Below are 56802 nucleotides of genomic sequence, written 5' to 3' on the forward strand. Positions count from 1 at the left end.
TGCATCGCCGATGGTAGTGTGGGGTTTCCCCATGTGAGAGTAGGTCATCGTCAAGATTAAATTCCGAAACCCCAATTGCGAAAGCAGTTGGGGTTTTGTTTTGCCCGCAGGAAAGTTTTTGCTCGCGTCAGCGAACAAATTTGCACAGTTATTTTCGAATCAGAACACTAGAATAGATCCCAACTTTTTCGGAGTCAGAGCCCTTATGTCAGATTCGGTTGACACCCCCGGGCTGTCAGATTTACCGCTGGATGACTTGGTGGCCTGCCATGAGTGCGATCTGCTGATGCGCAAGCCCGAGCTTGCCCACGGCGAAAAAGCCCTCTGCCCACGCTGCGGTTACGAACTGTATGCCCACCGCCATAACGTGGTGCAGCGCAGTCTTGCCTTGGTCATTGCCGCACTGCTGCTCTACGTGCCGGCGAACTTTTTACCCATCATGCAGCTCAATGTTCTCGGGCAATCGTCGCAGGACACTGTCTGGAGCGGCGTTATCGGTCTGTTCAATACCGATATGCGCGGCGTTTCAGTCGTCGTATTCCTTTGCAGCATGGCGATTCCGCTGCTGAAACTGCTGTGTCAGTTGATCGTGCTGCTGACGATCCGTTTCAACATCGGTCGTAGCTACGGCCTGTTGCTCTACCGCATTTATCACCACCTCAAAGACTGGGGCATGCTTGAGGTCTACCTCATGGGTGTCCTGGTCGCAATCGTCAAACTGGCGGACATGGCGGCTATCACCGTGGGCCTCGGTCTGGCGTGTTTCATCGGCTTGTTACTGGTTCAGGTCTGGCTTGAAGTGGTGATGTCACCGCACCAGATCTGGCAGGCGTTATCAGGAGAAGATGCCCATGCGGGCGATTGATGCGGGCATTCTGATCTGTACGGAATGCCACGAACTGAACAGACAGGATGCCGACAGCGATGTGCAGACTTGCGCTCGATGCGGTGCGCTGGTTCATGCGCGGCGCCCGAACAGTCTCGCGCGTACCTGGGCGTTGCTGATCACGGCGGCGATTATCTACATCCCCGCCAACGTACTGCCGATCATGACAGTCAGCTCTCTGGGGCAGGGTGATCCGAGCACGATCATGTCCGGCGTCATCCAACTGGTACAGCACGGCATGATACCGATCGCTGCCGTGGTGTTCATCGCCAGTATTTTGGTGCCGACATTCAAATTGGTGGGCATCGCGCTGTTGCTGTTTTCGGTACAGCGCCGTCAGCCGTTGTCCGCGCGCCAGCGGATCTGGATGTACCGCTTCATCGAGTTCATAGGCCGCTGGTCCATGCTCGATATTTTCGTGATCGCCATTCTGGTGGCGGTCGTCAACTTCGGCCGGCTTGCCAGCGTCGAAGCCAATCTTGGCGCCATCGCCTTCGCCAGTGTGGTGATCCTGACGATGCTCGCCGCTGTCACTTTCGATCCCCGACTGATTTGGGATAACACGGAGTCGGACGCCGACCATGACTGATTTGCCTGTAGCGAAAACCCGACCGGCTTCTAACTGGTCTGCCATTTGGGTACTTCCCCTTATTGCCCTGATCATCGGCGGCTGGCTGGGATGGCGTGCCTACACCGAAACCGGCATCGAGATTCAGGTGCGTTTCGAAAGTGGTGAAGGCATCCAGGCCAACAAGACCGAAGTCGTCTACAAAGGCATGTCCGTCGGTAAGGTCAAAGCCCTCAAGCTCGATGACGAAGGTGGCACCAAAGGTGTGATCGCCACTATCGAGATGAACAAGGATGTCGATCAGTACCTGAAGACCAGCACTCGTTTCTGGCTGGTCAAGCCAAGCGTGACCCTGGCCGGGATCACTGGTCTGGAAACTCTGGTTTCGGGTAACTACGTCGCCATCAGCCCGGGCGAAGGCGAGCCGACTCGCAAGTTCAAGGCCCTGGCCGAAGAGCCACCGCTATCGGATTCCAAGCCCGGTCTGCACTTGACCATCAAGGCCGATCGCCTCGGTTCGTTGAATCGCGGCAGCCCGGTTTTCTACAAACAGATCAAGGTCGGCCAGATCAAAAGTTATGTGCTGTCGGAAGACCAGAGCACGGTCGAACTCAAGGTATTCATCGAACCGACCTACGCCAAACTGGTGCGCAAACACACCCGTTTCTGGAACGCCAGCGGCATCAGCATCGACGCCAACCTGTCCGGCGTGAAAGTGCGCAGCGAATCTCTGGCCAGTATCGTCGCCGGCGGCATCGCCTTCGCCACCCCGGAGAACCGCAAGGACAGCCCGCCCACCGACCCGAGCCTGCCGTTTCGCCTCTATGAAGACTTCGACGCGGCCGCTGCCGGCATCCGTGTGAAGGTCAAACTCAGCGATTTCGAAGGCCTGCAGGCCGGGCGTACCCCGGTGATGTACAAGGGCATTCAGGTCGGTAACCTGAAAGCGCTGAAGATCGATCCGGACCTGTCCAGCGCAACCGCCGAGCTGACCCTCGATCCGCTGGCCGAAGACTATCTGGTCACCGGCACGCAATTCTGGGTAGTCAAACCTTCGATCTCCCTGGCAGGCATTACCGGTCTGGAAGCGTTGGTAAAAGGTAACTACATCGCGGTCCGTCCGGGCGACAAGGGTGGTGCGCCACAACGTGAATTCGAGGCCCGGCCAAAAGCGCCGCCGCTGGATCTGCGCGCACCCGGCCTGCACCTGGTGCTGTTCACCGACACCCTCGGTTCGATCGATGTCGGCAGCCCGATTCTCTACAAGCAGGTCAAGGTCGGTTCGGTGCAGAGCTATCAGTTCTCCAAGACCCGCAAGCAACTGGTGATCGGCGTCCACATCGAGAAGGAATACGAAAACCTGGTCAACGCCTCGACCCGGTTCTGGAACGTCAGCGGCGTCACGTTGACTGGCGGTCTGACCGGCGGCATTCAGGTCAAGAGTGAATCGTTGCAGACTCTGATGGCCGGCGGCATCGCCTTCGAAACGCCGCAAGCCAAGGCACCGCTGCAAAAACGCATTCCACGCTTCCGTCTGTTTGCCAACCATGATGAAGCGAATCAGAAAGGCGCTGTCGTCACCATCAAGGTCGATCGCGCGGACGGTCTGCGCAGCGGCACCCCGGTTCGCTTCAAGGGCCTGGACGTCGGCAAGATCGAAAGTGTCGACCTGACCGATGATCTGCAATCAGTGATCCTCACCGCACGCATCACTGAAGTGCCGGAGAAAATTGCCCGGGTCGGCAGTCAGTTCTGGGTGGTCAAACCGGAGTTGGGGCTGATCAAGACCTCGAACCTGGAGACCCTGGTCACCGGCCAGTACATCGAAGTGCAACCGGCGGCCAAGAACCTCGGCCCGCAGAAGAACTTCGTGGCCCTGGCCAATCCACCAGAGGTGGCCAAGCAAGAGGCTGGTTTGAGTCTGGTATTGAGCGCTGCTCGTCGTGGCTCGCTGAAACCGGGTGTGCCGGTCACCTACCGCGAGATCACCGTGGGCAAAGTCACCGGTTACGAACTGGGCCAGACAGCGGATCGCGTGCTGGTGCACATCCTGATCGAACCGAAGTACGCGCCACTGGTGCGTAGCGGCAGTCGCTTCTGGAACACCAGCGGCGTCGGTTTCGATATCGGCTTGTTCAAAGGCGTGACCATGCGTACCGAGTCGCTTGAAACAGTGATTCAGGGCGGTATCGCCTTCGCCACCCCGGACGGCGAGAAGATGGGCAATCCGGCCCGCGCCGAACAAACCTTCCCGCTGTTCGACAAGTTCGAAGACGAGTGGCTGAACTGGGCGCCGAAAATCCCCCTCGGCAAATAATCCCGCCCAATGAAAAGGGCCGCGATCCAAAATGGATCGCGGCCTTTTTTTGTACCCGTCAGTTACGCATCAAACCGCATCCAGCTCCGGCTCGTCCGCTTCGACATTGATCGTGGCCTTCACCACATCGTGGCGGCGGATGTACTTCCAGTCCGCCTCGTCGATGTAGATACCGGCCGGGCCGCTGCCACCTTCCAGGTCGATGGCGACACTGGCGCAGACCTGCGGCTTCACGCTCGCCAGAATCGGCACGAAGCCGAGTTGCAGGCTGGTTTCCAGCAGGGCGGCCTGGTTCTTCTCGTCGATGTCCGCCGCCTCGTCGAGGTAGTACGGCAGACGCACGCGACCGGCCAGGTCGCGGTCCATCAGGTGCAGCAACAAATACATGTTGGTCAGTGCCTTGATGGTCATCGTGGTGCCGTTGGACGCCGCGCCGTCGATGTCGGTGTGGATCACCGGCTGGCCGTTGACCTTGGTGATCTCGAACGCCAGTTCGAACAAGTCCTTGAGGCCGAGCTGGTTGTGGTTTGCCGCCACCAGCCGTGCCAGGTATTCCTTGGCCTCTTCGTTCTTGTTGTCCTGTTCCGCACTTTGGCTCAGGTCGAACACCGACAGGGTTTCGCCTTCTTCGTACTGACCGGCGCTGTGGATGATCTGGTCGATGTGCTTGAGGGCTTCCTTGTTCGGTGCGAGCACGATGCGGAAGCTCTGCAGGTTGGACACCTGACGCTTGTTGATCTCGCGGTTGAACAACGCCAGTTGGTGCTCGAGGCTGTCGTAGTCGCTGCGAATGTTGCGCAGGGTTCGGGCGATATCGGTCACGGCTGCACGACGGGCCTTGCCGAGGGTCAGGGCTTCGTCGGTACGGTGCGCGTAAGCGTTGATCAGCAACGACAGGCGGCGCTCCATGTCGTCTTCGCTGTCGAACTTGGCCACGCCCTTCAGGCGTACCTGCGCGTACAGCGCTTCAATCTGACCGTCGGCACGCAGCAGGCCTTGCCAGCTGTCCTGATAGTCGTTGAGCAGCGGCAGCAGGTTGTCCATCGAGTCGTCGACCGGATCCATGAACGGCGTACCGAACGGCAGGTCTGCCGGCAACAGCTGGCGGCGACGCAGGGCGTCGTCGAGGGTGCGCTGCTTGGCTTCCATGTCGGCGATCTGCCGCCCGACCAGTTGCAGCTTGGCCGACAGTTGCTGGACGCGCTCGGTGAACGCATCGCTGGAACGCTTGAGTTCGTCCTGCGCGGCCTCCATCTGCGCCAGTTGCTCGAGCTTGTCGCCTTCTTCGGCGCTCAAGGTCTGGGTGCGACGGAAGTCTTCCAGCGCCTTCTGCGCATCCAGTACCTGCTGGTACAGCGCTTCGGTCTGAATCTTGCTCGCAGCGCGGTCGGCGGCTACGGCTTGTTGGGTCTTGAGTTGCTTGAGCTCTTTTTCCAGGCGTTCTTTCTGATCGCGCAGCGCGGCACGGTCGGCCAGCGCTTGCAGCGCCGGTGGCTCGATGTGCGATATGTCGATCGACAGGCCCGGCACTTCGAAACGCTCACCCTTGAAACCGTCGAGGATCAGCTCGACCGACTTCACCCATTCGCCATCCTCGTCGAGGGTGATGCCATGTTCGCCCAGCGGCAGGCTGAACAGCGCGCTGTTGAACAGGCGCATCAGGCGTTCGACGTCTTGTTGCGAGAACTCTTCGCGCAGGCGGGCGTAGCTGTTGTTGTCGGCGTGATCGAGTTGCTGCTTCACCGACTTCAGGCGTTTTTCCAGATCGCGAAGACGTTCTTCCAGATCCTCGGCGCTGAACTGACGGGACTGCGCCAGTGCACCGGCCAGTTCATCGTGAGCGTCCTTGGCCGCCAGCAGTTGCTGCTCCAGCACCTTGACGTCATCGACCAGTGCAAAGCGGTTCTTCAGTACAGACAGTTCGCCAAGCCAGCGCTGGATGCCGGAGATTTCCCGTTCCAGACGCATCAGTTCCTGAGTGCCACCACGCTGATCGTTTTGCAGGTCGTCCTGCTCGCGGCGGTAGTGTTCGGCCTGAATCGTCAGCTCTTCCTTGCGGGCCGTGGCGTAGTCCGACCACGTGCCGAGCAGTGAGTCGAGCAGCGGCGACAGGCGATGCAACTTGCCGCGCAGCACGTCGCGCTGTTTCACGCCGTTGGCCAAGGCTTCGACCAACGGGCCGGCGGCCACCAGCGAGTTGTAGTCCTGTTCCATGCGACGCACATCGCGGAAGGCTTCTTCGCACGCCGCGATGTAGTCGACGCTGCCGGAACGCAGGCTGTGTTCGAAGGCATCGAGGAACAGCTGCTTGAGCTTGGCTGCGGTGATTTCGCGCATGTGCAACAGGTTGATGAACAGTGCGCGGAAGGTCTTCAGACTCTGCTCGCTGGTGGAGCGCAGTGGAATCAGGGTCAGATCCAGCGGGATCGACGTGTGACCGCCCACCAGCAAACGACGCAGTTCATCAGGCTTGAGCTCGTAGGCTTTCAGGCCTTCCTTCTCAAGGTTGCTGAACAGTTCTTTCTGACGCAGGCAGGTGTCGTTTTTCTGGTAATGCGCCAGATCCAGCTTGCCGGCGTAGGCAAAGAACTGGTGCCCGAAACCGCCGCCCGGGCCGCGGCCGACCACACCAATCACGTGCGGGCCGTGAGGCAGGTTCACTTCGACGAGGATATAGCTGGTGTCGGATGCAAAGTAGAACCGCCGGGATTGTTCCAGGCTGTACTTGCCGAAACTCATGTCCGACATGCGCGCCAGGATCGGGAACTGCAAGGCGTTGATCGAGGCGGATTTACCGAGGTTGTTCGCGCCGTAGACCGACAGTGGTTCTTCCAGCGGGAACAGGCCGAGGCTGTAACCGGCGGTGTTCAAAAGGGCAAAGCGGCGGATGCCGTAGCGTTCCTGGCTCATGCGTCGGACTCCTGTTCTTCGGCAATGGCGCGGGCCAGTGCGTCTTCTTCGCTCTCTTCCTCAAATTCGGAAAGATCGAGCGGGTCGTCGGTGGCGAGAAATTTGGCCTCGGCGGCTTCGTCGATCAGCACCGGTGCCGGCAGCGGCAGAACGCTGTGGACGCTGGCCGCCAGATCACGGTCCTGCTGCACCGACAGGCACACGTCGAGGAAACGGTGCATCGGCGGCAGGAAACGGTACACGCCGTTTTCCTCGCTGGCGAAGCCGAGCTGGGTCATGCGGCGCATGATCTTTTCTTCCAGCTCTTCAACGGTCTGCACTTCGGCCTGGATGAACAGGTCGCGGTACTTTTCCAGCAGCGATGGCAGTTCTTCGCGGCCGAGGCTGCCGCCGTCGAGCACGGCGATCGGATCGCGGCCCTGATCGGCCAGATGCTCGACGAGGATGAAAGTGAACAGCGCCAGACGCTGAGCGGTCTTGTTCACCGCTGCGGCAGCCATGTCCGGCACGAAGTAGTAGAAACCACGGGTGTCGCAGACCAGTTCGAAACCCAGTGCCTTGAACAGCGTGCGGTACTGGTCCTGGAAATTCGACAGTTGTGCATACAGCTCAGGATCACGGCGGCTGACGTGGTAACCCTTGAACAACTCGCGGAAGATCGGCGCCAGTTGCGACAGTTCGGAAAGATCAAGATGCATTAGACGTACCTGCAGAGAGGGTGCTCGCAGAATCCTCGGTGGCGTCGCCGGCCGAGAGCAGGGCGAAGGAGCGCAGACTGACCTGGTGCTCCTGAGTGTGGTATTCGCGGCGTTCCAGACGCTCGCGCTTGAAGCGTTTTTCCCGCGACAGGCGCGAGAACCAGTAAAGCAATTCGTCGGTCGCGCCGTCCGGCTCCTGCTCCAGCAGCCAGGTCATCAGATCCGGCATTGGCAGGGACTCTTCGCAACGGTCGACCATTTCGCGCACGGTGCGCGGTGCACGCGGCGCATCGCCGGTCTTTTGCGACTTGTGCGCCTTGGGGAAGCGCGCCGGTTTCGGCTCGAAACGGGCCAGGGCGTAGACGTAGGCTTCAACCTGACTGGCGCTGCCGAGGAAGGTGCTTTGCGGCCGGGTGAACAGCGGCATCGCGGCTTGCGGCACGGCGTCGATGCCTTTGCGGCGGATCGCCGCCAGCGCCAGAGCAGCACCACGGGTCACGGCGTTGTGTCGGCGCGCTTCTTCACGCAGCGGCAGCAGCAGTTCCCGGGCGTGGCGCAGGGTCAACTGGGCGCTGGTCTGCATCTCCAGGATGCGCGCGTGAGTACGCAGCAGCATGTCGTCATCGACCAGATGGCCGAGGCGCTGCTGTTCGCTAAGCATCTTCAGCAGCACAGTTTCGACCTTGCGCACGCCTTGTTCGAAGGCGCCGTCGGCGTTCACCAGATCGATCATTGGCTCGACGTATTCGTCCCAGGTCGCCAGTACTTCGGCGTAACGCTGACGCAGCGGGATCTGCCGGTCGCTGGTCTTGGCCCGCTCGGCCACGGCCACCAGCGCCTGTTCGTCGTTATCGAGTTTCTTCAGAACGTCGCGCACGCGCATGTCGAGCAGGCGCAACTGACGCGCAAGATCATTGCCATCACGGACGTCGAACGCATCCTGAATGTAACCGGCCAGACGCTCGAGGTGGCGCAGATAGGCTTCGATCTCCAGGCACAGGCCCAGTCGGTGTTCCCTACGCAGGTAGGCGAGGAAGTCATGAATCTGCGCGTTCAGCTCGAAACGGTTCGGGCTTTTCGCCACGGGAACCAGAATGTCGAGGCGGATCCACACGTCGAGCAGGCTGGTGATGTCCTGCGGCGTGCTGTCCAGTTGTTGGGCGGCCAGTTGCGTGCGCAGTTCGTTGAGGCTCAGGGTGCCCTGGTCGAAGTGCTCGCACAGTGGCTCCAGAAGTGCCCAGTGTTCAGCGAGGGCGCGCAAGACGCGCTTGGGTTCGATCATCGGAATGGCCGGCTGGTTGGCGATTAAAAGCCGCGATTGTACTGCATCGCGGACGATGCGATTCACTCTCGGGACGGGCTGTCGCTTTTTCTGAGGTGAAGAGCAGCGTTCAAGACTATCGATCAACCGCAAGCGATCTTGAGCGAAGGGCGGTAGAATCAGCACACTTCAGTTATCCACAAGTGGCCGACCCTTGCTAATCGAGTCCCGCCGCCGCGCCTATTTGAACGCCATGCAGGTGGTCAACTGGCTGCCGCGCACCGAATTGCCCTTCGCCGCTCCGTCGCGGCCCGAGCTACTGGAGCCGCTGGCGCCAGAGCCCGAGGTTACGCCATCCATCGCACCGGCATCCCCGGCTGAGGCGCCGGCTCAGCCGGCTGCGCGTGTAGCCGAGCGGCCGAAGATCGAAGTCCCGCGACCGACGCCCGCCAGCGGCCGCCCTGCTGCCAAACCGGTGGAGGAAGCCGAAGAAGCGCCAGTAGTCGCACGGCCGGCGCCGGTGCCGCCACCGCGTTTCGCCCTGCAATTGCTGCGTGCCGGTCGTTGCCTGTTGCTGGTGGAGTTACCCACCGGCGAATCGTTCCAGAGCCGGGATCCTGCCTATCTGTTGCTCAAGGACATGCTGCGGGCCGCCGGTTTGCCGGATGCGCCGCAGATCGTCGGCGATCCGGTGCGTTGGCCACTGCTGGTACGCGGCACCATGGATCAGGGCCCGGATGCTGCCCGGGATTTCGTCCAGGGTTTCCTTTCGGTGCAAATGGAGACGTCTCCGTGCGCCTGCCTTTGGCTGATCGGTCTGCCAGCGTTGCGCTTTGCCGGTGAGAAGGACGCCGAGGCGTTCAACAGTGAATTGCAGATCGAGGGTCTTGGCCTGGCCTGGGCCGTGCCGGGACTGGAATTGTTGATGGAAGAGCCACAGCGCAAAGCCGCCGTGTGGCAAGCCATGCGTCGGCTGATGGCGCGCTGGAAAGAATCGAATGAGTGATGCTGTAACCTTTCGTCCGATGGTCGAAGCCGATCTGGACGCTGTGCTGAAAATCGAATTCGCGGCCTACAGCCATCCCTGGACGCGCGGTATTTTTCTCGACGGGCTGGGCAAATACCAGATCTGGTTGATGTTCGAAGGCGAGCAGCAGGTCGGCCACGGGGTGGTGCAGATCATTCTGGATGAGGCGCACCTGCTCAACATCACGGTCAAGCCGGAGAATCAGGGGCGCGGCCTGGGGCTGACATTGCTCGAATACCTGATGTCGCGTGCCTATGCGGCCGATGCTCGGGAGTGTTTTCTGGAAGTGCGCGACAGCAACACAGCGGCGTTCCGCCTCTACGAGCGCTACGGTTTCAATGAAATCGGCCGTCGTCGCGACTACTATCCGGCGGTGGGCGGGCGTGAAGACGCTGTGGTCATGGCCTGCACTTTGGTTGACTGACCGCCAGCAGAAGCTGCCTCAACCCGAGGCAGCTTCTAACGAACATTTCAGCGTTTGCCGTCCATCGGATCTCGACGCGCCATTTCCGCTTCATCCAGCCCGTCGCTGCCGCCAATGTCGTCCTCATCGACAATGCTCAAATCCCAATCCGCCTGATTGCCTGACCCCAACTCATCGGCATCCCGGGCGCCGTCCTCATGAATCAGGGTTTCCGGGCTCAGGTCATCGTCGGTCGGCTCATGATCAGCCACTGAAGCACCGGTCAGGCCCGCCTCCCGTACCCGCTCGCGAGGCATCCGTTGCTCACGCTCACGTTCCGGCAGTTCATCGCCGATCTTCGCACTGGGCTGTTCGTCGTCGAAATCCAGCTCATGCACCGATCCCATGCGGTCTTCGTTATCATCGATGGGTTCCGGCTGCACCGCGTCGAAGGGACGTCGTGAATCAGTCATGGCACTTCCTCATACTGTGGGCCTTACTGAGGTGGACTCACTGGGCACGCGAGAAATTCCAACGAAATCACTTGCGATCTTTTCGTGACCCCGACGGACGGTTGTCTGTCATAGCAGCGCATCTTTCTTGAGGCCTTACAGCATGCATGACTTACAAGACCTGATTGATAACAACGAGCGTTGGGCTGACGCGATCACCAAGGAAGACCCGGATTTCTTCGCCAAACTGGCCCGCCAGCAGACGCCTGAATACCTGTGGATCGGTTGCTCCGACGCGCGGGTTCCGGCCAACGAAATCGTCGGCATGCTGCCGGGCGATCTGTTCGTTCATCGCAACGTCGCCAACGTAGTGCTGCACACCGACCTCAACTGCCTGTCGGTGATCCAGTACGCCGTGGACGTGCTCAAGGTCAAACACATCCTGGTCACCGGCCACTACGGTTGCGGCGGTGTGCGGGCGTCGATGCAGGATCGCCAGTTCGGTCTGATCGATGGCTGGCTGCGGTCGATTCGCGATCTGTATTACGAAAAGCGCGAAGAACTCGCCAAACTGCCGACTGAAGAAGAACAGGTCGATCGCCTGTGCGAGCTCAACGTGATCCAGCAAGTGGCCAACGTTGCTCATACCAGCATCATCCAGAATGCCTGGCATCGCGGGCAGAGTCTGTCGATTCACGGTTGCATCTACGGCATCAAGGATGGCCGCTGGAAGAGTCTGAACACGACGATCAGCGGTTTCGAGCAACTGCCGCCGCAATACCGTCTGCGGCCGGTCGGCGCACCTTGATTCTCTGTTCAGCCTAAACCTTGCCTCCGCCAGGCTTGTAAATAACGCTGGCCTTCAAGATTGGGTGTTTCGTCGTAGCCGGTGATCCATCCACGGCAGCGTGAGCATCCGCAATCGCAGGCGAACTGCCGTAGCAGTTTGTCTTCGGTGGCGGTGTAATCCACGGTCAGCCTTTCCCCCGCAGCAATGTCGCGCAATGCCCACAGCCATAACTCGCTCATGTCGAGAAAGGTGTTCGGATCGCAAGAGTGCTCAAGTGCACCGCAAAAGCGTGAATCGTAAAGATGGATGCCGGCCAGCAGTTGTCGGGTCTGCCGGCAGCGATAGGGCAGCAATTGCCCCGAAACCCGGCACATTCGGGTGATACGCAGGAATTCTCGGCGGGCGACGACGGCGACGGGCATGGCATGGTTGTCGTGAACCATTTCAAAGTCGGCCCGGGAAGGAAACCCGAGGCGAACGGGAAGACCGGTGAAAGGGTAAATGCCTTCGGTATCGCGCGGGGCGTGAGCTTGCAGTGTGTGAGTGTTCATCACGTTCCTTGTCAGTCAGGTGTCGCGATTCCCGGGACTGACATCCTGTCAGTCCAGTAGTCGTACTTTGGATCCAATAGTTTCGTAAGTCACACTTGCGGTCTACTGTCAGATCTGACAGGCGAAATAGGCGCATTCCCGAGTCAGCCAAGGCTGACACGGGAATTTTACGCGCGGGTTCAGAGGTGGGGAGTCGGTGCGGCCATGGCCGGGAGCGGATCTTTCAGTTGTTGCAACTGGGCCTTGATCGGCGTGGTGGCGCACTTGGCGGCGGCCTGTTCGGCGGTCAAGTTGCGGATCGAGGTGTAGAACAACTCGCAAGTCTTGACCTTCTGCGTCACTTGCCAGGTCTGGGTGCAACTGTTCAGCAAGGTTTTCGGGTCGGTGCCCGGCTTGCTGCCCATGCCGGCCTGCCAGCAGGCGGCGCTCAAGTCCTGGCCCATCACTTTCAGCCCCGCCGCGTCAGCCTTGGCCTGGGCGTCGTCACCGGTGTAGCTCTTGGGATCGGCGGCGTACCAGATGTAGCTCGGGTGGTTGGAACCCAGTACTGGCACGTTCACCCCGGCGCTCGGAGTGATGGTTGCCAGGCCCAGAACATCCACGGTCTGCCCGTATTGTTTCTTGATCCAGTTACGCACCGGTGCACCGAAGGCCACCATCGGCAGGGCAGCACCGCTGGCGCTGACGCTGACCTGTTTGACCATGCTGGTCTGGTAATCCTTGAAGTAGTCGTAGACGCCTTCAAGGTCGCTGCCGGCGCTGGCGGGGGCGGCAATCGGTGCGATGTCGACGATGGTCTGGTAACCCGGCGTCTGGTCGGCCGGGATGCCGTTGTCGGTCAGCAGCGCGGCCCAGCGGTCGGTGGTGTTGGAGCGCAGGTAGTCCTGAGCCTGGGTCAGCGAGTAATCCGGCGGGAAGTGCAGCAGTTCGACGCTTTTACGGTTTTCCAGGGCCATGCCCAGCGGCAGGAACAGATACCAGCTGTACGCCCACTTGCCATCGGCGTTGAGCTTGCTGGCGCCGGTGTAGGCCAGGTCGCCGGCATCCAGCAGCGCAGTCAGCGGCTTGTCGTAGCCTTTCGGCACACCGCTGATCTCGGCGTAGATCTGACCGTTGTCGTTCTTCACCAGCACCTTGGCGCCGGCGTAGCCATCGCGCTGCACGCTTTGGCTCAGATAGTGGGCGACGGTCTGCTCAAGCGTCCAGTTGCGAAAGCAGATCACGCTGCAATTGTTGGGATAAGCGAAGAGGCGGGTGACGCGTTCGGTGCTGCCCAGTTTGAGGTCGACATCGGCGTGGGCGGCTGCGCTCAATGTGAGCGCAGCGAGGGTGAGTCCTGCGAGTTTGAACATGCTCAGATCCTTTTCAGCGTGGGTTCCCCGTTGCTCGGGTGCGCCACATATTGGATCAGCCGGGTGATGGCGAGAAGCCGTCAGCCGCAGTTTTTTGAGCTGTACTGCAGAACCTGTCCTCAGGCCTTGAAATGCAGGGCGTTGGTCAAGTCGCCCATCGGTTTCTGACCCCGGCCGATCATTGCATCGTCACGCTGCTTGATACCCGCCAGTGTCTCCAGTTGGAAGATCCGGGTGATCAGGCGCAGGATCGACGCGGTGTCATAGACCGTGTGATCCACCGTGCCTTTGCGGGCAAACGGTGAAACCACCAGCGTCGGCACTCGCGAACCCGGCCCCCAGCGATCGCCCTTGGGCGGCGCGACGTGGTCCCACCAGCCGCCGTTTTCATCGACGGTCACGATCACCACCATGTTTTTCCACTGCGGACTTTCCCGCAGCACTTTCAGCGCGCGGACGATATGGCGATCGCCCGAAGCCACATCGGCGTAACCGGCGTGCATGTTCAGGTTGCCCTGGGGCTTGTAGAAACTCACGGCCGGCAGCTTGCCCGCCTCGGCATCGGCGAAGAATTTGTTGGTGCTCGACTCATCGCCCAGACCAGCGTCGCGCAGGCGTTTGCTGCGCTCTTCGGGATGCTCCGGGCCTTGTTGCTGGAAGTAGTTGAACGGCTGGTGGTGATACTGGAAGTTGGGGATTTTCGGGATGCCGCCGGAATCCTTGAATTGATCCAGCGTCGCCTGCCAGGCTCCGGCGTACCACGCCCAGTCGATGTTCTTCTTCGACAGCTTGTCGCCAATGTGCTCGTGAGTCTGCGGCACCATGACATTCGGCAGATCGGCCTTGGAATACGCCGGACGCTCCGGGTCGCGGATCCAGGTCGGCCAGTACGGCGGGGCGAGGGTGTTGACCCCGTAACCGTCTGGGGTCAGCGCGCTCGGGCCGAACTGCGGCGGGCCGGTCATGGCGCTGGCCGGGGATTGCTCCAGCGGTTTGAGGCGCGGGTCGGCCGGGTCATCGCTTTGCAGCGCGGCGATCTGGCTCTTGGCGACTGAGCTGGCGACATTCGGGTAGAACGGCGCGGTGGCGCTGATCAGGTATTGGTGGTTGAGGAACGAACCACCGAAGGCACCCTGGAAGAAGTTGTCGCACAGTACGAATTCCTGGGCCACGTCCCACAGGCGCAGGGAATAGCGACTCTGGGCATAGTGACCCATGGGCAGGCCGCCGGAATCGGCCCAGGCCACGAAGCCGTCATTCTTGCCGCCGTTGATCTGCATCTGGTTCTGATAGAACACGTGCCAAAGGTCGCGGGTTACCAGGCCAAGTGGCAGGTCCTCGGCATTCGGGCCTTTCAGAGCGAAAGGTGCGTTGGGCAGGTTTTCCTGAAACTGCACGGCGTTGGGATAGGTCACGCCATCAAGCGTTTGCGGGCCGATCTGCAATACACCGCCCCAGGCCGGCGGCAGGGTCTGCAGCAGGCTGCCGTCGCGGTCGCGTTGTTGGTATTCCTCGGGCTTGAGTGCGGACAGCGGCTTCTCGACACCGGGGAAATCACCGAACAGGTTATTGAAGCTGCGGTTTTCGGCGTAGATCACCACAACGGTCTTCACCTGATCGCGCAGGGCCTTGTCCAGCTCGGCGGGCGTGAGCGGACGCTCCTCGGGTTTGCCCGGTTGATCACCGGCATTCCCGCACCCGGCCAGCGTGGCGCCCACACTCAGGACGGCGACACCGCCGAGAAAACGGCGGCGGCTGGTATCGGTGGGGTTGTCGGAGTCTGGCGAGGAGGGATCTTGGCCGTCGGTGTCGTCGTTCATGTAGAAGTCCGTTTATGCTTAATTGTTTCAGTATATTTCTGGCGGACGCTAGCAAGGGAATGTGACGGTTGGGTGACATTTCCAAGGCGCAGAAACAAATGAGGGAGCCAATACGCTAGCTCCCTCATGAGAATTACGCCTGAAGATGATTCCGAGTCATGGCATTACCGGCGGCGTATACGCCAATGTCGTCCCCAACGCCCACAGCAACAGCAGCACCAACGGTGTGTGCACCAGCAGTTGCACAAACGAGAAGCCGATCAGGTCTCGCGCTTTCAATCCCAGCACGCCCAGCAGTGGCAGCATGTAGAACGGGTTGATCAGGTTCGGCAGGGCTTCGGCGGCATTGTAGATCTGCACGGCCCAGCCCAAGTGGTATTTCAGGTCGGTGGCCACCTGCATCACGTAGGGTGCCTCGATGATCCACTTGCCGCCGCCGGACGGAATGAAGAAGCCGAGAATCGCCGAGTACACGCCCATCAGCAGCGCATAGGTGTCGTGGGAGGCGATGCTGACGAAGAAGGTCGAGATATGGTGAGCCAGAGTCTGGGCATCGGTGCCCTTGACCGTCGTCATTAGCGCGGCGATCGAGCCGTACAGCGGGAACTGGATCAGCACACCAGTGGTGGTCGGCACCGCCCGCGCCACCGCATCGAGGAAGCTGCGCGGGCGCCAGTGCAGCAAGGCACCGAGCATGATGAACAGGAAGTTGTAGGTGTTGAGCCCGGAAATCGCGGTGATGGCCGGTTTGGTCGAGAATTCGTGGAACAGCCATCCGGCTGCCAGCAGTACCAGCACGATGATCAGCAACGGGCTGTGCTCCAGCCATTCGCCGGGGCGGGTGCGCGGTTGCAGCGGCGGCAGGTTGAAGGCCGGGTCGATGCCGCAGGCCTTGGCGTCACGCGCCGAGTTCGGTCCGGGCGCGGTGGCGTAGGCGATGATGATCGAGATCACCACCAGCGCCAGCAGCATCACGCCCGACTGCCAGAGGAAAATCGTCTGAGTGAACGGAATCACCCCGGTGATCGACAGAATCGACGGCGGCAGGCTGGCGGGGTTGGCCTGCAGCTGTGCGGCAGACGACGACAAGCCCAGCGCCCACACGGCGCCAAGGCCCAGATAAGCCGCGGCTCCGGCGGCGCGGTAATCCATTTTCAGATCGGTGCGGCGGGCGAGGGCGCGCACCAGCAGGCCGCCGAATACCAGCGACAGGCCCCAGTTGAGCAACGACGCGACCATCGAGATCAGCGCGACCCAGGCCACGGCGGAGCGGCCGTTCTTCGGGATTCGCGCCAGACGATCGATCAGTTTTACCGCGGGCGGCGAACTGGCGACGACATAACCGCCGATTACCACGAAGGCCATCTGCATGGTGAAGGGGATCAGGCTCCAGAAGCCGTCGCCGAAGGCCATGGCGGCGTCGGTGGGTTTGGCGCCCATGGCCAGGGTGGCCAGCGCCACGATGATCACGGCGAGTGCGGCGAACACCCAGGAGTCGGGAAACCAGCGTTCGGCAAAACTGGAGCAGCGCAAGGCAAAGCGCGCAGAGCGACTATCTTCGATATCAACGGCCACGGGAGTACCTCGGATTTTTATGTTTATTGTGGTCTTCGGGGCTTGGCCGGCCCGTCTGGACAGGTGCCAACAGTAAATCAACCGGCGGATTTTTGTGACCGTGTTTTGCTGGATCAGACTATGGTCTAACGGGTTGTCCGGCGGCCCGTTTGCGTAGACCATGGGCGCCTTGGTTTTTTGCCTGCCAGAGTTCTTTGCCATGACTGCCCATTCCACTGCCCGACCGGCGCCGTTCAGCCGTTCCGACTACAAGACCCTCGGCCTTGCGGCCCTGGGCGGGGCGCTGGAGATCTACGATTTCATCATTTTCGTGTTCTTCGCCCTGACCCTCAGCCAGTTGTTCTTCCCGCCGGAAATGCCCGAGTGGCTGCGCCTGCTGCAAAGCTTCGGAATCTTTGTCACAGGCTATCTGGCGCGGCCACTGGGCGGGATCCTGATGGCGCATTTCGCCGACCGGCTGGGGCGCAAGAAAGTCTTCAGCCTGAGCATCCTGATGATGGCGCTGCCGTGCCTGCTGATCGGAATCATGCCGACCTACGCGCAGATCGGCTATTTCGCACCGCTGTTGCTGCTGGCGCTGCGCATCCTGCAAGGCGCGGCGGTCGGCGGTGAAGTGCCGAGCGCCTGGGTGTTCGTCGCCGAGCACGCACCGGTCGCGCATCGCGGTTATGCACTGGGTTTTCTGCAGGCCGGGCTGACCTTCGGTTACCTGATCGGTGCATTGACTGCGACGTTTCTCGCACAGGTGTTTACCCCGGCGGAAATCCTCGATTACGCCTGGCGTTATCCGTTCCTGCTCGGCGGCGTGTTCGGCGTGATCGGCGTGTACCTGCGTCGCTGGTTGAGCGAAACCCCGGTGTTCGTGGCCATGGAGGCGCAGCGTGAGGCGCGGGTCGAACTGCCGTTGCGCACGGTCTTGCGCGAGCATCGCCTGGCGATGCTGCCGGCCATGCTGCTGACCTGCGTACTGACTTCGGCGGTGGTGGTGTTCGTGGTCATCACCCCGACCATGATGCAGAAAACCTTTGGCATGTCCGCCGGCCACACCTTTGCCCTGAGCGCGTTGGGCATCGTGTTCCTGAACATCGGCTGCGTGATTGCCGGGCTGCTGGTCGATCGCCTCGGCGCCTGGCGCACGGTGATGCTTTATAGCCTGCTGCTGCCATTGGGCATCGGTGTGCTTTACAGCTGTTTGATCATGGGCGGCGATTGGGTGGGGCTGGCGTACGCCATCGCCGGTCTCGGCTGCGGTGTGGTCGGCGCCGTGCCATCGGTGATGGTCGGTCTGTTCCCGGCGCGTATCCGGGTATCCGGCATTTCCTTCACCTACAACATTGCCTACGCCGCATGGGCAAGCATCACACCGCTGCTGCTGATCGGTCTGATGCCGTGGAGCCCATGGATCTGTGTGATGTTCTGCACGGTGATGGGCGCGGTCGGCATCGTCAGCGCGGCGTACTTTGGTGTGCGCATGCCCGCAGGCGGGCGCCGTTCGGTGGCGCCCTGTTCCTGAAGGCTGGTTGACGTGACGGCGGCGCAGACTCGCGCCGCCGTCACGTCAACCAGTGCCACCACAGCAAGGTCCCCGCCAGACCCACCACCGAGACAATGGTTTGCAGGACCGACCAGACCCAGATCGTCTGTTTCAGTTGCAGGCCGAAGTACTCGCGAACCATCCAGAAGCCGGCGTCGTTCACGTGGCAGAAGAACACGGAGCCGGCGCCAATCGCCAGCGCCACCAGCGAACTTTGCGTCGCGGCGAGGCCCGCCATCATCGGCGCCAGAATCCCCGCCGTCGTCGTGGTGGCCACCGTCGCCGAGCCAGTGGCCTGACGCAGTGCCACGGCAATCAGCCAGGCCAGCAGCAGATACGGCATGTGCGCGCCTTCGGCGACTTTGCTGATGGTCTGGCTGACACCGGCATCCAGCAAGGTCTGCTTCAAGCCGCCACCGGCCCCGATGGTCAGCAACAGCACGGCAATCGGCGCGAGGCTTTTGCGCAGGGTGCCGCCGACATGTTCACGCGGCATGCCGTTGGCCCAGCCGAGGCAGATCACCGCTGCCATGACGGCAATGCCCAATGCCACCAAGGGTTCTCCGAGAAACTTCAGGGTCAGGGCGACGCTGCTTTCCGGGTTCATCGCGACTTTCGCCAGCGTGCTGCCGAGCATCAGCAACACCGGCAGCAGAATGATCAGCAGCGACATGCCGAAACTCGGCTGGCGCGGCGCTTTCGGCGGGGCGCTGAACAGTGCGCCAAGTTCTGCCGGCTCATCGACGTGCATGCGTTTCGACAGCCAGTTGCCGTAGATCGGTCCGGCCAGGATCACCGCCGGGATGGCGATGCTGAAGCCCAGCAACATGGTCAGCCCAAGGTCGGCTTGCAATGCGCTGACCGCGATCAACGGTCCGGGATGCGGCGGCATCAGGGCATGCAGCGTGGTCATTCCCGCCAGCGCCGGAATCGCGATTTTCAACAGCGGCTGACCGGAACGGCGGGCCATGACGAAGATGATCGGAACCATCATCACCAGTCCCACTTCGAAGAACAGCGGCAGGCCGATCACCATCGCCACCAGCGCCATGACCCACGGCAGGGACTTGCCTTTGCCCAGTCCAAGCAAGGTTGACGCAATGCGGTCGGCGGCGCCGGACTCGGCCATCAGCGCACCAAGCATCGAGCCCAGCGCGATGATGATCCCCGCTTCACCGAGAATAGCCCCGGCGCCTTTGCTGAACGCCTTGGCCACGTCCTCTGGCGGTAAACCCGCGCCGACGCCGGCGATGAATGTACCGATCAGGATCGATAGAAAGGGCGGTAGCTTGCTGGCGCTGATCAACACGATAATCGTCGCAATCGCCAGCAGGCAGCAGAGAATCAGGCGGGTGTCGTGAACCATCCAGGCAGCGGTCGATAAATCCAAAACGGAACTCCTTATCGGGCGGATAGCGGCAACATATTGTTGCAATTTGACTTGAGAGTACCTGATATGGCCGGGCCAGAGCGCCGGGTTTTGTATCCGTTCTGCGAGGGCGGATAAGGCCAATGGCTAATTGAGATTATTTTTGACTGGCCGGTCTCGATCGCTCTTCAGAAAAGATTTCCAAGGCCGATGGTTAGGCTGCATACCCGCTATCCATCCAGTCCATCGGTGCTTTCCCATGTTCAACAAACGCCTGAAGCAAGAGCTGGCGGCTCTTCGTGAAGAACTCTCCAGCCTTCTGCAAGTGAAGGAGAGCCTGGAAAGCGAGATGCTGGTGCTGACCCTTGAGCCCGACGGGCGGATTCAATCGGTCAACCAGAACTTCCTCAATGAAATGCTCTACAAGAGCCACGACCTGATCGGCCGCGCCATCGAAGACATCGTGCCGGCTCATGTGAAGTCCGACGAGTTTCATCACCGCTTCCGGGCCGCACTGAGCCGGGGCGAGCATTTCGCCGGCGCCGTGCGCCTGTCGCGCGGCAATGGCGAAGAGGCGTGGTTGCGTTCGATCGTCCAGCCGATCCGCTCTTCGGACGGGCGCATCAAGCATTTCTCGATTTTCTCCAGCGACCTGACCCGCACCATCGAAGCCTCACGCGAACACGAAAACCTGATCGGCGCACTGGTGCGTTCGACGGCGGTGATCGAGTTCGACCTCAACGGTAATGTGCTGAGCGCCAACGACCGCTTCCTTCAGGGCATGGGTTACAGCCTGGCGCAGATCAAGGGCAAACATCACCGTATGTTCTGCGAGCCGGATGAGTACAACAGCGCCGAGTACCAGAACTTCTGGCGCCGCTTGAACAATGGCGAGTACGTTGCCGGACGATTCAAGCGCGTCGATCACCATGGCCGGGTCGTCTGGCTGGAGGCGTCCTACAACCCTGTACTCGACGCCAATGAAAAACTCTACAAAGTGGTGAAGTTCGCCACCGTGATCACCGATCAGGTCAATCAGGAGCAAGCCGTCGCCGAGGCCGCCAACATTGCCTACAGCACGTCCTTGCAGACCGATGGCACCGCTCAGCGCGGCACCCGTGTGGTCACCGAAGCGGTCAACGTGATGCGCGACCTGTCGCGGCACATGCAGACCGCCGGCGAAGGCATCGAGGCGCTGAACGAGCAATCCCAGGTGATCGGCACCATCGTCAAGACCATCAGCGGCATTGCCGAGCAGACCAACCTGCTGGCGCTCAACGCCGCGATTGAAGCCGCCCGTGCAGGCGAGCAGGGCCGTGGTTTTGCGGTGGTGGCCGACGAAGTGCGGCAACTGGCCTCGCGCACCAGCCAGGCCACCGAGGAAATCGTCGGCGTGGTGCGTCAGAACCAGGACATGGCGCGTAACGCCGTGGCGCTGATGACCGACGGCAAGCTTCAGGCCGAGCAAGGGCTGGCGCTGGCGGCGGAGGCTGGCACGGTGATCGTCGAGATCCAGGATGGCGCGCAGAAAGTGGTGGACGCGGTCGGCCAGTTCGCCAACCAGCTATCCAACTGATGCTTGACAGGCGAAGGGATTGTCCATGGCAATCCCTTCGCTGTTTTTATCCCGCTACAATCGGCTCTTTTTCCCGGAGCAGATCCCATGAGCGAGTCCTTCCGTCGCCCGGTTCCCCTGAACAAAGCCTACCGTTTGCTCAACCACGGGCCGACCGTGCTGGTCAGTGCCGCTCACGACGGGCAGCGCAATATCATGGCTGCGGCCTGGGCCATGCCGCTGGATTTCGAGCCGCCGAAAGTCGCGGTGGTCCTCGATAAATCCACCTGGACCCGACAACTACTCGAGGCCTCGGGCTCCTTTGTCCTCAATGTCCCTTGCGTGAATCAGGCTGACATCGTGCAGACCGTCGGTTCGACTTCGGGCCTGGAAATCAATCGTGATCAAGGGCAGGACAAGTTCCATGCGTATGGCTTGCAGACCTTCGCTGGCGAGCAGGTCGAGGCACCGATGCTGGACGGTTGCGTGGCATGGCTCGAATGCCGCTTGCTGCCGGAGCCGCGCAATCACGAACAGTACGATCTGTTCCTGGCAGAGGTCATCGCCGCGCGAGCTGATTCGCGAGTCTTCAGCGATGGGCGTTGGCATTTTGAAGGACAAGATGAGCTGCGTACGCTGCATCACGTGGCCGGGGGCAACTTCCTGAAGATCGGTGATCCGGTGGTCGGTAAGAGTCTGGATATCTGAAATTTTTAATGTTTTGCAGCAATTAATTATTGTTATTCGATAATTTTAATCGCTAGTGTGGCGCTCACATTCATTCTTGTGAGGCTTTCCCATGACCACCAACAGGCTCGTGCAATTCAGTCGGCGCATGGCGACGATGACGTTGATTCTGATCGTCGTGATGCTGCTGCTCAATGCTGTCATATGGGTTTACCCACCGTTGGCGGAAAAGGAAGGCTGGGGACTGGGGTTTGCGCTGACCGAGCGCCAACTGTCGCAAATGGCCGACACCGCAACGCTGTTTCCGTTGTGGCAGAAGCTGGGCGGGCTCGTACTGTCGAGCATTCCCCTGCTGGCGCTTGCGTCGGGCCTGAACCATTTGCGCCGGCTGTTTCAGAGCTATGGGCGGGGTGAGTATTTCGCCCGTGAAACGGCCGGTCATCTGGGCAAGGTCGGGCGAGCCGTGGCGATTTGGGTGCTGCTGGATTTCCTCTGTGAGCCGATGCTCAGCCTGTGGATCACCCAGAATGCACCGGTGGGTGAGCGCTTGTTCACCTTGAGCATCACAGCTGCTTCGTTCGTCGCATTGTTCCTGGCCGCGTGTATCGCGGTGATTGCGCGGATCCTGTCTCAAGCCAGCGAAGTGGATCGGGAAAACCGCACGTTTATATGAGGTCGACATGCCAATCGTTATTCAACTGGATGTGATGCTCGCGCTGCGCAAGGTCAAATCCAAAGACCTTGCAGCGGCCATCGGCATTACCGAGGCCAATCTGTCACTGCTCAAACAGGGCAAGGTCAAAGGGCTGCGACTGGCGACGCTGGATGCCATTTGTGAGTACCTCAGCTGTCAGCCCGGAGATCTGCTGATTCGGGTGGCGGGTGAGAAGGGGGAAGCCTGAGGGTTTCAGTTGCCCGCTGAAATGGGTTCATGGACACACAAAAAAGGCTTACCTCTCGGTAAGCCTTTTTCAGTTGGCAGCACTGTTTCAATCCCCCAACGCTACCCCTTCACGCCGAGGATCTGCCCCACCTGCCAACGTTGCCTTCCCCTGTGCATTCTTGATCCGCACGATGGCCTGGGTGCCGCTGGTCATGTCAATTTCGCTGAAGGTATGGCCCTTGTCCTTGAGTGCCTGAATCAGTGCAGGGCTGAACTGGCCCTGTTCCAGTTCTGTCGGGCCGTTGCGGCTGCCGAAGTTGGGCAGGCTGATGGCGCTTTGCGGGTCGAGGTTCCAGTCGAGCAGGCCGACGGTGGTTTTGGCCACGTATTCGATAATCTGCGAGCCGCCCGGAGAGCCGACGGTGGCGACGAACTCGCCGCTGTTGCGGTCGAAGATCAGGGTCGGAGCCATCGACGAGCGCGGACGTTTGCCGGGTTCGACGCGGTTGGCGACTTTCTGCCCGTTTTCTTCGGGGATGAACGAAAAATCGGTCATCTGGTTGTTGAGCAAAAAACCCTGAACCATCAGGTGCGAGCCGAATGCCGCTTCGATGGTGGTGGTCATCGATACCGCGCCACCGAAGTCATCCACGGCCACCACTTGCGAAGTGGAGATGCGTAGCGGCGAGCGGTCCGGTGCGTAGGCAACCTGCACCCCCGGTGGTGTGCCCGGTTTGGCGCTGCCCATGCTGCGATCGCCGATCAGGCTGGCGCGGCTGGCCAGATATCCCGGGTCGACCAGGCCTTTGACCGGCACCGGCACGAAGTCGGTATCGGCCACGTATTGCGCACGGTCGGCGTAGGCCAGGCGCTCGGCTTCGGCGATCAGGTGCACGGCTTGCGGTGCCGGTTCGAGGCCCGCCGGTTTATCGGTCTTCACGGGTTTGAGTGGTGTCAGGGACAGGCGTGGATCGCGGGTCTCCAGGGCCTGCAAGGTGCCGAGGATTTGCGCCACTGCAATCCCGCCCGATGACGGCGGCGGCATCCCGCAAACCTGCCAGCGCTTGTAGTCGGTGCACAGTGGCGCGCGTTCCCTGGCCTGATAGTGCTGAAGGTCGTTCAGCGAAAGGCTGCCGGGGTTGGCGTGACCCTGAACCTTGGCCACGATCTCTTCGGCGATCGGGCCTTTGTACAGCGCGTCTGCACCTTCGTTGGCGATGCGTTTGAGCACTGCGGCCAACGCCGGGTTTTTCAGGCGCGTGCCGATGGCTTTGACGCTGCCGTCGCTGTTGAGGAAATACCTGGCCATGTCTGGTGAGCGGCGCACCACAGGGTCGGACTCCAGCAGCGAATGAAGTCTAGGCGAGATCGCAAAGCCCTGTTCCGCAAGGTTGATCGCCGGTTCGAACAACGTCGCCCACGGCAAACGGCCATGTTGTTTGTGCGCCAGTTCCAGCGCACGCATCACCCCCGGTATGCCGACGGAGCGTCCGCCGATCTGCGCCTGCGGGAACGGCATCGGTTTTCCATCAGCCTGCAGGAACAGCTTTTCGGTAGCGCCGGCCGGTGCGGTTTCGCGGCCATCATAGGTGCGCACCTGCTTGCCGTCCCACAGCACGATCATCGCGCCGCCGCCGATCCCGGAGGATTGCGGCTCGACCAGGGTCAGCACGGCTTGCATCGCAATGGCCGCATCGATGGCCGATCCACCTTTACGCAACATCTCGCGACCGGCTTCGGCGGCCAGCGGATTCGCAGCAGCGGCCATGTGTTTATCGGCATGACTGGCTTGCAGGCCTGTGCGGTAACCGGAGGCGGCTTCCGGTGCCAGCGGCAAGGTCGAGGAGGGCGGAGCGTTACAGGCGGCGAGGGTGATGGCGCTGACGATCAACGTCAGGGCCGGCAGGCGAAAGCGTTTCAGGGGCTGGGCTGGAAACACGCGGGGCTCTCCGTCCGTGGGATGAAAGTCTGACGGACTGTATCGGCCGACCGTGCAGGACGCAAACCGTCGGTATGTTTGTCCTTCATGCCTTGGCGAATTTTCTGTAGGGTCAGGCGCAAGCGTGAAGCCAGAACAATCCACAGAGGCCACTATGCACAGCGAGTTTCCGACCCACTCCAGCTACCGTCAGCAGCGCGAGCAGTTTCTTGCCGCCGCCACCGCGGCCGGTGCGACGCTCACTTCCTACGCCCATCCGCGTTGCGGGCCGTTTGGCGAGCCGTTGAGCACTGATGTGGCGGTGCTGGGGGATCCGCAAGCCAAACGGCGTCTGGTGGCGCTCAGCGGCACCCACGGGGTGGAGGGCTATTACGGTTCGGAATGTCAGATCGACTGGCTGAAGCATTTCACGGCGGATTCGCTACCGAAGGATGTGGCGGTGGTGATGATTCACCTGATCAACCCGTGGGGCACGGCGTGGCTGCGGCGGGTCAACGAAGACAATATTGACCTGAACCGCAATCATCTGGATTTCAACGAGCCCCTCCCGGACAACCAGGCCTACGCCGCGCTGCACGAAATTTACGCCTGCGCCGATTTGAACGGCCCCGAGCGACAGCGCGCCGATGCCTTGCTCGATGCGCAGATCGCCGAACACGGCTGGCCGGCGGTGATGTCGATTGTCGAGGGTGGTCAGCACAGCCATCCTGACGGACTGTTTTTCGGAGGCTTTGCCCCGAGCTGGTCGAATCGCACGCTGCACCAGGTCGTCGAGAATCATCTGGCCGGTGCCGAAACAGTGATGTGTTTCGACCTGCACACCGGGGCCGGCGAGTACGGTCATCCAATGCTGCTGACGATCACTCAGGCACCGTATCCGGCGCTGGCCCAGGCGCAATCAATCTATGGCCCGTGGCTCTACACGCTGCACACAGGCGCTGAAACCCTGAGTGAAACCGGTGTCGCGGCAACGGCTACCGGTTACACCTCGCAGGCATTGCTCAACGCGCTGCCGAATGTGCAGTTGATGCCGTTCGTGATCGAGTGCGGGACGTATCCGGGGCCGGACGTACATCGTTATCTGCGTGATGATCACTGGCTGCATCTGCACGGCGATCCACTGGATGCGACGGGGCGGGCGATCAAGTTGAGTCTGCTGGAGCAGTTCTATCCGGTGGATCCGGACTGGCGGGCGATGGTGGGGTTGCGCACGCGGCAGATCTGGGCGAAAGGGCTCAGGGCATTAGCAGGCGAGGGATAAACAAACGGCTTGCCTTTCGGTAAGCCGTTTGACTGCCTGGTGATGTGCGGCGGTTTTGACTATGGATGCCGGAGGGTTATTGCTTGAAGCTTGGCAGCCCGTTGGCAGCGCGCCAATCTTTTACGGTCTTCGCAATGCCCTCGGCAGAGTTGTCTTCTCCGGGTTCGGGATAAAAAATCAGGTCGGTGCCATCCGGGTGGCCGGTAAGCTTTCTGAATTGTGCCAGCAGCTCGCCAAGCTCCGTATCCGATCCGCTTTTGTTCGTGACACGTATTTTTTCGATGAAACGGATAAATTGGGTTTCAGTGTATTCAGATATTTTTTCCATGTGCGTTCACTGTCTTTTGTGTTGAAAGATGTGATTTTTAGGAGTGTTGATCCGGAGGTTGTCTATGTCGTAGACAGCGCCGCCATCAGCGATTCGCTCGACGTGGTGAATTTCAAATACTCCTCGTGTGCCTACAGACTCTCTGTCTCGAACCGCTGGCGCGTTGCCCGACATTAAACGATCTTGGGCATCCACATTGAACTGATCGAAAAGTTCTGGATCATCCCGCACGGCTTGCCAGAATGCTTTTCTGAACGCGTCGAAGTTTGAAAACTCCCTCCCTCTGAGTCTGTCTGCAATCCGCGTCGGAATCAGCGCTCCAATCCCTGTCCCCGCTCCCGCCAGCCATATCCCGGCAATATCCTCCCCAACCCCCGTCACCATCCCCGGCATCAACCTGGCCGGTTTCGAAAACACCACATACAACGACTTCAGCCCGGTCTCCGCCGGAAACACCAGAATACAATCCTCGGCGGTAATGTCTTCGCCGGGCAGGATTTCTATCTGGCTGTCGGTGTTCGCGGCGATCGGGTGGACGAGGATCGTGCTCAGTGGCTCGCCGTGCTCCGGATAAACCAGTGGCGGCATCGCTCCCAGCGGCCCGCGTTGTGGCGTCCACAGAATGGTGATGCCGTTGAGTTTGGCCTCCATGGCGGTCTTGTCGCTGTTCCACCGGACTTTTACGGTACGCACCGAGTCGTCGCCCGAGACACCGGTGTGGATGCCGTAGACCTGCATGACGCCTTCGGCATCGCGTCGGAACTGGAAGCGCACGCGAGTGGTTGCGCGAGACAAGGTGCGTAACTGATCGTCGGTGTAGAGCGTGCCGTCGCCCATTCGGGTCGGCAGCATCCCGAGGATGAACACACTGGCCGGGCCGCCGGCGCCTCGTATTGCCCAGTTCAGGCGTTGCTGCAGGATGCCACCACCAGCCATGCGCCCCAGAGCCAGATCGGCGCCGATTGCCTTGGCTGCGGCGGTACTGGCAGCGGGAAAGCGCATGGCGCCCGCGACCATGATCTTGCCAAAACCTGAGGCGGGTTCGGGTGTCGTGCCGGCCTCCGTTTGGCACCAGTTATCGGGTGTGCAGGATTTGGCAAATACCAGATCGTCGCGGGACTTCGGGGTGGGCCATTCGTCTGTCCGGATATAAACGGGTTCTGGCAGCGGGGGCGGAATCCATCCGCTCCATATAGCGTTCTCGCTCGGGCGTTTTCGACGCCACTCATCGTCGAAAAGGAATTTGTTCAGGTCCATGACCACTCGTTGTCTGTCCTGGAAGTCGAGACAGGGGAGCGTGTCGGTCAATCGGGATGGCGATCAAATCGACTTGCGCAGATGCAGGTGCCTGGACGAACGAAAAATCCTCTTCGTACGCCTTTTGCACCGGGCTCCTACAGAATCAGACCGATCCAGCGGGGAGGGCACTTTTCTCGAGGCATAAAAAAACGGCCTACCTTTCGGTAAGCCGTTTTTAGTACTTGGTGGCTACACAGGGACTTGAACCCCGGACCCCAGCATTATGAATGCTATGCTCTAACCAACTGAGCTATGTAGCCAAGTGGCGCGCATTATTCCCCTGAAATGGAAAAGCGTCAAGCGTAAATTTCAAAATTTTTTCTACGCTTTCAACCGTTTATCAAAATCAGGCGTTCAACAGTGGCGAAGGGCAGCGCTGGAACCAGCGACTGGCCTGCTCATACGCGTGCGCGAGTTGCAGAACGGCGAAGTCTGCCTGATGCCGGCCGATGATCTGCAGCCCCATCGGCAACCCCCGGGCATTGAAGCCGGCCTGGACGTTCGCCACCGGGCAACCGGATAACGTGCCGGGAATCACGACCTCCATCCAGCGATGATAAGTGTCCATGTTCACGCCCTCGATCGCGGTTGGCCACGGTTGCGTCTTGTCGAACGGGAAGACCTGCGCGCTGGGCAGCAGCAGGTAGTCGTACTGTTCGAACAAGCGTGAGATTGCCCGATACCAGTCGCTGCGCACCACCGAGGCGGCAAACACTTCGCTGGCCGAGAGCTTCAGACCGTTTTCCACTTCCCAGCAGGCTTCCGGTTTCAGCAGCGCCCGTTTCTGCGGATCGGCGTAAGCCGCGCCCAGGGAGCCAGCGACCATCCAGTGGCGCAAGGTGCGCCAGCTGCTCCACAGCTTTTCAGGGGCAAATTCCGGACGCGCCGACTCGATACGGCAACCCAGGTTTTCAAAGTCGGCAAACGTCTTTTCACACAACGCGAGGATGCCGTTCTCCATGGGCAGATACCCGTTGAAGTCGCCGAGCCAGCCGATCCGGGCGCCGGTGAAGTCGCGCTCCAGCGGTGCGGTAAAGACCTCACCGGATTCACGGATCGACAGCGGTGCCCGCGCATCGCCACCGGCCTGCACCGACAGCAGCATCGCGGCATCACGCACACTGCGCGCCATGGGCCCTTCATAGCCGAGTTGATCGAAGAACAGATCGGCGCTGTCATCGAACGGCACGCGGCCCTGAGACGGACGGAAACCGAAGATGTTGTTGAACGCTGCCGGGTTACGCAGCGAGCCCATCATGTCGCTGCCATCGGCCACCGGCACCAGATGCATCGCCAGTGCCGCCGCCGCGCCGCCACTGCTGCCGCCTGCGGTTTTGCTCGGGTCAAAGGCGCAGCCGGTGGCCCCGAACAACGGGTTGTAGCTCTGCGAACCGAGGCCGAATTCCGGGGTGTTGGTCTTGCCGATGATGATCGCGCCGGCAGCCTTGATCCGCTCGACCATGATGCCGTCACGCTCGGGAATGAAATTCTTGAACAGCGGTGAGCCCAGCGTGGTGCGGATGCCGCAGGTCAGCGACAGATCCTTGATGGCGTGGGGCAGGCCATGCATCCAGCCACGGTATTGGCCATGGCTCAGTTCGGCGTCCCGTGTGTCGGCCTGGGCCAGCAGATCTTCCGGCGCCTGCAAGCTGATCAGTGCGTTGACTGCCGGGTTGAACCGGTCGATGTGGGCAAGATAGGTCTGCATCACTTCGCGGCAGGAAACCTGGCGCAGGCGGATGCGTTCGGCGAGCTCGATGGCCGGCAACAGGACCAGTTCGCTGATGTTATTGGAGTTCATGACGACGGCGCCCTTCAGACGGCTGGAAAAACGCCCCGGCCTCGTGCCGGGGCGGTAGAAATCAACGCATCAGGTTGGTCCACAGACGATCGGCCAGACGGATCGCGCCTTCACCGCAGGTCTTGCTGAACACCACGTGGGTGCCCTCGGGAATATGCAGTTCCGGTGCATCCTTGAGGTTTGCATCGAGGAACGGTTCGACGCCTTTGATCGGGCTCTGATGCTTGAGGAAGTTCTGGGTCATCGCCGAGTTTTCCGGCTGGCTGAGAAACGCGATGAACGCCTTGGCATTCGCCGGGTTCTTGCTGCCGGCGGGGATGACCATGTTGTCGACCCAGGCCAGCACCCCTTCTTTCGGGTACAGGTATTTCAGGCTCGGTTTCATCTCGCGGGCGCGCATTGACGAACCGCCCCAGAACATCGACATATCGATTTCGCCCGAGGCGAGGTTCTCGCGGATCGAGCCGGCCTTGGAGCTGTAGGTTTTGACGAATGGCTTCTGCGCCTTGAGCAGCGTGAGGATCTGTTGCATCTGTTTCGGATCCTCGCTGCACAGCGGAATGTTCAGGTACAGGCTGGCCATGTCGACCATGTCGACCATGTCGCTGACCGAATCGAACATGTTGATCCGCCCCTGTAACTCGGCCGGCGGCTCATAAAGCACCTTGTAACTGTCGGCCGGGCCTTTGTAGCGGCCGCTGTCGAGCACCACGCTGGTGGTGCCCCAGATGAACGGCACCGAATAGGCGCCCTCCGGGTCCCAACTCGGTTTTTTCAGGTTGTCGACCACACTGGCGTAGTACGGCTCCTTGACCGGATCGAAGCGCTCCAGCAGGTTTTCCTTGATCAGGATCGGAATGAACTGGTGCGAGGGAATCGCCACGTCGTAACCGGCGCCGCCCTGTTTCAGTTTGGCCAGCAGCGTCTCGTTGGAGTCGTAGGAGTCGACGGTGACTTCGATGCCGCTCTGCTTCTGGAACTTGGCGAGAATCTCCGGTGAAAAGTAACCGCTCCAGCTCACCACGTTGAGTTTTTCGGCGGCCTGAACACTCCCGGCCATGACCAGCGGTACAGTCAGAAACAACGAAGTACCGACGCTTTTTATCCACTTGCTCATGCTATTTCCCCACGGTTCTTGGAAGGTTCAGGCGTTCTTTTTGCCCAGCAGGTAAGAGAGGCTGACAAACAGCACCGAGACGCCCAGGATCAGGGTCGACACGGCGTTGACGTCGGGTGTCACACCCATGCGCAACAGGCCGAAGATGAAGATCGGCAGCGTTGTGGTGCCGGCCTGGGAGACCATCATCGAGATCACGAAGTTATCCAGCGAGACGATGAAGGCCAGCATCAGCCCGGAGAAAATCCCCGGCATCAGCAACGGCAGGGTGACTTTGCGAAAGGTCCGCCACGGGCCGGCATACAGGTCGGCCGAGGCTTGTTCCAGCGACAGGTCCATGTCGTTCAGCCGGGCCCGGATCGGCAGGTAGGCAAACGGAATGCAGAACACCGTATGGGCGATGATCAGATTGCCGTAGCCGAGCGACAGGCCGATGGTGGAGAACAGCGCGAGCGTGGCGACGCCGACGACGATTTCCGGCAGCACCAGCGGTAGCATGATCGCGCCCATCGACAGTTGCAGGCCCTTGAATTTCGCACCCCGCGAGGTGCCGAGGGCCGCGAGGGTGGCAATCGCCGTGGCGACCATGCTGGCGCACACCGCGATCAGCAGGCTGTTGCCGGCCGCCTGGCGCAGCGCCTGATTGGCGAACGCGGCGCGATACCAGTCGAGGCTGAAACCGGTCCATACCGTGGCCGACTGGTTGGCGTTGAACGAGAACACCACCAGCACCACGATCGGCGCGTAGAGGTACAGGTAGAACAGGAAACTGAAGCCGCCGAATCCGGGGAAATCCTGTACGCCCAGTCCCTTGCGTTTGAACAGACCGATCATCACGCACCTCCTTTGGCGATGCGCTGGCGTTCGGCGCGCAAGGCATAAACCGTCAGCACCAGCATCACCGCCGCCATCAGCACCAGCGACAAGGCTGCGCCGAACGGCCAGTTACGGGCATCGCTGAACTGCCGGAAGATCAGGTTGCCGAGCATCATCCGCGTGCCGCCGCCGAGCAGTTCCGGGGCGATCATCGCGCCCAGGCACGGCACGAAGGTGAGAATGGCGCCGGCGAGAATTCCCGGTCTGGCGATCGGCAGTACCACTTTGCGCAAGGTGCGCAGGCGTCCGGCATACAGGTCCTGAGCGGCCTCGAGCAGACGGATATCCATTTTTTCCAGCGTGGCGTAGATCGGCAGAACCACGAAGGGTGCATAGGTATAAACCAGCCCCAGCAGCACGGCGCCGTCGGTGTACAGCAACTGCAGCGGCTCATGGATGACGCCCAGGCCCATCAGACTGTTATTGATCACCCCGGTGTTACGCAGCAACAGAATCCACGCGTAAGTGCGGATCAGCAGGTTGGCCCAGAACGGCACGGTGATCAGAAAGATCAACAGACCACGCCGATGCGCCGGTTGCATGGCCAGCCACACCGCTACCGGAAAACCGATAAGCAGCGTGATGACGGTGGTCAGGCCGGCAATCCCGACCGAGCGCAGGGCGATGATCAGGTAGGAGTCGGCGAAGGCCAGGCTGTCGTCCATTTGCCGTTCGAACAGCAGGGAGGTGTAGGCGTCGCTGCTGAACACCTTGTTGACCCCGCCGTAGGGGTTGGCTTCCATCAGCGAATAACCGATGACGATCAGGATCGGCACCACCAGAAACAGGGCGATGGCAATCAGCGCCGGGCTGACACCGAGGAAACTCTGGAACGCCCGTCGGCGTTCAAGCGTGTTGGTTATCGGTAAGGCGTGCATGACAACTCCTCGGGTTCAATCGTGCAGGACGCTGGCGCTTCCCCGGTCGAACAACAGACCGGCCTGACTGCCCACGGCAAAGCGCAGGCTCTGATCGACGCAGTTGGGCGTGCGCACGGTGAGGCGCGAACCGTCGCCGAGGCTGACCTGGTATTGCAGGTCGGTGCCCAGATAGATCTGCGCTTCGACCCGACATGGCAGCGCCGCCTCCGTGTTGGCCTGCACCAGGTGCAGGCGCTCGGGGCGCACCGACAGAGTCACGCTGGCACCCGGTTGCACGTCGTTGCACGGTTGCGCCGGCAGCGGATGACCGGCCGGCCCGGCGAACCACGCCATGCCGTCCTCGACGCGAGTGACGCTGGCCTGAATGAAGTTGGTTTCGCCGATGAAGTCGGCCACGAAGCGATTGCGCGGCCGTTCGTAGATGTCCTCCGGGCGACCGACTTGCTGCACTTCACCTTCGGACAGCACGGCGATGCGGTCAGACATGGTCAGCGCTTCTTCCTGGTCGTGAGTGACGAAGATGAAGGTGATGCCGGTCCTGGCCTGGATGGTTTTCAGCTCTTCGCGCATGGCCTGGCGCAGCTTGAGATCAAGTGCCGACAGCGGCTCGTCAAGCAACAGGACCTTGGGATGCGGCGCCAGAGCGCGGGCGAGGGCGACGCGCTGCTGCTGGCCACCGGAGAGTTGCGCCGGTTTGCGATTGGCGAAGCGCTCCATCTGCACCAAGGCAAGCATCTCGCGCACGCGCTCGGCAATCTGTGCCTTGTTCAGGACCTTGCCCATCGGGTGCGACTCAAGGCCGAAGGCCAGGTTTTCGGCGATGGTCATGTGCGGGAACAGTGCGTAGTGCTGGAACACCGTGTTGACCGGTCGCTGAAATGGCGGGCGCTCGGCGATGTTTTCGCCGTAGAGCAGGATCTCGCCCTGCGTCGGAAATTCGAACCCGGCAATCATCCGTAGCAGCGTGGTCTTGCCACAGCCGGAGGGCCCGAGAAGGGTGAAGAATTCGTTGTCGCGGATATCCAGATCGATGTTTTTCAACGCCACCGGACCGGTGGACGGATCGCCGTAGACCTTGCGCACCGAGCGGATCGACACCGCCAGTGTTTGCAGCGAATGCAGGGCATTCATGCGTTACCTCCGATTCCCCCATCGCCTGCGATTGCGCTGTTGGTCAGCGAATCTGTCGGGCCATGGATATTATTTTTCTGGGCAGGATCGAGATTGTGTACGGGTGAAACCAGCTGTTTTGTTGTTCTGCTGTGGCTCGATTATCGGCGAGGGGTTGCGCGGGGCGAAACTTCAATTTAAACATGGCAGGTGTTAGTTAATTTAATACCGACAGGTGCCAGGAACATGCCCGACCACCGTTTGCCACCACTCAATGCAGTGCGTGCGTTCGATGCCGCTGCCCGCCTGGGCAGCTATGTCGAGGCGTCGAAAGCCTTGCACGTGACTCAGCCGGCGATTGGCCGGCATGTGAAGCTGCTGGAGGACTGGCTGGGCATTCAGCTGTTCGAACGCACGTCGCGCGGGGTCAAGCTGACGCCGGCCGGTGAGAAGTACCACCGCAAGATCACGGCCGCCCTGCAGTTGATCATCGAGGCCGGCAAGGAGGCACGTCCCAAAGAGGCCGAACGCTGGCTGCGGATCATGGTGGTGCCGGGTTTTGCCAAGCGCTGGCTGATGCCACGCATCGAGGCCATGCGTCACTTGCGTCCGGGGTTGAAGTTTGCCATTGAACCGAACTCGACCTTCACCGAAGTGGATGGCAAAAGCGCCGATCTCGGCATCGTCTACGGTCTCGACGGGCAGTACGCGGACTCCCGTGAAGCGTTGATCTGTCCCCGGGTGTTTCCGATCTGCACCCCGCAATATCTGGCAAGCATCGAGCCGCTCAGTGGTCCGGCCGATCTGGTCCGGCACGAGTTGATCCACGTCGACGACGGCGAGTGGTGGAACCTTTGGTTCGCCGCCCATGACCTGGATATTCACCTCAATTCCGACATGCTCTACGTCAACAACGATCACGCGTTATCGGTGGCCGAGAGCGGGCAGGGCATCGCGTTGGCCAATGAGGTGCTGGTTCGCGAAGAACTCAGGTCCGGCAAACTGGTGCGCGCAGTGGAGGCTCAGGTGAAGCTGGAAAGCTATCGGGTGCTGACGCCGTCCGCCGAACTGTCGGCGGATGCGGCGTGGTTCATTCAATGGCTCAAGTCTGAGCTGGAACAGGACTTTCCCGAAGCGTTGATCAACTGAGCCGGAAGCGTGCGGTGTTGTCACTCAAGGCCTTGCTGCCCTGGCTCAAGGTGTCTGCCGCCAGGTTGACTGCTCGTGCGCCGTCGAGCAGGCGAACCGCCGCCTGATCCACCTGCTGGATATTGCCGCTGACCTCATCGGCGGTGCTCGCCTGTTCTTCGACCGCCGTGGCGATCTGGGCGAGGGTGTCGGTGACGCTTTGCACGGCGCTGGCGATTTCCCCCAGGCGTTCACCAAGTCCGGTGACCGCTTCTGCGTCTGATTGCGCCTGGCCGCACGCAGCCTCCATCAGGCTCACGGCTTCGTTGACCGTGTTGCGCAGACTGTCGACCGTCGCGGCGATCTGCGCCGTGGACGATTGCGTACGTTGCGACAGGCTGCGCACCTCGTCGGCCACTACGGCAAAACCGCGACCCTGTTCACCGGCACGAGCGGCCTCGATGGCCGCGTTAAGCGCCAGCAGGTTGGTCTGCTCGGCGACGCCGCGAATAGTGTCGACCACCAGTTGTATCTGCTGCCCTTGCTCGCTGACCCGGCCCAGCGCCGCTGCAGTTTCGTTCAGGCGCTGATTGAGCTGTTGAATGCTCGCCGTGGTGCGTTGGCTGTCGCGGCTGCTGTCGGCAGCGATGCGCCGTGTTTGCTGGGCGCTGCCGGAGGCCTGTTCGCAACTCTGTGCGACGCCCTGGGAGGTGGCCGCCAATTGCGTGGCCGCTGCAGCGATCTGGCTGATCTGCAATTGCTGCGCTTCGACTTCGCTGAGAGCGCCGCTGGAGTGATCGTTGAGGCTGCGCACCGCGTTGCTCACTTGCGAAGTCTCGTGATCGACACCTAGCAAGCTGGTGCGCAGTTGCACCACGGCCACGTTGAGCGCGGTGCTGATCGAGGCCAGTTCATCTCGGCCCACGACAGGCACTTGCAGGCTCAGGTTGCCGTCGCGCAAGGCTTCGGCGAGCACCGTAATACCGCTGGCGCTGCGACGGATTGAGGCTTGCAGGCAGACGAACAAATAGAGTGCTGCCAACAACAAGCAACCGAAGACCGTCGCCACAATGATGAACTGACGAATCGAGGAGCTGTGGTAATCGTCCAGGCGCTGATCGAGCGACACCAGCGATTGCTGTCGCAGCGTGGCGAGGTTGCCGAGCAGGGCGTCCAGGCTGCGCTCGAAGTCTTCCGGTTTGAGATTGATGCTGCCGCCGAACACGCCGTCATCCAGCACTTTCAAACCGGCATCCAGTTGCTTGAGGCTGTCGTGGTACTGCCCGACCCAACCTTGCAGGGCTGGCGGCAGACGCGCCTCGAGCAGGTTTGCGGTTTTCACCAGCTGCTCGCGGGCATCGCCGATGCGGCTGCGCAGGTCGCGCAGTTGCAGACGGCTTTGCAGGGTGAACTGACCGGACACCACAGACGCCTGACCGACGGCTGCCAGCCGCCCGACGCGTTCGATCAGGTCCGGTGCATGTTGAGTGGAAATCTGCGTCAGCAGATAGGTTTCCAGCCACGGTGCAAGGATCAGGCGATTGTCCATCGCGATCTGCTCGCGCAAGGCTTGCAGGGCGCTGAGGGCATTGGTGAACCGGTCGTAACCGTCCGGCCACCAACCGACACCGGAAAGGCTTTTCGAGTCCAGACCATCGAGCGCGGCTTGCAGGGCCTGATAGCGAGCCAGGGTTTCGCCTTCCGCGCCTTCGGCTTGCAGGGCATTGCCCAAGTCCACTGTCGCTTGGGCAACAGCGGGTTGTACGCCATCGAACGCAGCCATCGCGGCAAGGGTCGCGGGAGTCGGCTGGCGGTTGGTTTCCGTGGCGCGCCAGCGGGCGGCGCGGTCGCGTTGGGCGGCGAGCAGGTTGTCGAGTGCATCGAGGGCGAGCAATTGCCGCACACCGGCGCGCTCGCCGGCGATCAGGTTGAGTTTGTCGCGATAGTCCTGGCCGATCATCAACAGGCTGCCGGCCAAAGGCAGGATAAACAGTAGAAACAACAACTGGAATTTACGCGCGAAGCCAAACCGCCCCAGTAATCCGATCCCCGGTGATAAAAAAGCCTGCATGCCTCATGACTCCTCTGGACACCACGCACCATCGGCGTGCATCGCGGTCGTTGCGACCGGGATTGGTGCCCTGCTAAAAGGCCTCGAAAGTTCACCCTTGCCCGCTCTGTAGGCCGGCTCTGTAGCGAAACTTCCCATTCTCGATGCCCTTTGTAAGGGCGCCGCGTTCAAGCGGATAAGCAAGGCAAGATTCAGACCATGGCGTTGCGCTATCACTTGCGGCGCGACGACTGAATAGTTCGTTAGCTGGCTAAGGGGATGGCGCTGGCGCACCGAAAAATGGCACATTGACGCACCTGCCTGCGTGCACCCATCTGCTGTACGGAAACTCCCATGGCTATCAGCAACGTTCAGACCGCCGCTGCGTCGGCGTCCGCTCCTCCCCAAAGCAGTCCACTGGTAATGCGCATCATCGGCGCGGTGGCGCTGGCACATTTGATCAACGACCTGATCCAGTCAGTGCTGCCCTCGATCTATCCGATGCTCAAGGCCAACTACGGCTTGAGCTTCACCCAGGTCGGCCTGATTACCCTGACCTTTCAATTGACCGCTTCGCTGTTGCAGCCGTGGGTCGGTTATCACACTGACCGGCACCCGAAACCGTGGCTGTTGCCGGCCGGGTCCGTGTGCACGCTGGTCGGCATTGTGATGATGTCGATGGTCGGCAGTTTCCCGCTGATTCTGCTGGCGGCAGCGCTGATCGGGATCGGTTCTTCGACCTTTCACCCGGAAGCTTCTCGTATTGCACGGCTGGCCTCCGGTGGGCGTTTCGGGTTGGCGCAATCGACCTTCCAGGTCGGCGGTAACGCCGGTTCGGCGTTCGGTCCGTTGCTGGCAGCGGCGATCATTATTCCCTTTGGACAGGGCAACGTGGCGTGGTTCGGGCTGTTCGCGGTGTTTGCGCTGTTTGTGCTGTACCGCATCAGTCGCTGGTATGCCCATCACCTGAACCTGTTCAAGCTCAAAGCCGGGCAAGCCGCCACTCATGGACTGTCGAAGGGCAGGGTGGTCAGCGCGCTGGTGGTGCTCGGGTTGCTGGTGTTCTCCAAGTATTTCTACATGGCCAGCCTGACCAGTTACTTCACCTTCTACCTGATCGAGAAATTCGACCTGTCGGTGGCCAGTTCCCAGTTGCACCTGTTCCTGTTCCTCGGCGCGGTGGCGGCGGGCACGTTCTTCGGCGGGCCGATTGGCGACAAGATCGGCCGTAAGGCGGTGATCTGGTTCTCGATCCTTGGCGTGGCGCCGTTCACCTTGCTCATGCCGCATGTCGATCTGTTCTGGACCACCGTGCTGAGTGTGGTGATCGGCTTTATCCTGGCGTCGGCGTTCTCGGCGATTGTGGTGTACGCGCAGGAACTGGTGCCGGGCAACGTCGGAATGATTGCCGGCGTGTTCTTTGGGTTGATGTTCGGCTTTGGCGGGATTGGTGCGGCGTTGCTCGGGCATCTCGCGGACATTCACGGCATCGAGTACGTGTACTTCCTGTGCTCGTTCCTGCCGTTGTTCGGGGTATTGGCGATCTTCCTGCCAAGAACCAAAAAGGCCTGACGGGCTGAATTTCAGGCACAAAAAAGCCGCGTATCGAGCGCGGCTTTTTCTTGGGTGGAGCTTTTACACGTTGAAGCGGAAGTGCATCACGTCGCCGTCCTTGACGATGTAGTCCTTGCCTTCCAGACGCCATTTACCGGCTTCCTTGGTACCGGCTTCGCCCTTGTACTGGATGAAGTCGTTGTAGGCGATCACTTCGGCGCGGATGAAGCCTTTTTCGAAGTCGGTGTGGATCACGCCGGCGGCTTGTGGTGCGGTGGCACCGACGCGGACGGTCCAGGCGCGGACTTCTTCGACACCGGCGGTGAAGTAGGTCTGCAGGTGCAGCATTTCGTAGCCGGCGCGGATCACGCGGTTCAGGCCAGGCTCTTCCAGGCCCAGGGCCTCGAGGAACATGTCTTTCTCTTCACCGTCGTCCAGCTCGGCGATTTCCGCTTCGATCTTGTTGCAGACCGGAACGACCATGGCGCCTTCTTCTTCAGCGATGGCCTTGACCACGTCCAGGTGCGGATTGTTCTCGAAACCGTCTTCAGCGACGTTGGCGATGTACATGACCGGCTTGGTGGTCAGCAGGTGGAAGCCCTTGATGATCGCCTTTTCGTCGGCGCTCATGTTCTTCATCAGGCTGCGTGCAGGCTTGCCTTCGGTGAAGTGCGGGATCAATTGCTCCAGCAGAGCCTTCTGGGCCACTGCGTCCTTGTCACCGCCCTTGGCGTTGCGCGCGACTTTCTGCAGTTGCTTCTCGCAGCTGTCGAGGTCGGCGAAGATCAGTTCCAGGTCGATGATTTCGATGTCGCGCTTCGGGTCGACGCTGTTGGAAACGTGGATCACGTTTTCGTCTTCGAAGCAGCGCACGACGTGAGCGATCGCGTCGGTTTCGCGGATGTTGGCCAGGAACTTGTTGCCCAGACCTTCACCTTTCGACGCGCCGGCCACCAGGCCTGCGATGTCGACGAATTCCATGGTGGTCGGCAGGATGCGCTTCGGATTGACGATTTCCGCCAGAGCATTCAGGCGTGGGTCCGGCATCGGCACGATACCGCTGTTCGGCTCGATGGTGCAGAAGGGAAAGTTCTCGGCCGCGATCCCGGATTTGGTCAGGGCGTTGAACAGGGTGGACTTGCCGACGTTAGGCAGGCCGACGATGCCGCAATTGAATCCCATGGTGTTTCCCCTCGGATTAGAGTCAGGCCTTCTGGCTGTGCAGGTTTTTCATCGCGCGGTTCCATTCACCGGCGAGGATATCCGGCAGCACGCCGAGGGCAAAGTCGATGCTGGCATCGAGTTTTTCCTGTTCGGCGCGTGGCGCACGACCCAGGACGAAATTTGAAACCATACTGGCGACGCCGGGGTGGCCGATGCCAAGCCGCAGGCGGTGGAACGTATTCTGATTGCCCAATTGCGCAATGATGTCGCGCAACCCGTTGTGACCGCCATGGCCGCCGCCCACCTTGAGTTTCGCGACGCCCGGAGGCAGATCGAGTTCGTCGTGCGCCACCAGGATCTCTTCGGGCTTGATGCGGAAGAAACCGGCGAGTGCCGCCACGGCCTGGCCGCTACGGTTCATGTAGGTGGTGGGAATCAGCAGACGAACGTCCTGACCCTGATGCGAAAAACGCCCGGTCAGGCCGAAATACTTGCGATCGGCCACGAGATTCACATTCTGTGCGTGGGCGATGCGCTCAACAAAAAGGGCCCCTGCGTTATGCCGGGTCTGTTCGTATTCGGCACCCGGATTTCCCAGGCCAACGATCAGTTTGATGGCAGTCACGATAGGGGCCCTTCCTTGGAGTGGTGGATAACATCGCCGCGATCGGGGAAGGCGGCGAAAGTGGACGAAAAATGCTCATTTACCATGGATGTAAACTCCGCGTTCCCGCCCGCTTTCTCGCTACGTTCCAGTCCGCGATGTTACCTGTTCACTCCGGCTTTACAGAGTGATTACTCTGCAGCGCCTTCGGCAGCTTCTGGAGCAACACGTGGAGCGTGGACGTTGGCAACAGCCTTGTCATCGCCGTGTGCCAGAGCAACGAACTCAACACCTTTAGGAGCTTTCAGGTCCGACAGGTGAATGATGGTGCCGATTTCGGCCTTGGCCAGGTCGACTTCGATGAACTCAGGCAGGTCTTTGGCTTCGCAGGAAACTTCGATTTCTGCAACAACGTGCGAGATCTCGCCGCCTTTCTTGACCGGAGCTTCTTCGTTGATGAAGTGCACTGGAACAACGGCAGTCAGTTTCTTGCCGGCAACAACGCGTACGAAGTCGGCGTGCATGATGAACTGCTTGGCCGGGTGACGCTGCATGGCTTTAACAACCACGTCTTGCTTGACGCCGCCGATGTTCAGTTGGATGACGTGGCTGAAAGCAGCCTCGTCTTCGAACAGCTTGGCCACTTCTTTAGCCATCATCATGATGGACTCAGGAGCCTTGTCACCACCGTAGACAACGGCAGGAACCTGGCTGGCGAGACGACGCAGGCGGCGGCTCGCACCTTTCCCCAGGTCGGTACGCGCTTCGGCGTTCAGGATGAAATCAGTCATTTTGTATCTCCAAAATAGCCATGTCCGGGCGACGTCTGCGACCGACGTCAAAGCGGCATGGGCAAAAAAGCCCCGCCCCAACATGAGTGTTGGGGCGGGGCGCTTTTCGTCAACAAGACATTTCGAGAAGGGCAGGGCCCTTAGCGGAACATCGCGCTGATCGATTCTTCATTGCTGATGCGGCGAACCGCTTCGGCAACAACCGGTGCGATATCCAGTTGACGGATACGTGCACAGGCTTGTGCTGCTGCGGACAGCGGGATGGTGTTAGTGACCACCAGCTCGTCCAGCACGGAATTTTCGATATTCTCGATGGCCCGACCGGACAGCACAGGGTGTGTGCAGTAGGCAAAGACCTTGGCTGCGCCATGCTCTTTCAGGGCCTTGGCCGCGTGGCACAGGGTGCCGGCGGTATCGACCATGTCATCGACCAGGATGCAGGTACGCCCTTCGACATCACCGATGATATGCATCACTTCAGAGTGATTGGCTTTCTCACGGCGCTTGTCGATGATCCCGAGATCCACGCCCAGGGATTTGGCAACGGCACGTGCACGCACGACGCCACCAATGTCCGGGGACACGATCATCAGGTTCTCGAAGCGCTGATCTTCGATGTCATCCACCAGAACCGGGGAGCCGTAGATGTTATCTACCGGAATATCGAAGAAACCCTGAATCTGGTCAGCATGCAGATCAACCGTGAGAACACGGTCGATGCCGACTACGGTAAGCATGTCAGCGACGACTTTCGCGCTGATAGCCACACGTGCGGAACGCGGACGGCGATCCTGACGGGCATAACCAAAATAAGGAATAACAGCAGTGATACGAGTAGCCGAGGAGCGGCGGAAGGCATCAGCCATCACTACCAGTTCCATCAGGTTATCGTTGGTCGGAGCGCAAGTCGGCTGAATAATGAAAACATCTTTACCGCGAACGTTTTCATTGATCTCGGCTGTGATTTCGCCGTCGGAGAATTTGCCGACAGAGATGTCACCGAGAGGGATATGCAGCTGACGTACGACACGCCGAGCCAGATCGGGGTTAGCGTTCCCCGTAAAGACCATCATCTTGGACACGCGCAGTACCTAGAGGCTGAGGGTAACCTGGATGAGTATAGAAAATGGCAGGGGCGGCTGGATTCGAACCAACGCATGGCAGGATCAAAACCTGCTGCCTTACCGCTTGGCGACGCCCCTGTATCTGTTGCTTGCAAGTGCCGTGCACTTGGTTCCTTTAGAGCAGACTTTGCAGCTTGCGATGCAACATCGAAACGTTGCTTCCTTTTGCTACAAACCCTGTAAGGGTCTCTGTCAGAAGGGCCGAGACTTTATCAGCTTCAGCTTTGCTTGGGAAGCCCCCAAACACACAACTTCCAGTTCCGGTGAGTTTTGCTTCGGTAAAATTACCTAGCAAATTCAATGCGTTACGTACTTCTGGATAACGCCTTGATACCACCGGCAAGCAGTCATTTCGACTGTTTCCCTCGGGAACGGGGCGCACTTTAATGGGCGGCGTGTTACGTGTCAACAATGGATCTGAAAAAATTTCTGCCGTACTAACAGAGACTTGCGGTACGAGCACGACATACCACGGTTCGGCGGGCTCGACCGGGGTCAGTTTCTCGCCGACTCCTTCGGCGAAAGCCGCGTGGCCACGTACGAACACCGGCACGTCGGCTCCAAGTGTCAGGCCCAGTGTTGCCAGCCGATCTTCATCCCAGCCCAACTGCCAAAGATGATTGAGGCCGAGCAGGGTGGTCGCCGCATTCGAGCTGCCGCCACCGATGCCGCCGCCCATCGGCAGGATCTTGTCGATCCAGATATCGATGCCGAGGGCGCAGCCGGATTGTTCCTGAAGTTTTTTCGCCGCACGCACGATCAGGTTGCTGTCGTGGGGCACACCGTCGAATTCGGTGTGCAGGCAAATCACGCCATCGTCACGGACGGCGAAAGTGATTTCGTCGCCGTAGTCGAGGAACTGAAAAATCGTCTGCAACTCGTGATAGCCGTCTTCACGGCGACCGAGGATGTGCAGCATCAGGTTGAGCTTGGCCGGAGAAGGCAGCGTCAGGCGTGGAACGGTCATGCTTATTGCCCCAGCTTGCGCGGTTGCCAGGCCTTGATGACCAGCGTCACGTCCAGATCGGTGCCGTGCAGTTTGATCCGCTCGGGCAGCCAGTAGCCATTCTGTTCGGCATAACCGAGGTACTCGACCTGCCAGCCGTCCTGTTCCAGATTGGCCAGGCGACTGTCGGCATCGAGGGTTAGGCGGCTCTTGCTGGCCGGAGCCGGCAGGCCACGCACCCACCAGGACAGATTCGATACCGGCAGTTTCCAGCCGAGTTGTTCTTCCAGCAGGACTTCCGGCGACTGCGCGTCATAGCGGCCCTGATTGGCGACTTCCAGCGAAACCTTGCCCGGGCGACCGGTCAGTCGCGCTGCGCCACGACCCAGCGGGCCGGACAGGCGGATGTCGTAATAATCCTGGCGCTGCAGCCAGAACAGCGTGCCGCTGCCCGAGTCTTTCGGGGCGCGGATACCGATCTTGCCGTCGATCTGCCAGCCGTCGAGGCCGGTCAGTTGTTGTTTGTTCGCGGCCCATTGTGCAGGGCTGCCGTGGCCTTCGACCGATTCGCGAGCGCCGAAACCCGCGCAACCGGCGAGCAGGGCGATGAAACTGAAAACAATAACGTGGCGCAAAAACATGAGTTAAAGAGTCTCGGATCCGGTCAGGCGCTTGATGGTGCTGCGCAGAATGGTGCTGTCGGGCTGATCCTTGAGGAACTTGCCCCAGACTTGTTTGGCTTCGCGCTGCTTGCCCTTGGTCCAAAGGACTTCGCCAAGGTGAGCGGCGACTTCGTGATCGGGGAAACGCTCCAGCGCCTGACGCAGATATTTCTCGGCATCATCCAGGTTGCCCATGCGGAAATTCACCCAGCCGAGGCTGTCGAGTACCGCCGGGTCTTCCGGGTTGATCTGGTGCGCCTGCTCGATCAGCGCCTTGGCTTCGGCGTAGCGCGTGGTGCGGTCGGACAGGGTGTAGCCGAGGGCGTTGAGCGCCATGGCGTTGTCCGGGTCGCGCTTGATGATCAGGCGCAGGTCTTTTTCCATCTGCGCCAGGTCATTGCGTTTTTCCGCCTGCATCGCGCGGGTGTAGAGCAGATTCAGGTCGTCTGGATACTGTTGCAATGCCTGTTGCAGGGTTTTCCAGGCCTTGTCGCCCTGATTATTGGCAGACAGGGTCTCGGCTTCGATCAGGTACAGCTGGATTGCGTAATCCGGCTGCGCATCACGTTCGGCCGCCAGTTTGCTCAGGGCTTCGGCGGTCTTGCCGTTGTTCATCAGGATGTCGGCCTGACGCAGTTGCGCCGGCAGATAGTCGTTGCCCGGCCCGACCTGGGCGTACTCGATCAGTGCGCCTTGCGGGTCGTTGCGTTCTTCGGCGATGCGGCCCAGGTTCAGGTGCGCGGAATCGACATGGCTTTCCCGGGCGATCAGGTCTTCCAGGTAACCCTTGGCCTCGTCCCAGGCCTTGGCTTCCAGGCACACCAGCGCCAGCGAGTAACGCAGTTCGTCGTCTTCCGGGTATTGCTGGACCAGAGTGGAGAACTCGACCTTGGCGTCGTCCATCCGGTCTTGCTCAACCAGCATCCGCGCGTAAGTCAGGCGCAGGCGCTTGTCGTCCGGGTACTTCTTGATGTTTTTCTGCAGCAGCGGCAGGGCTTCGTCGCCACGGTTCAGCCCTTGCAGCAGGCGGGCGCGCAGCAGGATCGGGGCGATTTCGCCGTCGTCCGGCGGATTGTCTTCGAGCAGGGTCAGCGCACCTTTGGTGTCGCCGTCCTGCTGCATCAGCAGGGCCTTGCCGAAAATCAGCTGATTGTTGTGCGGGTGACGCTGCAGCAGACGGTCGAAACTTTTCATCAAACCGTTGCGGGTTTCCTGATCGGTATCGGCGGCCGACAGCGCGAGGAAGTCGAAATGGGTGTCGCCCTTGCCCTGCAGGACTTTCTCCATGTAGACCATCGAGTCGTCATAGCGCCCGGCACGTGCCAGTTGCACGGCGGCGGCGCGTTGCGCCTCGAGGTCATCCGGGGCGTTTTTCGCCCAGATCAATGCAGTATCCAGCGCCGGTTGATCCGCGCCCAGGTACTCGGCGATACGGAATGCCCGCTCGGAAACACCCGGGTCCTGAGTGTTGATGGCCTGGGTCACGTAGTTGTCCAGGGCAATGTCGAAACGATTGCGCTGGCCGGCGAGTTCGGCGCTCAGCAGGCTGAAAACCGTTTCTTCGCTGAACGAGCTGTAAACCTTGGGCTTTTCAGGGGCTGGCGTGGTGTCTTCGACCGACGGCGTGCCATCGTGCGAAACGGGGGCCAAGGCCTGGCAGCCGCTGAGGAAGACAAAAGCAAGGAGCAACGCGGAAGATCTATTCATATAGGAAGAGGACGACTAACCTGCGGTCGGATCATCATGACACAAGCCTTCGGCCAAACATAACCGAGTCTCGATTGTGGCCATTATAGGGGCCGACAATTGGGACAATAGTCAGCGGTAGTTGTTCTGAATCTGACGAAGTAGGACAATTGCCGGCTTCACGTCACCATCAGCGACCTTGAATGGCCTTCCTTGCACTCGGTATCAACCACAAGACTGCTTCAGTAGACGTCCGCGAGCGCGTGGCCTTTACCCCTGAGCAGCTGGTGGAGGCCTTGCAGCAGCTCTGCCGACTCACCGACAGCCGCGAAGCTGCGATCCTCTCCACCTGCAATCGCAGTGAGCTGTATATAGAACAGGATCAGCTTTCGGCCGATATCGTGCTGCGCTGGCTGGCCGACTATCACCATTTAAGCCTCGATGAGCTGCGCGCGAGTGCTTATGTGCATGAAGATGATGCGGCAGTTCGTCACATGATGCGCGTCGCCTCCGGGCTCGACTCGCTGGTGCTGGGCGAACCGCAGATTCTCGGCCAGATGAAATCGGCCTACGCCGTGGCCCGCGAGGCCGGCACCATCGGTCCGCTGCTCGGGCGACTTTTTCAAGCAACGTTCAACGCCGCCAAGCAAGTGCGTACCGATACCGCCATTGGTGAGAACCCGGTGTCCGTGGCGTTTGCCGCCGTCAGCCTGGCCAAACAGATTTTCAGCGACCTGCAACGCAGCCAGGCCTTGCTGATCGGCGCCGGCGAGACCATCACCCTGGTCGCCCGCCATCTGCATGAGCTCGGGGTCAAGCGCATCGTGGTCGCCAACCGGACCCTGGAGCGCGCCAGCCTGCTGGCCGAGCAGTTCGGTGCCCACGCAGTGTTGCTTTCGGACATCCCGGCCGAACTGGTGCGCAGCGACATCGTCATCAGTTCTACCGCCAGTCAGTTGCCGATCCTCGGCAAGGGCGCCGTTGAAAGCGCGCTGAAGCTGCGCAAGCACAAGCCGATCTTCATGGTCGACATCGCCGTTCCCCGGGATATCGAACCGGAAGTCGGCGAACTCGACGACGTTTACCTCTATAGCGTCGACGATTTGCACGAAGTGGTCGCCGAAAACCTCAAGAGCCGTCAGGGCGCAGCGCAAGCGGCTGAAGAGATGGTTTCGGTCGGCGCCGACGACTTCATGTTGCGCCTGCGGGAGCTGGCGGCGGTCGATGTCCTCAAGGCCTATCGTCAACAGAGCGAACGCCTTCGCGACGAAGAGCTGCAAAAGGCCCTGCGCCTGCTGGCCAACGGCGGTAACGCCGAAGACGTGCTGGGCCAATTGGCCCGTGGCCTGACCAATAAACTCCTGCACGCCCCGAGCGTGCAGTTGAAAAAGCTTTCTGCCGAAGGCCGCCTCGATGCGCTGGCCATGGCCCAGGAACTCTTTGCCCTCGAGGGCTCACCGGATAGCTTTTCGGATAAAAAACCGCAATGAAAGCGTCACTGCTCAATAAGCTGGATATCCTCCAGGACCGTTTCGAGGAACTGACGGCGCTGCTCGGCGACGCTGAAGTCATTTCCGACCAGACCAAATTCCGCGCCTATTCCAAGGAATACGCCGAAGTCGAGCCGGTCGTCGAAGCCTATAAACAGCTGCTCAAGGCTCAGGCCGATCTGGAAGGCGCACAGGCACTGCTCAAGGACGGCGACCCGGACATGCGCGAAATGGCCGTGGAAGAAGTCCGCGAAACCAAAGAGCAACTCGTCGAGCTGGAAGCCACGTTGCAGCGCATGCTGCTGCCCAAGGACCCCAACGACGGGCGCAACGTGTTCCTCGAAATCCGCGCCGGCACCGGTGGCGACGAGGCGGCGATCTTCTCCGGCGACCTGTTCCGCATGTACTCGCGCTATGCCGAAAAGCGCGGCTGGCGCGTGGAAATCCTCTCGGAGAACGAAGGCGAGCACGGCGGCTATAAAGAAGTCATCGCCCGGGTCGAAGGCGACAATGTCTACGGCAAGCTGAAGTTCGAGTCCGGCGCCCATCGCGTACAGCGCGTGCCGGCCACCGAATCCCAGGGCCGCATCCACACCTCTGCCTGCACCGTGGCCGTGTTGCCGGAGCCCGACGAGCAGGAAGCGATCGAGATCAACCCGGCGGACTTGCGCGTCGACACCTACCGTTCCTCCGGGGCCGGTGGTCAGCACGTCAACAAGACCGACTCGGCGATCCGCATCACCCACTTGCCGACTGGCATCGTGGTCGAGTGCCAGGAAGAGCGTTCCCAGCACAAGAACCGTGCACGGGCGATGGCCTGGCTGTCAGCCAAGCTCAACGACCAGCAGACCACGGCGGCGGCCAATGCCATCGCCAGCGAGCGTAAATTGCTGGTGGGTTCCGGCGACCGCTCCGAGCGGATCCGCACCTATAACTTTGCCCAGGGCCGGGTCACCGACCACCGCGTCAACCTGACCCTGTATTCCCTCGACGAAATCCTCGCCGGTGGCGTCGAAGCGGTGATCGAACCGTTGCTGGCCGAATACCAGGCCGACCAACTGGCAGCGATAGGTGAATAAATGACCATCATCGCCAGCCTGTTGCGCGCCGCCGAACTGCCGGACTCGCCCACCGCACGCCTGGATGCCGAACTGCTCCTCGCTGCGGCACTGGGCAAGTCCCGCAGTTTTCTCCACACCTGGCCCGAACGCATCGTGCCGAGCGAAGCCGTGCTGGTCTTCACCGAATACCTGCAACGCCGCCGCAGCGGCGAGCCGGTGGCCTACATTCTGGGCCAGCAAGGTTTCTGGAAACTGGATCTGGAAGTCGCGCCGCACACGCTGATTCCGCGTCCGGACACCGAGTTGCTGGTGGAAGCCGCACTGGAATTGCTGCCGGCGACCCCGGCCAAGGTTCTCGACCTCGGCACCGGCAGCGGGGCGATTGCCCTGGCCCTGGCCAGTGAGCGTCCGGCATGGAACGTCACTGCGGTGGATCGCGTGCTGGAAGCCGTGGCCCTGGCCGAGCGCAACCGTCAGCGTCTGCACCTGGACAACGCCACGGTGCTCAGCAGTCACTGGTTCAGCGCACTCGATGGCAAGCGTTTCGAGCTGATCATCAGCAACCCGCCGTACATCCGCGCCGCCGATCCGCATCTGGTGGAAGGCGATGTGCGTTTCGAACCGGAAAGCGCCCTGGTGGCCGGCATCGACGGGCTCGACGATCTGCGTCTGATCATCGCCCAGGCGCCGGCCCATCTGGAGGCCGGTGGCTGGCTGATGCTCGAACACGGCTATGATCAAGCCGAAGCCGTGCGCGATCTGTTGCTGACGCAAGGTTTCGAAGAAGTCCACAGCCGCACCGATCTGGGCGGCCATCAACGGATCAGCCTGGGGCGCCTGCCGTGCTGAATGATCAGGAATTGTTGCGCTACAGTCGGCAGATCCTCCTGCAACACATCGACATCGATGGCCAGTTGAAGCTTAAGGACAGCCGCGTGCTGATCGTCGGCCTCGGCGGTCTTGGCGCTCCGGTTGCCTTGTATCTGGCGGCGGCGGGTGTCGGCGAGTTGCATCTGGCGGATTTCGACACGGTCGACCTGACCAACCTGCAACGCCAGATCATCCACGACACCGACAGCGTCGGCATGACCAAGGTCGACTCCGCGCTCAAGCGCCTGAGCGCAATCAATCCTGAAATCAAACTGGTGCCCCATCGTCAGGCGCTGGACGAGGATTCTCTCGCCGCCGCCGTGGCCGCGGTGGATCTGGTGCTCGACTGCTCGGACAATTTCTCCACCCGCGAAGCGGTCAACGCCGCGTGTGTGGCGGCGCGCAAACCGCTGGTCAGCGGCGCGGCGATCCGCCTCGAAGGACAACTGTCGGTGTTCGATCCGCGTCGCGCCGAGAGCCCTTGCTATCACTGCCTGTACGGTCACGGCAGCGAAGCCGAACTGACTTGCAGCGAAGCCGGCGTGGTCGGGCCGCTGGTGGGTCTGGTCGGCAGCCTGCAAGCGCTGGAAGCCTTGAAGCTGCTGGCGGGTTTCGGCGAGCCACTGGTGGGGCGTCTGCTGTTGATCGATGCGCTGGGCTCGCGATTCCGTGAGCTGCGGGTCAAGCGTGATCCGGGATGCAGCGTCTGTGGTTCGCACCATGCGTGAGGCGCCGATCGCCGTATTCGATTCCGGCGTCGGTGGCCTGTCGGTACTGGCGGAAATCCAGCAGCTGCTGCCCAATGAATCGCTGCTGTACCTCGGCGATTGCGGGCACATTCCTTACGGTGAGAAAACCCCGGAATTCATTCGCCAGCGTTGCAGCGTGATGGCCGGTTTTTTCCGCGAGCAGGGCGCCAAGGCGTTGGTGATTGCTTGCAATACCGCGACCGTGGCCGGCGTTGCCGATTTGCGGCGTGATTTTCCCGACTGGCCGATTGTCGGCATGGAGCCGGCGGTCAAGCCGGCAGCTGCGGCGACACGCAGCGGCGTGGTCGGCGTCCTCGCCACCACCGGCACCCTGCAGAGCGCGAAGTTCGCGGCTTTGCTCGACCGTTTTGCCACCGATATCCGGGTCATCACCCAGCCATGCCCGGGACTGGTGGAGCTGATCGAAAGCGGCGACCTGCACAGCGCCGAGTTGCGCGAGCTGCTTCACCGCTATGTCGAACCGCTGCTGGGCGCGGGTTGCGACACGATCATTCTTGGCTGCACCCACTATCCGTTCCTCAAACCGCTGCTCAAGACGATGCTCCCCGACGACATCAGCCTGATCGACACCGGCGCCGCCGTGGCCCGGCAACTTCAGCGCCTGCTGGCCGAGCGCGATCTGCTTGCTGCCGGCCCGAATCGCTCCGCCAGATTCTGGACCAGCGCCGATCCGCAATCCTTGAAAAACATTCTGCCGTTGCTGGGACAAACGCCTGGCGATGTGCAACGCTTCCACTTGTAAAAAGATTGTGAAATAACCCGAATATCGGGTGAACTTCTGTTTAAGCGCCGATTTCTATACCGCTGAGTTACCTAAAAACCAAACGATCGTTCCGGAAAAGGAAGTTTCAACGTGAAGCGACTATTCTGCTTGGCCGCGATTGCGGCCGCACTGATGGGGCAAAGTTTTACTGCACAGGCCGCTGGCGTGGAATTCGGGGTTGGCGCCACCAGCGATTCAACGATGACCTATCGCCTGGGGATGAATTTCGACTGGGACAAGAGCTGGCTGCAAAGCGATGTCGGTCGCCTGACCGGTTACTGGAGCGGCGCCTACACTTACTGGGAAGGTGACAAGACCTCCAGCAACAACAGTCTTTCGTTCTCGCCGGTTTTTGTTTACGAATTCGCCGGTCAGTCGGTCAAACCCTACGTCGAAGCAGGGATCGGGGTGGCGTTGTTCTCCAACACCCAGTACGAAGACAACAATATCGGTGGGGCCTTCCAGTTCGAAGACCGCATCGGTTTCGGCCTGCGATTCAATGGCGGGCATGAAATCGGAATCAGGGCCACGCACTATTCCAACGCTGGCCTGAGCAGCAACAACGACGGGGTAGAAAGCTACTCGCTGCACTACACGTTGCCGTTGTAAGACCCATGAAAAAGGAGCGCCAAGCGCTCCTTTTTTGTATTCAGCGATACGCCGTGGCGATTCCCTGGCGTTCGTCGATGCATTCCGGTGCACCCATTTCGAATTCGCGGCAGATCAGCGGACGTTTTTCGTAGATGGTGCACATCATCGTGTCGCGATCCAGTGCCGCGCACCAGCCGTCGTCCAGACGCAGCATGACCTCCCCACCCCACTCATCGGTATCGATATAGCGCTCGGGCACACCCGTGTCGGTGATCAGCATGACTTCGAGCTGACAGCAGCAGGCCGCGCAAGTCGAACAGGTGACGGCGGGCTCGTCGTCGATTGGCTGGAGGGGAATGGTTTTCATGGGCGCAGTGTACGGCAGTGACCCGCGCGCGTGTGAAAGCCCTGACGGACGATTACTGCACCAGCCGCCGCGACAAGACGTGCAACAACGGAAACAGCAACGCCCACAACAGGCCGATGCCGATCAAAGTCGGTAACTCGCCGTAGGGAAACTGCACCCCGGCCAGTCGTCCACCGGCGCAGTACGACAACGCGCCACCGACAGCCCCGAGCGCGCTCGCCAGCCACCATGGCCGGGCGCTCCAATGCAGGCAATGGCGCAACGTCGTGGCGAGCAGTGCCCACAACAACATCAGCCACAGCGGAATCAGCGGCGACAGATCCTTGAACTCAAAGACGCCAAGACCGCGCAGGCCACTGTCCACGGCGGTGCCCAGAATCACCACGCCGAGAATCAGTCGGCCTTCTGCCGCCCAACTGCTGATCCAGCTCAGATGAATCACCAGCACTGCCAGCGCCACCAGTAACCACAGGCTGTTGCCGCCGAGCACGCAGGCCAGCCAGCCGATCTGGAACAGAACCGCGTTGGCGATCCGCTCAAGCATCGAAGCGTCCGAGCAACGGTGCCGGCATGGCCGCCGGTTTGGCCAACAGCAATTGCGCGGTGCCGATGGTGCGTTCGAGGAAGCCGCCCTCGCAGTAGCACAGATAGAATTCCCACAGCCGCAGGAAATAATCGTCGTAGCCCAATTCGCTCAGACGGCCGTGGGCATGGCGAAAGTTCTCATGCCATAAACGAAGGGTTCTGGCGTAGTGCAGGCCGAAATCTTCCATGTGCAGCAGGTTCATGTCGGTGTCACGGCTGACGATTTCGAGCATCTTCTGCACGCAGGGCAGGGCGCCGCCAGGGAAGATGTAGCGCTGAATGAAATCTACGCCGCGTTTCGCCTGCTCGTAACGCTGGTCCCGAATGGTGATCGCTTGCAGCAGCATCAGGCCGTTGCTCTTGAGCAGGTGCGCGCATTGTTTGAAGTAGGTCGGCAGAAAACGATGGCCGACCGCCTCGATCATCTCGATCGACACCAGTTTGTCGTACTGGCCGGTGAGGTCGCGGTAGTCCTTGAGCAGCAGCGTCACCCGGTCCTGCAGGCCGAGGCTTTCAATGCGCCGGGCGGTGAACGCGTATTGCTCTTTTGACAGCGTGGTCGTGGTGACTTTGCAGCCATAGTGCTGCGCGGCATACAGCGCCATGCTGCCCCAGCCGGTGCCGATTTCCAGTAGGTGATCGCCGGGCTCGAGTGCGAGTTTTTGGCAGATCCGTTCCAGTTTGTTCAGTTGTGCCTGTTCCAGATTGTCGTCGGGGCTAAGGAATTGCGCTGCCGAGTACATCATGGTCGGGTCGAGAAACTGCTCGAAAAGATCGTTGCCGAGGTCGTAGTGCGCGGCGATGTTTTTCTGCGAGCCCTTGCGTGTGTTGCGGTTGAGCCAATGCAGACCGCGCACCAGCGGCCGGCCGATTTTCGCCAGTCCGCCCTCCATGCCGTCGAGCACCTCAAGATTGCTGACGAAGATGCGTACCACGGCCGTCAGATCTGGTGAACTCCAGTAACCATGAGTAAAGGCTTCACCGGCACCGATCGAGCCGTTACCCGCGACCATGCCCCACACCGCCGAATCGAGGACATGAATTTCGCCCTGCAACGCACTGCCCGGTGTGCCGAAGACTTGGCGTTCGCCGTCCTCGATCACCACCAGTTGCCCATGCCTAAGTTGTGCGAGCTGGCGCAATACACCTCGGCGCAGCAGCGAACCGGTGATGCCGTGGGTACTGAACGGGATGGCGGCTCTGGCCGAAACACTAGAGGATTTCATGGCGGTGCTCCTCGGGAGTCGCAGTGGCGGTTCGAAAGCTGTCGTCAGCCGTCCGATGGGAAAACAGTGGTGTGCGCTTGAGCAGCAATCGCAGGGCCTGCCAATAGATCGCGAGGGCGGTCTTGGCGGTCATCCAGGGAAAACGCCACAGATGCCGGTGCAGGTTGCGTCGATCGAGAGGTTCGCGTTTCAGGTTGAGTGTGGCGTCGAACAGTTTGTGTTCGCCCTGCCAGTCGGCCATGTGCACACCCAGGGTTTGCGCGGCGGGGCTGAAGCTCATGCGGTATTCCAGATCCGGCGGCAGGAATGGCGATACGTGAAACGCCTTGGCCACGGCGAAGTGCTGGTGGAAGTCGCGTACGTTGGTCGGCGCTCGCGCCGGCAGCACATAGTGATAACGCTCGCGCCACGGCGTGTTGCTGACTTCGCAGAGAATCGCCGCCAGTTGCCCGTCGGCCTCGTGGCAATAAAAGAAGCTCACCGGGTTGAACGCCAGCCCCCAACTGCGCGGCTGAGTGAGCAGGCAGATCGAGCCCTGCGGCTCGTGACCGAGGGCCTTACCGACCAGCAGGCGTACCGCATCGATCAGCCGCACACCGCGACCAGTGAAGGTCTTGAGGTAGTCGCTCTCGCGAAACGAGAACGGCGCGAAGCGGCTCACGCCCGCCAGCGGCGACAGCTTCAGCACGGCGTCCTGTTCGGTCAGGTCGAGATAGATCAGTCCGATCCGGTAGCGGAATTCATGACGGCGCGGGGCAAATCGCCGATGGGCGATCCAGCCGCTGTAGAGCGCGCTGTTCACAGGCTTTCTCCGAACGCTGCGGCCACGCGCAAAGCGCTGACTACGCCGTCTTCATGAAAACCATTGGCCCAGTACGCGCCGCAGTAATGGGTGCGTTGCGCCCCATCAAGTTCCGCCCAGCGCTGTTGCGCCGCCACCGCCGCCAGGCTGAATTGCGGATGGGCATAAGTGAAACGGGTAAGCACTTTGGACGGGCTGATGCCGGCGCTCTGATTGAGGCTGACGCAGAATGTGGTGTCGCTCTGGATGCCTTGCAGGATGTTCATGTCGTAAGTCACGGCAGCCCGGGTATGGCCGGCTCCGCCAAGGCGATAGTTCCAGCTGGCCCACGCCTTTTTGCGGGTCGGCAACAGGCGGGTGTCGGTGTGCAACACCACTTCGTTGTCGGCGTAGGGCAGGGCGCCGAGGATTTCTCGTTCGGCACGGCTTGGATCGACCAGCAGCCGCAATGCCTGATCGCTGTGGCAGGCCAGCACGACTTTGTCGAAGTGCTCGATGCCGACAGGGCTGTGGATAACCACGCCGTGTTCGTTGCGTTCGATCCGGTTTACCGGACAGTTCACGCGGATCCGCTCTTTGAACGACTCGGTCAGTGGTGCGATATAGGCACTCGAGCCGCCCTCGATCACTCGCCATTGCGGACGATTGCTGACCGACAACAAGCCGTGGTTCTCGAAGAACCGCACGAAGAACTGCAACGGAAAATTCAGCATCTCGGCCATCGGCATCGACCAGATCGCCGCGCCCATCGGCACGATGTAATGCAGGATGAAACGCTCGCCGTAGCCGCCGGCCTTGAGGTAGTCGTCCAGTGTGGTGTCGCTGGCGATCCGCTGTTCGGCGAGATCGCGCCGGGCTTCCTTGTTGAAGCGCAGGATGTCGCGCAGCATGCCCCAGAACCCCGGCGACAACAGATTGCTGCGTTGGGCGAAGAGGCTGTCGAGATTGTTGCCGTTGTATTCCAGACCAGTGTCCGGATCGGTCACCGAAAAACTCATTTCGGTAGCTTTGCTGCTCACACCCAATTGGCCGAGCAGGCGAATGAAGTTCGGGTACGTCCAGTCATTGAACACGATGAACCCGGTGTCGACTGCGTAATCACGCCCGTCCACTTGCACTGTCACAGTGTGCGTATGGCCGCCGACCCAGTCGCCGGCCTCGAACACTGTGACGTCATGTCGGCGATTGAGCAGGTAGGCGCAGGTCAGCCCCGCGATCCCGCTGCCGACGATGGCGATGTTCACGTCAGATCCCGCAGCGGTGGGTTGCTGCGTACCATGCGCTTGCCGATGGCAAGCTGTACCCGGGCAGGCAATTTCGACAGTGGCCACAGGGCCGCCATGAACAAGGCCGGAAAGGCGATTTCCAGCGGCCGCTCCTTGAGCCGGGCGAAGATGTGCCGTGCGGCTTTATCCACAGGCCAGCTCAATGGCATCGGGAAGTCGTTTTTCGCCGTCAGTGGCGTTTCGACAAAGCCCGGGCTGATGACGGTGACTTCAATGCCTTCGTCCGCCAGATCGATGCGCAATGACTCGAACAGATAACGCAGTCCGGCCTTCGATGCACCGTACGCTTCGGCCCGGGGAAGCGGCACGTAGGTGACGGAGCTGGCCATGCCCACCAGATGCGGCGCGGTTCCCTTGCGCAGCAGGGGCAGGGCGGCTTCGATGCAATAGCTGCTGGCAAGCAGGTTGGTGCGTACCACGTGTTCGACGATCGTAGCGTCGAACTGTTTTGCGTCGACGTATTCGCAGGTGCCGGCGTTGAGGATCACGCTGTCCAGCGATCCCCAGTCCAGCGCGATCTGTTCACCGATTTCCCGCACGGTCTGGCTGTTGGTCAGATCTCCCGGCACCACCAGCACCTGTCCCGGGTAACGCTGCGACAACACTTTGAGCTGTGCGATCTGACGGGAACTGACCGCCAGGTGTGCGCCGGTTTTCAGAATCTCTTCCGCCAAGGCAGCACCGATGCCACTGCTGGCGCCGGTCAGCCAATAACGGCGTGGAGTTGTACGACTCATCCCAATCTCCTTTTCAGCCAGGCGATCACCCGGCCCAATATCGGTAAATGTTCGTAAAGCAGCGCACCGGCATCGAAGTAATCCCGGTGGCGATAAACCTTGTCGCGCCAGAGCAGGTACGAGCAGCCGGTGACGCGAATCAGTCGTCCGCCGGCCAGGCGCGGATGGCGGTAGCTCATGACCCAGCGCAGGTAACCTTCGCAGTCCCCGATCTGGTCGAAGCCTTGGAAGTCGAACCTCAGTTCACTGACGTTGGCGTACAGCTCGCTGAAGTAGTCGCGCAATTGCGTCAACCCCTGCACTTCGTGCAGTGGGTCGGTGAAGTGAATGTCCTCGCTGTAGAGCGCGTCCAGGCTGTGCAGATTGTCCTTGTTCAACTGCGCGAACTGGCGGGCGAAACGGCTCAGGAATTCACTCATGGCCTTCTCCGATAGACGCACGGGAGGGCAGGTTTTTGAACGCGGTCAGTGCCCGCTCCCGCGAGGTGCTCAGGTTGACGATCGGCGGCGGATAGTTCGCGACGCCGAACAGCCCGCCGGCACTCGCCGGGTTGTGCACTTCTTTCTTGTTCAGCCCGGCCAGTTCGGGCAGCCAGTGCTTGATGAACAAGCCTTCGCTGTCGAATTTTTCCGACTGACTGATCGGGTTGAAAATCCGGAAATACGGTGCCGCATCGGTGCCGGTCGACGCGCTCCACTGCCAGCCGCCGTTGTTCGCCGCCAGATCACCGTCGATCAGGTGGCGCATGAAAAAGCGCTCGCCTTCGCGCCAGTCGATCAGCAGGTTTTTGGTCAGGAACATCGCCACCACCATCCGCAGGCGGTTGTGCATCCAGCCGGTTTCGAGCAATTGGCGCATGGCCGCATCGATGATCGGCAGGCCGGTGCGTGCCTCCTGCCAGGCCGCCAGTTCCTGCGGCGCATCGCGCCAGGCCAGGGCTTCGGTTTCCGGACGGAACGCGCGATGCCGGGAAACCCGTGGGTAGCCGACCAGAATGTGCTTGTAGAACTCGCGCCACAGCAGTTCGTTGATCCAGGTGACGGCGCCAGCCTTGCCGCTTTCGAATTCGCCCTGATTGGTTTGCAGTGCGGCATGCAGGCATTGACGCGGCGAGATCACACCGGCGGCGAGATAGGCCGAAAGCTGGCTGGTGCCAGGCTTGGCCGGGAAGTCACGCTCGCTTTTGTAATAGTCGATCTGCACGTCGGCGAATGTGTCGAGGCGTCGTTGGGCTTCGGTTTCACCGGCAGGCCACAGGTCGCGCAGGGATTGGCCGGGTATCGGGAAACCCTCGA

52 protein-coding genes, 2 tRNA genes and 2 pseudogenes (1 of these 56 only partly in view) are annotated in these 56802 nt (G+C 60.8%); 21 read left to right on the top strand and 35 right to left on the bottom strand.

The window, feature by feature from the left end; translation table 11 throughout:
- Positions 1-205 precede the first annotated feature (205 nt).
- Genes CAF87_RS26290 through CAF87_RS26300 form a run of 3 tightly spaced genes read left to right on the top strand, consistent with a single transcriptional unit; the run spans position 206 to position 3771 of the window.
- Entirely contained in the window at positions 206-865 is a 660-nt protein-coding gene (locus CAF87_RS26290; RefSeq protein ID WP_085733587.1) for a paraquat-inducible protein A, read from the top strand.
- On the top strand, positions 852-1475 hold the full coding sequence (locus CAF87_RS26295; RefSeq protein WP_085733588.1) for a paraquat-inducible protein A: 624 nt from the start codon (positions 852-854) through the stop codon (positions 1473-1475). Before CAF87_RS26290 ends, CAF87_RS26295 begins: the two co-directional genes overlap by 14 nt.
- Positions 1468-3771 carry a PqiB family protein gene (locus tag CAF87_RS26300; protein WP_085733589.1) on the top strand — a complete coding sequence of 768 codons (2304 nt, stop codon included), beginning with the start codon at positions 1468-1470 and terminating at the stop codon, positions 3769-3771. Before CAF87_RS26295 ends, CAF87_RS26300 begins: the two co-directional genes overlap by 8 nt.
- Positions 3772-3840: 69 nt before the next feature.
- Here CAF87_RS26300 and mksF read toward each other — a convergent pair whose 3' ends face one another.
- From mksF to mksB, 3 genes are read right to left on the bottom strand one after another with little or no spacing between them, the layout of a single operon-like run.
- Positions 3841-6681, bottom strand: a complete 2841-nt coding sequence (mksF, locus tag CAF87_RS26305) for an Mks condensin complex protein MksF (RefSeq protein WP_085733590.1) — start codon at positions 6679-6681, stop codon at positions 3841-3843.
- A complete protein-coding gene (gene mksE, locus CAF87_RS26310; protein ID WP_007951764.1) occupies positions 6678-7379 on the bottom strand; it encodes an Mks condensin complex protein MksE in 702 nt (233 codons plus the stop codon). Before mksE ends, mksF begins: the two co-directional genes overlap by 4 nt.
- A complete protein-coding gene (mksB, locus tag CAF87_RS26315) occupies positions 7369-8661 on the bottom strand; it encodes an Mks condensin complex protein MksB (RefSeq protein ID WP_170929660.1) in 1293 nt (430 codons plus the stop codon). Before mksB ends, mksE begins: the two co-directional genes overlap by 11 nt.
- A 232-nt stretch (positions 8662-8893) precedes the next feature.
- Here mksB and CAF87_RS26320 point away from each other — a divergent pair, with 232 nt between their 5' ends.
- Together CAF87_RS26320 and rimI are read left to right on the top strand one after the other, a co-directional pair.
- Positions 8894-9646 (top strand): energy transducer TonB, encoded by a 753-nt coding sequence (locus CAF87_RS26320; RefSeq protein ID WP_085733592.1) that lies wholly within the window; start codon positions 8894-8896, stop codon positions 9644-9646.
- A complete protein-coding gene (rimI, locus tag CAF87_RS26325) occupies positions 9639-10091 on the top strand; it encodes a ribosomal protein S18-alanine N-acetyltransferase (protein WP_085709267.1) in 453 nt (150 codons plus the stop codon). The genes CAF87_RS26320 and rimI overlap by 8 nt, the downstream gene beginning before the upstream one ends.
- A gap of 47 nt (positions 10092-10138) precedes the next feature.
- Here rimI and CAF87_RS26330 read toward each other — a convergent pair whose 3' ends face one another.
- Positions 10139-10543 (bottom strand): serine kinase/phosphatase, encoded by a 405-nt coding sequence (locus CAF87_RS26330; RefSeq protein WP_085733593.1) that lies wholly within the window; start codon positions 10541-10543, stop codon positions 10139-10141.
- A 142-nt stretch (positions 10544-10685) separates the two neighbouring features.
- On the opposite strand from CAF87_RS26330, the gene can reads away from it, so the two are divergent.
- Positions 10686-11330 (top strand): carbonate dehydratase, encoded by a 645-nt coding sequence (gene can, locus CAF87_RS26335; RefSeq protein ID WP_007951756.1) that lies wholly within the window; start codon positions 10686-10688, stop codon positions 11328-11330.
- A gap of 8 nt (positions 11331-11338) precedes the next feature.
- On the opposite strand, the gene CAF87_RS26340 is transcribed toward can, so the two are convergent.
- From CAF87_RS26340 to CAF87_RS26355, 4 genes are all read right to left on the bottom strand, one after another.
- Complete coding sequence (locus CAF87_RS26340) at positions 11339-11863, bottom strand: SET domain-containing protein-lysine N-methyltransferase (RefSeq protein WP_085733594.1); 525 nt, start codon at positions 11861-11863, stop codon at positions 11339-11341.
- A gap of 179 nt (positions 11864-12042) precedes the next feature.
- Positions 12043-13215 carry a hypothetical protein gene (locus CAF87_RS26345; RefSeq protein WP_085733595.1) on the bottom strand — a complete coding sequence of 391 codons (1173 nt, stop codon included), beginning with the start codon at positions 13213-13215 and terminating at the stop codon, positions 12043-12045.
- Between the two features lie 119 nt (positions 13216-13334).
- Positions 13335-15035 (bottom strand): acid phosphatase, encoded by a 1701-nt coding sequence (locus CAF87_RS26350; protein WP_085733596.1) that lies wholly within the window; start codon positions 15033-15035, stop codon positions 13335-13337.
- Between the two features lie 156 nt (positions 15036-15191).
- Positions 15192-16610: a short-chain fatty acid transporter gene (locus CAF87_RS26355; protein WP_085709272.1), complete on the bottom strand. Its 1419-nt coding sequence runs from the start codon at positions 16608-16610 to the stop codon at positions 15192-15194.
- A gap of 199 nt (positions 16611-16809) precedes the next feature.
- Here CAF87_RS26355 and CAF87_RS26360 point away from each other — a divergent pair, with 199 nt between their 5' ends.
- A complete protein-coding gene (locus CAF87_RS26360; RefSeq protein WP_085733597.1) occupies positions 16810-18123 on the top strand; it encodes an MFS transporter in 1314 nt (437 codons plus the stop codon).
- Positions 18124-18163: 40 nt separating this feature from the next.
- Here the strand turns inward: CAF87_RS26360 and CAF87_RS26365 are convergent, their stop codons facing one another.
- The gene (locus CAF87_RS26365) at positions 18164-19534 is read right to left on the bottom strand and encodes a gluconate:H+ symporter (RefSeq protein WP_085733598.1); all 1371 of its coding nucleotides are present in this window, start codon (positions 19532-19534) and stop codon (positions 18164-18166) included.
- Between the two features lie 328 nt (positions 19535-19862).
- On the opposite strand from CAF87_RS26365, the pseudogene CAF87_RS29805 reads away from it, so the two are divergent.
- The 5 genes and pseudogenes from CAF87_RS29805 to CAF87_RS26385 all read left to right on the top strand — a co-directional run.
- Positions 19863-20501, top strand: a pseudogene (locus CAF87_RS29805) (PAS domain-containing protein); the annotation flags it as partial.
- 156 nt (positions 20502-20657) lie between these two features.
- A pseudogene (locus CAF87_RS29810) lies at positions 20658-21089 on the top strand (methyl-accepting chemotaxis protein); the annotation flags it as partial.
- An 87-nt stretch (positions 21090-21176) separates the two neighbouring features.
- The gene (locus CAF87_RS26375) at positions 21177-21776 is read left to right on the top strand and encodes a flavin reductase family protein (RefSeq protein WP_085733600.1); all 600 of its coding nucleotides are present in this window, start codon (positions 21177-21179) and stop codon (positions 21774-21776) included.
- A 91-nt stretch (positions 21777-21867) separates the two neighbouring features.
- Positions 21868-22428: a DUF2975 domain-containing protein gene (locus tag CAF87_RS26380; protein ID WP_085733601.1), complete on the top strand. Its 561-nt coding sequence runs from the start codon at positions 21868-21870 to the stop codon at positions 22426-22428.
- Between the two features lie 7 nt (positions 22429-22435).
- Positions 22436-22657, top strand: a complete 222-nt coding sequence (locus tag CAF87_RS26385; RefSeq protein ID WP_085733602.1) for a helix-turn-helix transcriptional regulator — start codon at positions 22436-22438, stop codon at positions 22655-22657.
- An 87-nt stretch (positions 22658-22744) separates the two neighbouring features.
- Here the strand turns inward: CAF87_RS26385 and ggt are convergent, their stop codons facing one another.
- Complete coding sequence (gene ggt / locus CAF87_RS26390) at positions 22745-24577, bottom strand: gamma-glutamyltransferase (protein WP_085733603.1); 1833 nt, start codon at positions 24575-24577, stop codon at positions 22745-22747.
- Positions 24578-24731: 154 nt separating this feature from the next.
- On the opposite strand from ggt, the gene CAF87_RS26395 reads away from it, so the two are divergent.
- Positions 24732-25838, top strand: coding sequence for a DUF2817 domain-containing protein (locus tag CAF87_RS26395; protein WP_085733604.1), 1107 nt, complete (start codon positions 24732-24734; stop codon positions 25836-25838).
- Between the two features lie 76 nt (positions 25839-25914).
- Here the strand turns inward: CAF87_RS26395 and CAF87_RS26400 are convergent, their stop codons facing one another.
- From CAF87_RS26400 to CAF87_RS26435, 8 genes are all read right to left on the bottom strand, one after another.
- Positions 25915-26166, bottom strand: coding sequence for a bacteriocin immunity protein (locus CAF87_RS26400; protein ID WP_085733605.1), 252 nt, complete (start codon positions 26164-26166; stop codon positions 25915-25917).
- Between the two features lie 6 nt (positions 26167-26172).
- A complete protein-coding gene (locus CAF87_RS26405; RefSeq protein WP_085733606.1) occupies positions 26173-27423 on the bottom strand; it encodes an S-type pyocin domain-containing protein in 1251 nt (416 codons plus the stop codon).
- 225 nt (positions 27424-27648) lie between these two features.
- Positions 27649-27725: transfer RNA gene (locus tag CAF87_RS26410), tRNA-Met, on the bottom strand.
- Positions 27726-27811: 86 nt separating this feature from the next.
- Entirely contained in the window at positions 27812-29266 is a 1455-nt protein-coding gene (locus CAF87_RS26415) for an amidase (protein WP_085733607.1), read from the bottom strand.
- A 61-nt stretch (positions 29267-29327) separates the two neighbouring features.
- Positions 29328-30383: an extracellular solute-binding protein gene (locus CAF87_RS26420; protein ID WP_085733608.1), complete on the bottom strand. Its 1056-nt coding sequence runs from the start codon at positions 30381-30383 to the stop codon at positions 29328-29330.
- A 27-nt stretch (positions 30384-30410) separates the two neighbouring features.
- Positions 30411-31217 carry an ABC transporter permease gene (locus tag CAF87_RS26425; protein ID WP_085709283.1) on the bottom strand — a complete coding sequence of 269 codons (807 nt, stop codon included), beginning with the start codon at positions 31215-31217 and terminating at the stop codon, positions 30411-30413.
- Positions 31217-32137, bottom strand: coding sequence for an ABC transporter permease (locus tag CAF87_RS26430; RefSeq protein WP_085709284.1), 921 nt, complete (start codon positions 32135-32137; stop codon positions 31217-31219). The genes CAF87_RS26425 and CAF87_RS26430 overlap by 1 nt, the downstream gene beginning before the upstream one ends.
- Positions 32138-32152: 15 nt before the next feature.
- Complete coding sequence (locus CAF87_RS26435) at positions 32153-33271, bottom strand: ABC transporter ATP-binding protein (RefSeq protein WP_085733609.1); 1119 nt, start codon at positions 33269-33271, stop codon at positions 32153-32155.
- 225 nt (positions 33272-33496) lie between these two features.
- Here CAF87_RS26435 and CAF87_RS26440 point away from each other — a divergent pair, with 225 nt between their 5' ends.
- A complete protein-coding gene (locus tag CAF87_RS26440; protein WP_085733610.1) occupies positions 33497-34399 on the top strand; it encodes a LysR substrate-binding domain-containing protein in 903 nt (300 codons plus the stop codon).
- On the opposite strand, the gene CAF87_RS26445 is transcribed toward CAF87_RS26440, so the two are convergent.
- Complete coding sequence (locus CAF87_RS26445; RefSeq protein WP_085733611.1) at positions 34392-36449, bottom strand: methyl-accepting chemotaxis protein; 2058 nt, start codon at positions 36447-36449, stop codon at positions 34392-34394. The genes CAF87_RS26440 and CAF87_RS26445 overlap by 8 nt on opposite strands.
- Positions 36450-36782: 333 nt before the next feature.
- Between CAF87_RS26445 and CAF87_RS26450 the strand changes: the two genes are divergently transcribed.
- Positions 36783-38000 carry an MFS transporter gene (locus CAF87_RS26450; RefSeq protein WP_085733612.1) on the top strand — a complete coding sequence of 406 codons (1218 nt, stop codon included), beginning with the start codon at positions 36783-36785 and terminating at the stop codon, positions 37998-38000.
- 63 nt (positions 38001-38063) lie between these two features.
- Here the strand turns inward: CAF87_RS26450 and ychF are convergent, their stop codons facing one another.
- The 8 genes from ychF to CAF87_RS26490 form a co-directional block, all read right to left on the bottom strand.
- Positions 38064-39164, bottom strand: coding sequence for a redox-regulated ATPase YchF (ychF, locus tag CAF87_RS26455; protein ID WP_085709288.1), 1101 nt, complete (start codon positions 39162-39164; stop codon positions 38064-38066).
- 22 nt (positions 39165-39186) lie between these two features.
- A complete protein-coding gene (pth, locus tag CAF87_RS26460; RefSeq protein WP_007951726.1) occupies positions 39187-39771 on the bottom strand; it encodes an aminoacyl-tRNA hydrolase in 585 nt (194 codons plus the stop codon).
- Between the two features lie 170 nt (positions 39772-39941).
- Complete coding sequence (locus CAF87_RS26465; RefSeq protein WP_085733613.1) at positions 39942-40541, bottom strand: 50S ribosomal protein L25/general stress protein Ctc; 600 nt, start codon at positions 40539-40541, stop codon at positions 39942-39944.
- Between the two features lie 140 nt (positions 40542-40681).
- Positions 40682-41623 carry a ribose-phosphate pyrophosphokinase gene (locus CAF87_RS26470; protein ID WP_003171603.1) on the bottom strand — a complete coding sequence of 314 codons (942 nt, stop codon included), beginning with the start codon at positions 41621-41623 and terminating at the stop codon, positions 40682-40684.
- Between the two features lie 45 nt (positions 41624-41668).
- Positions 41669-41743: transfer RNA gene (locus CAF87_RS26475), tRNA-Gln, on the bottom strand.
- A 37-nt stretch (positions 41744-41780) separates the two neighbouring features.
- Positions 41781-42632: a 4-(cytidine 5'-diphospho)-2-C-methyl-D-erythritol kinase gene (ispE, locus tag CAF87_RS26480; protein ID WP_085733614.1), complete on the bottom strand. Its 852-nt coding sequence runs from the start codon at positions 42630-42632 to the stop codon at positions 41781-41783.
- 2 nt (positions 42633-42634) lie between these two features.
- A complete protein-coding gene (gene lolB / locus CAF87_RS26485) occupies positions 42635-43252 on the bottom strand; it encodes a lipoprotein insertase outer membrane protein LolB (RefSeq protein WP_085733615.1) in 618 nt (205 codons plus the stop codon).
- Positions 43253-43255: 3 nt separating this feature from the next.
- On the bottom strand, positions 43256-44980 hold the full coding sequence (locus tag CAF87_RS26490; RefSeq protein WP_085733616.1) for a tetratricopeptide repeat protein: 1725 nt from the start codon (positions 44978-44980) through the stop codon (positions 43256-43258).
- Positions 44981-45162: 182 nt separating this feature from the next.
- On the opposite strand from CAF87_RS26490, the gene hemA reads away from it, so the two are divergent.
- The 6 genes from hemA (at position 45163) to CAF87_RS26520 (ending at position 50522) form a co-directional block, all read left to right on the top strand.
- A complete protein-coding gene (hemA, locus tag CAF87_RS26495) occupies positions 45163-46449 on the top strand; it encodes a glutamyl-tRNA reductase (protein WP_085733617.1) in 1287 nt (428 codons plus the stop codon).
- Positions 46446-47528: a peptide chain release factor 1 gene (prfA, locus tag CAF87_RS26500; protein WP_085709293.1), complete on the top strand. Its 1083-nt coding sequence runs from the start codon at positions 46446-46448 to the stop codon at positions 47526-47528. Before hemA ends, prfA begins: the two co-directional genes overlap by 4 nt.
- A complete protein-coding gene (prmC, locus tag CAF87_RS26505) occupies positions 47529-48359 on the top strand; it encodes a peptide chain release factor N(5)-glutamine methyltransferase (protein ID WP_085733618.1) in 831 nt (276 codons plus the stop codon).
- On the top strand, positions 48353-49108 hold the full coding sequence (locus tag CAF87_RS26510) for a molybdopterin-synthase adenylyltransferase MoeB (RefSeq protein WP_085733619.1): 756 nt from the start codon (positions 48353-48355) through the stop codon (positions 49106-49108). Before prmC ends, CAF87_RS26510 begins: the two co-directional genes overlap by 7 nt.
- A complete protein-coding gene (gene murI, locus CAF87_RS26515; protein WP_085733620.1) occupies positions 49101-49892 on the top strand; it encodes a glutamate racemase in 792 nt (263 codons plus the stop codon). Before CAF87_RS26510 ends, murI begins: the two co-directional genes overlap by 8 nt.
- 111 nt (positions 49893-50003) lie before the next feature.
- The gene (locus CAF87_RS26520) at positions 50004-50522 is read left to right on the top strand and encodes an acyloxyacyl hydrolase (protein WP_085733621.1); all 519 of its coding nucleotides are present in this window, start codon (positions 50004-50006) and stop codon (positions 50520-50522) included.
- Positions 50523-50562: 40 nt separating this feature from the next.
- Here the strand turns inward: CAF87_RS26520 and CAF87_RS26525 are convergent, their stop codons facing one another.
- The 8 genes in view from CAF87_RS26525 to phrB are tightly spaced (at most 52 nt apart) and all read right to left on the bottom strand, a layout consistent with a single transcriptional unit that may run on beyond the window.
- On the bottom strand, positions 50563-50871 hold the full coding sequence (locus tag CAF87_RS26525; RefSeq protein ID WP_085733622.1) for a YkgJ family cysteine cluster protein: 309 nt from the start codon (positions 50869-50871) through the stop codon (positions 50563-50565).
- Between the two features lie 52 nt (positions 50872-50923).
- The gene (locus CAF87_RS26530) at positions 50924-51415 is read right to left on the bottom strand and encodes a DUF2878 domain-containing protein (RefSeq protein WP_085733623.1); all 492 of its coding nucleotides are present in this window, start codon (positions 51413-51415) and stop codon (positions 50924-50926) included.
- On the bottom strand, positions 51408-52682 hold the full coding sequence (locus CAF87_RS26535) for a cyclopropane-fatty-acyl-phospholipid synthase family protein (RefSeq protein ID WP_085733624.1): 1275 nt from the start codon (positions 52680-52682) through the stop codon (positions 51408-51410). Before CAF87_RS26535 ends, CAF87_RS26530 begins: the two co-directional genes overlap by 8 nt.
- On the bottom strand, positions 52669-53484 hold the full coding sequence (locus tag CAF87_RS26540; RefSeq protein ID WP_085733625.1) for a DUF1365 domain-containing protein: 816 nt from the start codon (positions 53482-53484) through the stop codon (positions 52669-52671). Before CAF87_RS26540 ends, CAF87_RS26535 begins: the two co-directional genes overlap by 14 nt.
- Positions 53481-54728 (bottom strand): NAD(P)/FAD-dependent oxidoreductase, encoded by a 1248-nt coding sequence (locus CAF87_RS26545; RefSeq protein WP_085733626.1) that lies wholly within the window; start codon positions 54726-54728, stop codon positions 53481-53483. The genes CAF87_RS26540 and CAF87_RS26545 overlap by 4 nt, the downstream gene beginning before the upstream one ends.
- Entirely contained in the window at positions 54725-55507 is a 783-nt protein-coding gene (locus tag CAF87_RS26550; RefSeq protein WP_085733627.1) for an SDR family oxidoreductase, read from the bottom strand. Before CAF87_RS26550 ends, CAF87_RS26545 begins: the two co-directional genes overlap by 4 nt.
- Entirely contained in the window at positions 55504-55926 is a 423-nt protein-coding gene (locus CAF87_RS26555; RefSeq protein ID WP_085733628.1) for a nuclear transport factor 2 family protein, read from the bottom strand. The genes CAF87_RS26550 and CAF87_RS26555 overlap by 4 nt, the downstream gene beginning before the upstream one ends.
- Positions 55919-56802, bottom strand: the 3' portion of a protein-coding gene (gene phrB / locus CAF87_RS26560; RefSeq protein ID WP_139831752.1) for a deoxyribodipyrimidine photo-lyase. It continues 562 nt past the right edge of the window; the window shows 884 of its 1446 coding nt (coding positions 563-1446); its start codon lies off the right edge, out of view; its stop codon occupies positions 55919-55921. Before phrB ends, CAF87_RS26555 begins: the two co-directional genes overlap by 8 nt.

It is taken from the genome of Pseudomonas sp. R38(2017) (assembly GCF_002112395.1).
Classification (GTDB): domain Bacteria; phylum Pseudomonadota; class Gammaproteobacteria; order Pseudomonadales; family Pseudomonadaceae; genus Aquipseudomonas.

Excerpts from the sequence above, each read along its gene's own strand:
- CAF87_RS26290 (WP_085733587.1), top strand. The coding sequence starts at position 206 with ATGTCAGATTCGGTTGACACCCCCGGGCTGTCAGATTTACCGCTGGAT.
- CAF87_RS26295 (WP_085733588.1), top strand. The coding sequence starts at position 852 with ATGCGGGCGATTGATGCGGGCATTCTGATCTGTACGGAATGCCACGAA.
- CAF87_RS26300 (WP_085733589.1), top strand. The coding sequence starts at position 1,468 with ATGACTGATTTGCCTGTAGCGAAAACCCGACCGGCTTCTAACTGGTCT.
- mksF (WP_085733590.1), bottom strand. The coding sequence starts at position 6,681 with ATGAGCCAGGAACGCTACGGCATCCGCCGCTTTGCCCTTTTGAACACC.
- mksE (WP_007951764.1), bottom strand. The coding sequence starts at position 7,379 with ATGCATCTTGATCTTTCCGAACTGTCGCAACTGGCGCCGATCTTCCGC.
- mksB (WP_170929660.1), bottom strand. The coding sequence starts at position 8,661 with ATGATCGAACCCAAGCGCGTCTTGCGCGCCCTCGCTGAACACTGGGCA.
- CAF87_RS26320 (WP_085733592.1), top strand. The coding sequence starts at position 8,894 with ATGCAGGTGGTCAACTGGCTGCCGCGCACCGAATTGCCCTTCGCCGCT.
- rimI (WP_085709267.1), top strand. The coding sequence starts at position 9,639 with ATGAGTGATGCTGTAACCTTTCGTCCGATGGTCGAAGCCGATCTGGAC.
- CAF87_RS26330 (WP_085733593.1), bottom strand. The coding sequence starts at position 10,543 with ATGACTGATTCACGACGTCCCTTCGACGCGGTGCAGCCGGAACCCATC.
- can (WP_007951756.1), top strand. The coding sequence starts at position 10,686 with ATGCATGACTTACAAGACCTGATTGATAACAACGAGCGTTGGGCTGAC.
- CAF87_RS26340 (WP_085733594.1), bottom strand. The coding sequence starts at position 11,863 with ATGAACACTCACACACTGCAAGCTCACGCCCCGCGCGATACCGAAGGC.
- CAF87_RS26345 (WP_085733595.1), bottom strand. The coding sequence starts at position 13,215 with ATGTTCAAACTCGCAGGACTCACCCTCGCTGCGCTCACATTGAGCGCA.
- CAF87_RS26350 (WP_085733596.1), bottom strand. The coding sequence starts at position 15,035 with ATGAACGACGACACCGACGGCCAAGATCCCTCCTCGCCAGACTCCGAC.
- CAF87_RS26360 (WP_085733597.1), top strand. The coding sequence starts at position 16,810 with ATGACTGCCCATTCCACTGCCCGACCGGCGCCGTTCAGCCGTTCCGAC.
- CAF87_RS26375 (WP_085733600.1), top strand. The coding sequence starts at position 21,177 with ATGAGCGAGTCCTTCCGTCGCCCGGTTCCCCTGAACAAAGCCTACCGT.
- CAF87_RS26380 (WP_085733601.1), top strand. The coding sequence starts at position 21,868 with ATGACCACCAACAGGCTCGTGCAATTCAGTCGGCGCATGGCGACGATG.
- CAF87_RS26385 (WP_085733602.1), top strand. The coding sequence starts at position 22,436 with ATGCCAATCGTTATTCAACTGGATGTGATGCTCGCGCTGCGCAAGGTC.
- CAF87_RS26395 (WP_085733604.1), top strand. The coding sequence starts at position 24,732 with ATGCACAGCGAGTTTCCGACCCACTCCAGCTACCGTCAGCAGCGCGAG.
- CAF87_RS26400 (WP_085733605.1), bottom strand. The coding sequence starts at position 26,166 with ATGGAAAAAATATCTGAATACACTGAAACCCAATTTATCCGTTTCATC.
- CAF87_RS26405 (WP_085733606.1), bottom strand. The coding sequence starts at position 27,423 with ATGGACCTGAACAAATTCCTTTTCGACGATGAGTGGCGTCGAAAACGC.
- CAF87_RS26415 (WP_085733607.1), bottom strand. The coding sequence starts at position 29,266 with ATGAACTCCAATAACATCAGCGAACTGGTCCTGTTGCCGGCCATCGAG.
- CAF87_RS26420 (WP_085733608.1), bottom strand. The coding sequence starts at position 30,383 with ATGAGCAAGTGGATAAAAAGCGTCGGTACTTCGTTGTTTCTGACTGTA.
- CAF87_RS26425 (WP_085709283.1), bottom strand. The coding sequence starts at position 31,217 with ATGATCGGTCTGTTCAAACGCAAGGGACTGGGCGTACAGGATTTCCCC.
- CAF87_RS26430 (WP_085709284.1), bottom strand. The coding sequence starts at position 32,137 with ATGCACGCCTTACCGATAACCAACACGCTTGAACGCCGACGGGCGTTC.
- CAF87_RS26435 (WP_085733609.1), bottom strand. The coding sequence starts at position 33,271 with ATGAATGCCCTGCATTCGCTGCAAACACTGGCGGTGTCGATCCGCTCG.
- CAF87_RS26440 (WP_085733610.1), top strand. The coding sequence starts at position 33,497 with ATGCCCGACCACCGTTTGCCACCACTCAATGCAGTGCGTGCGTTCGAT.
- CAF87_RS26445 (WP_085733611.1), bottom strand. The coding sequence starts at position 36,449 with ATGCAGGCTTTTTTATCACCGGGGATCGGATTACTGGGGCGGTTTGGC.
- CAF87_RS26450 (WP_085733612.1), top strand. The coding sequence starts at position 36,783 with ATGGCTATCAGCAACGTTCAGACCGCCGCTGCGTCGGCGTCCGCTCCT.
- ychF (WP_085709288.1), bottom strand. The coding sequence starts at position 39,164 with ATGGGATTCAATTGCGGCATCGTCGGCCTGCCTAACGTCGGCAAGTCC.
- CAF87_RS26465 (WP_085733613.1), bottom strand. The coding sequence starts at position 40,541 with ATGACTGATTTCATCCTGAACGCCGAAGCGCGTACCGACCTGGGGAAA.
- ispE (WP_085733614.1), bottom strand. The coding sequence starts at position 42,632 with ATGACCGTTCCACGCCTGACGCTGCCTTCTCCGGCCAAGCTCAACCTG.
- lolB (WP_085733615.1), bottom strand. The coding sequence starts at position 43,252 with ATGTTTTTGCGCCACGTTATTGTTTTCAGTTTCATCGCCCTGCTCGCC.
- CAF87_RS26490 (WP_085733616.1), bottom strand. The coding sequence starts at position 44,980 with ATGAATAGATCTTCCGCGTTGCTCCTTGCTTTTGTCTTCCTCAGCGGC.
- hemA (WP_085733617.1), top strand. The coding sequence starts at position 45,163 with ATGGCCTTCCTTGCACTCGGTATCAACCACAAGACTGCTTCAGTAGAC.
- prfA (WP_085709293.1), top strand. The coding sequence starts at position 46,446 with ATGAAAGCGTCACTGCTCAATAAGCTGGATATCCTCCAGGACCGTTTC.
- prmC (WP_085733618.1), top strand. The coding sequence starts at position 47,529 with ATGACCATCATCGCCAGCCTGTTGCGCGCCGCCGAACTGCCGGACTCG.
- murI (WP_085733620.1), top strand. The coding sequence starts at position 49,101 with ATGCGTGAGGCGCCGATCGCCGTATTCGATTCCGGCGTCGGTGGCCTG.
- CAF87_RS26525 (WP_085733622.1), bottom strand. The coding sequence starts at position 50,871 with ATGAAAACCATTCCCCTCCAGCCAATCGACGACGAGCCCGCCGTCACC.
- CAF87_RS26530 (WP_085733623.1), bottom strand. The coding sequence starts at position 51,415 with ATGCTTGAGCGGATCGCCAACGCGGTTCTGTTCCAGATCGGCTGGCTG.
- CAF87_RS26535 (WP_085733624.1), bottom strand. The coding sequence starts at position 52,682 with ATGAAATCCTCTAGTGTTTCGGCCAGAGCCGCCATCCCGTTCAGTACC.
- CAF87_RS26550 (WP_085733627.1), bottom strand. The coding sequence starts at position 55,507 with ATGAGTCGTACAACTCCACGCCGTTATTGGCTGACCGGCGCCAGCAGT.
- CAF87_RS26555 (WP_085733628.1), bottom strand. The coding sequence starts at position 55,926 with ATGAGTGAATTCCTGAGCCGTTTCGCCCGCCAGTTCGCGCAGTTGAAC.